Origin of the sequence: Deinococcus rubellus (assembly GCF_025244745.1) — a bacterium.
Taxonomy (GTDB): Bacteria; Deinococcota; Deinococci; order Deinococcales; family Deinococcaceae; genus Deinococcus; species Deinococcus rubellus.
This window is the reverse complement of sequence record NZ_CP104213.1, coordinates 2,232,857-2,287,982: the sequence shown is the minus strand read 5'-3', so window position 1 is coordinate 2,287,982 and position 55,126 is coordinate 2,232,857. Positions and strand designations below refer to the sequence as shown.

The 55,126-nt window shown below is 64.9% G+C and carries 55 protein-coding genes, 1 tRNA gene and 2 pseudogenes (2 of these 58 cut by a window edge); 28 read left to right on the top strand and 30 right to left on the bottom strand.

The features are described from left to right. Window positions 1-933, top strand: partial view of a methylmalonyl-CoA mutase gene (scpA, locus tag N0D28_RS11775; protein WP_260559708.1) — the 3' end only. It extends 1,293 nt beyond the left edge of the window; only the last 933 of its 2,226 coding nucleotides appear in the window; its start codon lies beyond the left edge, outside the window; it ends in the stop codon at window positions 931-933. 163 nt (window positions 934-1,096) lie between these two features. Here scpA and N0D28_RS11770 read toward each other — a convergent pair whose 3' ends face one another. Both N0D28_RS11770 and N0D28_RS11765 read right to left on the bottom strand, forming a co-directional pair. Next, complete coding sequence (locus N0D28_RS11770) at window positions 1,097-2,395, bottom strand: hypothetical protein (RefSeq protein ID WP_260559707.1); 1,299 nt, start codon at window positions 2,393-2,395, stop codon at window positions 1,097-1,099. A gap of 8 nt (window positions 2,396-2,403) precedes the next feature. Further along, window positions 2,404-2,961: pseudogene (locus N0D28_RS11765) on the bottom strand (ABC transporter ATP-binding protein); the annotation flags it as partial. A 151-nt stretch (window positions 2,962-3,112) separates the two neighbouring features. On the opposite strand from N0D28_RS11765, the gene N0D28_RS11760 reads away from it, so the two are divergent. The 3 genes from N0D28_RS11760 to N0D28_RS11750 all read left to right on the top strand — a co-directional run bounded on the left by N0D28_RS11760 (window position 3,113) and on the right by N0D28_RS11750 (window position 5,536). Next, window positions 3,113-3,547: a hypothetical protein gene (locus N0D28_RS11760; protein WP_260559705.1), complete on the top strand. Its 435-nt coding sequence runs from the start codon at window positions 3,113-3,115 to the stop codon at window positions 3,545-3,547. 357 nt (window positions 3,548-3,904) lie between these two features. Continuing rightward, entirely contained in the window at window positions 3,905-5,134 is a 1,230-nt protein-coding gene (locus tag N0D28_RS11755; RefSeq protein ID WP_260559704.1) for a redoxin domain-containing protein, read from the top strand. Between the two features lie 54 nt (window positions 5,135-5,188). Then, entirely contained in the window at window positions 5,189-5,536 is a 348-nt protein-coding gene (locus N0D28_RS11750; RefSeq protein WP_260559703.1) for a hypothetical protein, read from the top strand. Between the two features lie 207 nt (window positions 5,537-5,743). Here the strand turns inward: N0D28_RS11750 and cobA are convergent, their stop codons facing one another. Then, entirely contained in the window at window positions 5,744-7,264 is a 1,521-nt protein-coding gene (gene cobA / locus N0D28_RS11745) for a uroporphyrinogen-III C-methyltransferase (RefSeq protein WP_260559702.1), read from the bottom strand. Between the two features lie 70 nt (window positions 7,265-7,334). Here cobA and N0D28_RS11740 point away from each other — a divergent pair, with 70 nt between their 5' ends. Further along, on the top strand, window positions 7,335-7,649 hold the full coding sequence (locus N0D28_RS11740) for a hypothetical protein (RefSeq protein WP_260559701.1): 315 nt from the start codon (window positions 7,335-7,337) through the stop codon (window positions 7,647-7,649). Between the two features lie 68 nt (window positions 7,650-7,717). Here the strand turns inward: N0D28_RS11740 and N0D28_RS11735 are convergent, their stop codons facing one another. From N0D28_RS11735 to N0D28_RS11725, 4 genes and pseudogenes are all read right to left on the bottom strand, one after another. Beyond that, window positions 7,718-8,374: a hypothetical protein gene (locus N0D28_RS11735; RefSeq protein WP_260559700.1), complete on the bottom strand. Its 657-nt coding sequence runs from the start codon at window positions 8,372-8,374 to the stop codon at window positions 7,718-7,720. Window position 8,375: 1 nt separating this feature from the next. Next, on the bottom strand, window positions 8,376-10,427 hold the full coding sequence (locus N0D28_RS11730) for an outer membrane protein assembly factor BamB family protein (protein ID WP_260559699.1): 2,052 nt from the start codon (window positions 10,425-10,427) through the stop codon (window positions 8,376-8,378). Window positions 10,428-10,547: 120 nt separating this feature from the next. Continuing rightward, a pseudogene (locus N0D28_RS15700) lies at window positions 10,548-10,849 on the bottom strand (IS66 family transposase); the annotation flags it as partial. Between the two features lie 113 nt (window positions 10,850-10,962). Beyond that, a protein-coding gene (locus N0D28_RS11725; RefSeq protein WP_260559698.1) for an IS630 family transposase occupies window positions 10,963-11,962 on the bottom strand; the annotation gives its coding sequence in 2 pieces (ribosomal slippage) (window positions 10,963-11,493 and window positions 11,495-11,962; 999 coding nt in all). A gap of 434 nt (window positions 11,963-12,396) precedes the next feature. Between N0D28_RS11725 and N0D28_RS11720 the strand changes: the two genes are divergently transcribed. Beyond that, window positions 12,397-13,256, top strand: a protein-coding gene (locus N0D28_RS11720) for an IS5 family transposase (protein ID WP_260559697.1) whose coding sequence is annotated in 2 segments (ribosomal slippage) — window positions 12,397-12,754 and window positions 12,754-13,256 — 861 coding nt in all. Because the reading frame shifts where the segments join, the coding sequence is not laid out codon by codon here. Here the strand turns inward: N0D28_RS11720 and N0D28_RS15695 are convergent. Next, the gene (locus N0D28_RS15695) at window positions 13,208-13,513 is read right to left on the bottom strand and encodes an IS66 family transposase (protein ID WP_376777621.1); all 306 of its coding nucleotides are present in this window, start codon (window positions 13,511-13,513) and stop codon (window positions 13,208-13,210) included. The two genes, N0D28_RS11720 and N0D28_RS15695, sit on opposite strands and share 49 nt — an antisense overlap. Before the next feature lie 568 nt (window positions 13,514-14,081). Between N0D28_RS15695 and N0D28_RS11715 the strand changes: the two genes are divergently transcribed. Next, entirely contained in the window at window positions 14,082-14,804 is a 723-nt protein-coding gene (locus N0D28_RS11715) for a response regulator (RefSeq protein WP_260559696.1), read from the top strand. 39 nt (window positions 14,805-14,843) lie between these two features. Next, entirely contained in the window at window positions 14,844-15,467 is a 624-nt protein-coding gene (locus tag N0D28_RS11710) for a thymidine kinase (RefSeq protein WP_260559695.1), read from the top strand. On the opposite strand, the gene N0D28_RS11705 is transcribed toward N0D28_RS11710, so the two are convergent. Next, window positions 15,447-16,004, bottom strand: a complete 558-nt coding sequence (locus N0D28_RS11705; RefSeq protein WP_260559694.1) for a DcrB/PsbP domain-containing protein — start codon at window positions 16,002-16,004, stop codon at window positions 15,447-15,449. The two genes, N0D28_RS11710 and N0D28_RS11705, sit on opposite strands and share 21 nt — an antisense overlap. A gap of 22 nt (window positions 16,005-16,026) precedes the next feature. Continuing rightward, window positions 16,027-16,782 carry a DNA repair protein RecO gene (recO, locus tag N0D28_RS11700; RefSeq protein WP_260559693.1) on the bottom strand — a complete coding sequence of 252 codons (756 nt, stop codon included), beginning with the start codon at window positions 16,780-16,782 and terminating at the stop codon, window positions 16,027-16,029. A gap of 156 nt (window positions 16,783-16,938) precedes the next feature. Between recO and N0D28_RS11695 the strand changes: the two genes are divergently transcribed. From N0D28_RS11695 to pruA, 5 genes are all read left to right on the top strand, one after another. Further along, window positions 16,939-17,322, top strand: a complete 384-nt coding sequence (locus tag N0D28_RS11695) for a hypothetical protein (RefSeq protein WP_260559692.1) — start codon at window positions 16,939-16,941, stop codon at window positions 17,320-17,322. Between the two features lie 62 nt (window positions 17,323-17,384). After that, a complete protein-coding gene (locus N0D28_RS11690) occupies window positions 17,385-18,089 on the top strand; it encodes a GntR family transcriptional regulator (RefSeq protein WP_260559691.1) in 705 nt (234 codons plus the stop codon). Further along, a complete protein-coding gene (locus tag N0D28_RS11685; protein WP_260559690.1) occupies window positions 18,086-19,018 on the top strand; it encodes a proline dehydrogenase family protein in 933 nt (310 codons plus the stop codon). Before N0D28_RS11690 ends, N0D28_RS11685 begins: the two co-directional genes overlap by 4 nt. Window positions 19,019-19,029: 11 nt before the next feature. Continuing rightward, complete coding sequence (locus N0D28_RS11680; RefSeq protein ID WP_260559689.1) at window positions 19,030-19,443, top strand: hypothetical protein; 414 nt, start codon at window positions 19,030-19,032, stop codon at window positions 19,441-19,443. Between the two features lie 33 nt (window positions 19,444-19,476). Beyond that, window positions 19,477-21,048, top strand: coding sequence for an L-glutamate gamma-semialdehyde dehydrogenase (pruA, locus tag N0D28_RS11675; RefSeq protein ID WP_260559688.1), 1,572 nt, complete (start codon window positions 19,477-19,479; stop codon window positions 21,046-21,048). A gap of 105 nt (window positions 21,049-21,153) precedes the next feature. Here the strand turns inward: pruA and sucD are convergent, their stop codons facing one another. The 8 genes from sucD to N0D28_RS11635 all read right to left on the bottom strand — a co-directional run bounded on the left by sucD (window position 21,154) and on the right by N0D28_RS11635 (window position 27,097). Next, on the bottom strand, window positions 21,154-22,059 hold the full coding sequence (gene sucD / locus N0D28_RS11670) for a succinate--CoA ligase subunit alpha (protein ID WP_260559687.1): 906 nt from the start codon (window positions 22,057-22,059) through the stop codon (window positions 21,154-21,156). Beyond that, window positions 22,056-23,234 carry an ADP-forming succinate--CoA ligase subunit beta gene (sucC, locus tag N0D28_RS11665; protein WP_260559686.1) on the bottom strand — a complete coding sequence of 393 codons (1,179 nt, stop codon included), beginning with the start codon at window positions 23,232-23,234 and terminating at the stop codon, window positions 22,056-22,058. Before sucC ends, sucD begins: the two co-directional genes overlap by 4 nt. Window positions 23,235-23,443: 209 nt before the next feature. Next, the gene (locus N0D28_RS11660) at window positions 23,444-23,677 is read right to left on the bottom strand and encodes a hypothetical protein (protein ID WP_260559685.1); all 234 of its coding nucleotides are present in this window, start codon (window positions 23,675-23,677) and stop codon (window positions 23,444-23,446) included. A gap of 24 nt (window positions 23,678-23,701) precedes the next feature. Continuing rightward, entirely contained in the window at window positions 23,702-24,313 is a 612-nt protein-coding gene (locus N0D28_RS11655) for a nucleotide-binding protein (RefSeq protein ID WP_260559684.1), read from the bottom strand. A gap of 352 nt (window positions 24,314-24,665) precedes the next feature. Continuing rightward, window positions 24,666-25,721: a CopD family protein gene (locus N0D28_RS11650; protein WP_260559683.1), complete on the bottom strand. Its 1,056-nt coding sequence runs from the start codon at window positions 25,719-25,721 to the stop codon at window positions 24,666-24,668. 8 nt (window positions 25,722-25,729) lie between these two features. Then, window positions 25,730-26,128, bottom strand: coding sequence for a copper resistance CopC family protein (locus N0D28_RS11645; protein WP_260559682.1), 399 nt, complete (start codon window positions 26,126-26,128; stop codon window positions 25,730-25,732). Between the two features lie 51 nt (window positions 26,129-26,179). Then, entirely contained in the window at window positions 26,180-26,626 is a 447-nt protein-coding gene (locus N0D28_RS11640; RefSeq protein ID WP_260559681.1) for a DUF1775 domain-containing protein, read from the bottom strand. A gap of 51 nt (window positions 26,627-26,677) precedes the next feature. Beyond that, window positions 26,678-27,097 carry a hypothetical protein gene (locus N0D28_RS11635; protein ID WP_260559680.1) on the bottom strand — a complete coding sequence of 140 codons (420 nt, stop codon included), beginning with the start codon at window positions 27,095-27,097 and terminating at the stop codon, window positions 26,678-26,680. On the opposite strand from N0D28_RS11635, the gene N0D28_RS11630 reads away from it, so the two are divergent. The 5 genes from N0D28_RS11630 (at window position 27,072) to N0D28_RS11610 (ending at window position 30,874) form a co-directional block, all read left to right on the top strand. Beyond that, window positions 27,072-27,521: a hypothetical protein gene (locus N0D28_RS11630; protein WP_260561956.1), complete on the top strand. Its 450-nt coding sequence runs from the start codon at window positions 27,072-27,074 to the stop codon at window positions 27,519-27,521. The two genes, N0D28_RS11635 and N0D28_RS11630, sit on opposite strands and share 26 nt — an antisense overlap. A 52-nt stretch (window positions 27,522-27,573) precedes the next feature. Beyond that, window positions 27,574-28,041, top strand: a complete 468-nt coding sequence (msrB, locus tag N0D28_RS11625; protein WP_260559679.1) for a peptide-methionine (R)-S-oxide reductase MsrB — start codon at window positions 27,574-27,576, stop codon at window positions 28,039-28,041. A 141-nt stretch (window positions 28,042-28,182) separates the two neighbouring features. Beyond that, the gene (gene tnpA, locus N0D28_RS11620; protein WP_260559678.1) at window positions 28,183-28,590 is read left to right on the top strand and encodes an IS200/IS605 family transposase; all 408 of its coding nucleotides are present in this window, start codon (window positions 28,183-28,185) and stop codon (window positions 28,588-28,590) included. Next, entirely contained in the window at window positions 28,583-29,842 is a 1,260-nt protein-coding gene (locus N0D28_RS11615; protein WP_260559677.1) for an RNA-guided endonuclease InsQ/TnpB family protein, read from the top strand. Before tnpA ends, N0D28_RS11615 begins: the two co-directional genes overlap by 8 nt. A 42-nt stretch (window positions 29,843-29,884) precedes the next feature. Then, entirely contained in the window at window positions 29,885-30,874 is a 990-nt protein-coding gene (locus N0D28_RS11610) for an alpha/beta hydrolase family protein (protein ID WP_260559676.1), read from the top strand. 15 nt (window positions 30,875-30,889) lie between these two features. On the opposite strand, the gene N0D28_RS11605 is transcribed toward N0D28_RS11610, so the two are convergent. Both N0D28_RS11605 and N0D28_RS11600 read right to left on the bottom strand, forming a co-directional pair. Continuing rightward, window positions 30,890-31,837: a DivIVA domain-containing protein gene (locus tag N0D28_RS11605; protein WP_260559675.1), complete on the bottom strand. Its 948-nt coding sequence runs from the start codon at window positions 31,835-31,837 to the stop codon at window positions 30,890-30,892. Continuing rightward, window positions 31,834-32,505 carry a YggS family pyridoxal phosphate enzyme gene (locus N0D28_RS11600; protein ID WP_260559674.1) on the bottom strand — a complete coding sequence of 224 codons (672 nt, stop codon included), beginning with the start codon at window positions 32,503-32,505 and terminating at the stop codon, window positions 31,834-31,836. Before N0D28_RS11600 ends, N0D28_RS11605 begins: the two co-directional genes overlap by 4 nt. 370 nt (window positions 32,506-32,875) lie before the next feature. Between N0D28_RS11600 and bamA the strand changes: the two genes are divergently transcribed. Beyond that, entirely contained in the window at window positions 32,876-35,464 is a 2,589-nt protein-coding gene (bamA, locus tag N0D28_RS11595) for an outer membrane protein assembly factor BamA (RefSeq protein ID WP_260559673.1), read from the top strand. Window positions 35,465-35,762: 298 nt separating this feature from the next. Here bamA and trmFO read toward each other — a convergent pair whose 3' ends face one another. Next, the gene (trmFO, locus tag N0D28_RS11590) at window positions 35,763-37,145 is read right to left on the bottom strand and encodes a methylenetetrahydrofolate--tRNA-(uracil(54)-C(5))-methyltransferase (FADH(2)-oxidizing) TrmFO (protein ID WP_260559672.1); all 1,383 of its coding nucleotides are present in this window, start codon (window positions 37,143-37,145) and stop codon (window positions 35,763-35,765) included. Window positions 37,146-37,261: 116 nt separating this feature from the next. Between trmFO and N0D28_RS11585 the strand changes: the two genes are divergently transcribed. The 4 genes from N0D28_RS11585 (at window position 37,262) to N0D28_RS11570 (ending at window position 40,554) form a co-directional block, all read left to right on the top strand. Continuing rightward, window positions 37,262-38,074 (top strand): class I SAM-dependent methyltransferase, encoded by an 813-nt coding sequence (locus tag N0D28_RS11585; RefSeq protein ID WP_260559671.1) that lies wholly within the window; start codon window positions 37,262-37,264, stop codon window positions 38,072-38,074. Between the two features lie 191 nt (window positions 38,075-38,265). Next, on the top strand, window positions 38,266-39,087 hold the full coding sequence (locus N0D28_RS11580) for a class I SAM-dependent methyltransferase (RefSeq protein ID WP_260559670.1): 822 nt from the start codon (window positions 38,266-38,268) through the stop codon (window positions 39,085-39,087). A 65-nt stretch (window positions 39,088-39,152) separates the two neighbouring features. Further along, window positions 39,153-39,962 (top strand): Cof-type HAD-IIB family hydrolase, encoded by an 810-nt coding sequence (locus N0D28_RS11575; protein WP_260559669.1) that lies wholly within the window; start codon window positions 39,153-39,155, stop codon window positions 39,960-39,962. Between the two features lie 109 nt (window positions 39,963-40,071). Then, entirely contained in the window at window positions 40,072-40,554 is a 483-nt protein-coding gene (locus N0D28_RS11570; protein WP_260559668.1) for a hypothetical protein, read from the top strand. Between the two features lie 15 nt (window positions 40,555-40,569). On the opposite strand, the gene N0D28_RS11565 is transcribed toward N0D28_RS11570, so the two are convergent. The 4 genes from N0D28_RS11565 to N0D28_RS11550 form a co-directional block, all read right to left on the bottom strand. Continuing rightward, window positions 40,570-41,742, bottom strand: coding sequence for a MalY/PatB family protein (locus N0D28_RS11565; protein ID WP_260559667.1), 1,173 nt, complete (start codon window positions 41,740-41,742; stop codon window positions 40,570-40,572). 21 nt (window positions 41,743-41,763) lie between these two features. After that, on the bottom strand, window positions 41,764-42,507 hold the full coding sequence (locus tag N0D28_RS11560) for an RluA family pseudouridine synthase (protein ID WP_260559666.1): 744 nt from the start codon (window positions 42,505-42,507) through the stop codon (window positions 41,764-41,766). A gap of 23 nt (window positions 42,508-42,530) precedes the next feature. After that, a complete protein-coding gene (gene trxB / locus N0D28_RS11555) occupies window positions 42,531-43,490 on the bottom strand; it encodes a thioredoxin-disulfide reductase (RefSeq protein ID WP_260559665.1) in 960 nt (319 codons plus the stop codon). 145 nt (window positions 43,491-43,635) lie between these two features. After that, window positions 43,636-43,709, bottom strand: a tRNA-Gln gene (locus N0D28_RS11550). Window positions 43,710-43,992: 283 nt separating this feature from the next. Here N0D28_RS11550 and N0D28_RS11545 point away from each other — a divergent pair. Then, on the top strand, window positions 43,993-45,783 hold the full coding sequence (locus N0D28_RS11545) for a 30S ribosomal protein S1 (RefSeq protein WP_260561887.1): 1,791 nt from the start codon (window positions 43,993-43,995) through the stop codon (window positions 45,781-45,783). Window positions 45,784-45,944: 161 nt separating this feature from the next. Here the strand turns inward: N0D28_RS11545 and N0D28_RS11540 are convergent, their stop codons facing one another. The 3 genes from N0D28_RS11540 to plsY form a co-directional block, all read right to left on the bottom strand. Next, a complete protein-coding gene (locus tag N0D28_RS11540) occupies window positions 45,945-46,976 on the bottom strand; it encodes an aspartate-semialdehyde dehydrogenase (RefSeq protein ID WP_260559664.1) in 1,032 nt (343 codons plus the stop codon). 182 nt (window positions 46,977-47,158) lie between these two features. Further along, a complete protein-coding gene (locus N0D28_RS11535) occupies window positions 47,159-47,461 on the bottom strand; it encodes a hypothetical protein (RefSeq protein ID WP_260559663.1) in 303 nt (100 codons plus the stop codon). A 135-nt stretch (window positions 47,462-47,596) separates the two neighbouring features. Continuing rightward, a complete protein-coding gene (gene plsY / locus N0D28_RS11530) occupies window positions 47,597-48,190 on the bottom strand; it encodes a glycerol-3-phosphate 1-O-acyltransferase PlsY (RefSeq protein ID WP_260559662.1) in 594 nt (197 codons plus the stop codon). Between the two features lie 289 nt (window positions 48,191-48,479). On the opposite strand from plsY, the gene N0D28_RS11525 reads away from it, so the two are divergent. After that, window positions 48,480-49,676, top strand: a complete 1,197-nt coding sequence (locus tag N0D28_RS11525) for a sugar ABC transporter substrate-binding protein (protein WP_260559661.1) — start codon at window positions 48,480-48,482, stop codon at window positions 49,674-49,676. Window positions 49,677-50,162: 486 nt separating this feature from the next. On the opposite strand, the gene N0D28_RS11520 is transcribed toward N0D28_RS11525, so the two are convergent. Together N0D28_RS11520 and lptB are read right to left on the bottom strand one after the other, a co-directional pair. Beyond that, window positions 50,163-52,040, bottom strand: coding sequence for a DUF3084 domain-containing protein (locus N0D28_RS11520; protein ID WP_260559660.1), 1,878 nt, complete (start codon window positions 52,038-52,040; stop codon window positions 50,163-50,165). An 18-nt stretch (window positions 52,041-52,058) separates the two neighbouring features. After that, window positions 52,059-52,841, bottom strand: coding sequence for an LPS export ABC transporter ATP-binding protein (gene lptB / locus N0D28_RS11515; RefSeq protein WP_344982569.1), 783 nt, complete (start codon window positions 52,839-52,841; stop codon window positions 52,059-52,061). A gap of 98 nt (window positions 52,842-52,939) precedes the next feature. On the opposite strand from lptB, the gene N0D28_RS11510 reads away from it, so the two are divergent. The 3 genes from N0D28_RS11510 to hisD all read left to right on the top strand — a co-directional run. Next, window positions 52,940-54,112 (top strand): phosphopentomutase, encoded by a 1,173-nt coding sequence (locus tag N0D28_RS11510; RefSeq protein ID WP_260559659.1) that lies wholly within the window; start codon window positions 52,940-52,942, stop codon window positions 54,110-54,112. After that, a complete protein-coding gene (locus tag N0D28_RS11505) occupies window positions 54,109-54,783 on the top strand; it encodes a DUF3108 domain-containing protein (RefSeq protein ID WP_260559658.1) in 675 nt (224 codons plus the stop codon). The genes N0D28_RS11510 and N0D28_RS11505 overlap by 4 nt, the downstream gene beginning before the upstream one ends. Before the next feature lie 74 nt (window positions 54,784-54,857). Next, on the top strand, window positions 54,858-55,126 hold the beginning of the coding sequence (gene hisD / locus N0D28_RS11500) for a histidinol dehydrogenase (RefSeq protein WP_260559657.1). 1,051 nt of this gene lie beyond the right edge of the window; only the first 269 of its 1,320 coding nucleotides appear in the window; its start codon is at window positions 54,858-54,860; its stop codon lies beyond the right edge, outside the window.

Below are 55,126 nucleotides of genomic sequence, written 5' to 3'. Positions count from 1 at the left end.
GAACTGGGCGGCATGACCAAGGCGGTGGCCTCGGGCCTGCCCAAACTCAGGATCGAGGAATCGGCGGCCCGCAAGCAGGGGCGCATTGACCGGGGCGAGGACGTGATCGTGGGCGTCAACAAGTACCAGCCCAGCCAGCCGACGGCGGTGGACGTGCTGCAAATCGACAACGACAGTGTGCGCGAAGCCCAGTTGCGCCGTCTGGAACAGGTGAAGGCGGGGCGCGATCTGGCAGCGGTAGAACGCACTTTGAACGCACTCACCGAGTGCGCCCGCACAGGCGAGGGCAATCTGCTGGCGCTCAGTGTGGAGGCGATGCGGGCGCGGGCGACGGTGGGCGAGCTGTCGGTGGTGCTGGAAGGGGTCTGGGGCCGCCACAGCGCCGAGGTGCGCACCCTCAGCGGCGTCTACGCCCAGGGCTTCGAGCACGACGAGGGCTTCGCCGCTTTGCAAGGCGAGATCGAGGCCTTTGCCGAGGCTGAGGGCCGCCGCCCCCGGATGCTGGTCGTCAAGCTGGGGCAGGACGGCCATGACCGGGGCGCGAAGGTGATCGCCACCGGCTTTGCCGACCTGGGCTTCGACGTGGACGTGGGGCCGCTGTTTCAGACGCCGGACGAGGCCGCCCGCCAGGCCATCGAGAACGACGTGCACGTGGTCGGCGTGTCGAGTCAGGCGGCAGGCCACCAGACCCTGATTCCGGGCCTGATCGCGGCGTTGCGGGCCGAGGGCGCGGGCGACATTCTGGTGATCGCGGGCGGCGTAATTCCCCAGCAGGATTATGCGTCGCTGCGGGCTGCTGGGGTGGCGGGCATCTTCGGCCCCGGCACGCCGATCTTGCAGTCGGCGCGGGAAGTGCTGGGGCTGCTGTCTGGGCGGCAAGCCACTGCGCTGACCCACCCCCTCCCGGCCTCTTCTGCCGGAGATGAGGAGTAAAGGAAAAATCCCGCCATGCCCTTGTCACTGGAGAGCAGCCGGGCAGGAGGGAGCAAGTGCAAAAGCCGGAAGCCAGAGATCAATGAAAAGGAGCCGCCTGGAAAACCATCCGGGCGGCTCCTTTTCATTGATCCACGTCGGTCAGGTGGACCAGGACTTACCCTCAGCCCAGTTCCACGCTGCTCAGTCCCCAGGTCAGTAGCGTCAGGGCCGTCAACGACAGCGGCAGCACCCCTAGCAGGGCGGGTGGTAGCACGGCCCACAGGCCCGCCGTCAGAATGGCGACCCCGGCGGCGCTGCCGATACGGACTTCCAGTGAGGTGCTGCCGGTCCAGCGCGTCAGCAGGGCGGTGAGGCTGAGCGCCGAGAGGGGCAGCACCAGTGCGGCCAGCACCAGCACGCTGCCGGTCAATATGGGCACGTGCAGCACCACCATCCCGATCAGCACTACCAGGGCCGCCAGCCCGCCGCCGAGGACGCCTCCCGGCAGCACCTGGCCCAGCCACGCTGCTCCCCTCGACACCGGCCAGGTGATGCCAGCGGGGCTGCCCAGCGAGCGGGTCAGCGGCTCGGCCCCCAGGGTCAGCGCTCCGGCCAGCACCAGCGCGGGCAAATGCAGCGGTAGCGCGAAGCCGATCAGGACTCCCGCGAGGGCCGCCGCCCCCAGCAGCACCACTTCGGGCGAGGTGCGAAGTTGCAATGTGGTGCGCCACAGCATCGCTCCCGCCGCGCCCCAGGCCGCCGGAAACGCGCGGAGGGCGCGCCGGGGGGGCCGGGCCTGTTCCATCCGCAGCGGTGTTTTCGGCAGCTTGTACTTGCGGCGCAGTCGCCACAGCCACAGCGTCTGTGCGTGCTGGGCCAGCCGGGCGGGCGGATGCTTAAGCTGCGGCCAGCCCAGCGCCACGCTGAAGATCAGCACTGCCAGCACACTCAGGCCGAGCGCTCCCCAGCCGAAATAACCCAGCGCAGGCAGTAGTGACAGCGCCCACACCGGAGCCGGTGAGCGGGGTGTCTGCCGGGCCACGTAGGTCAGCCAGCCGAGCGCGAAACGGGCCAGGATCAGCGCCGGAAACAGCAGCAGAGTCTGCCAGCCCTGCGAGAAGATCAGGAGCAAGACGCCCAGCAGCAGCGCCATACCGACGCCGGGAGCCACCGCCCGCAGCGTCGGCCACACCAGCGTTTGCCGGGTGGGCAGTGGGGTCAGCAGCAGCGCGACCTCGCGGCGGTCCAGCCAGAACGGCGGCCAGCGGCCCAGGCTGCCGCTCAGCAGCGCGGCCACCGAGAGGCCCGCCAGCCCCCACACCGGCACATGCGGCGGCGGCAGCGACTGGCGAATGCTGATCAGTACCAGTACCGCGAAGGTGCCGCCGTAAAGGGCCAGCACCACGGTCCCGGAGCGGCGCATCCAGCCCCACCAGTTGAGCCAGCCGCGCCCCAGTGAGATCAGGTAGAGATACTGCAACGTGCCGTTCAGCGGCTGGTTCCTTGCAGCGCGCCCACAGCGACCTGACGCACGCCCTTCATCTGTGCCAGTTCACCGCCGTGGGTGGTCAGCACGGCGCTGCGGCCCTCGGCAGCCAGGGCACTCAGGCCGTCGCGCAGCACCTGACGCGAGTCGGTGTCAAGCGTGCCGAACGGTTCGTCGAGCAGTGTCAGCGGCCTCTTGAGGCCCAGCGCCACTGCCAGCCCGACTTTCTGGCGGGTGCCACGCGACAGTTCCGCTGGAAACTGATCGAGCCGGTGCCCCAGTCCGAAGGCATTCAGGGCGGTGTGGAGATCTTCGAGCGGCGCGGCGTAGGCCAGCGAGGCGAACTGGGCGTGCTCGGCGATGGTGAGGTCGTCGTAGAGTTCGGCCTCGTCGGGCACGAAGGCCAGACTGGCGCGGCCCGCCACGGTACGCGGCGGGTGGCCCAGCACCTTCACGCTGCCGGAACTGGCGATCAAACCGCACAGGACCCGCAGCAGGGTGGTCTTGCCCGCGCCGTTGCCGCCGGTCAGGTGCAGGAGCTGGCCCGGCTTGACGTCGAGATCAACGTCGTGCAGCACGCGGGCGGCTCCCAGGGTTACGGAAAGGTTACGGGCAATCAGCACCCGGCAAGTATGGCAGAGTCGCCCGAAAGGAAACCGGGACAACGCGCCGCGCCGCAACTTCGCCGCTGCCTGGCCCGTACTTCACTCCATGCTTCCCCTCAAGGTCTTCGTTCAGGTCTTTGCCCTGGCATCCCTCCTGCCGCCTGCTGCCGCTGACGTGACCAGGACGCCGATCAGTGCCGCCCGCCCTACTGCCTTTTACTCTGCCGCCTTCAAATCGTGCACCATTGGCGACCTGCACCTCACCACCGATGCTGTCGGCACGGTGCGCTTTCTCCAGTACGGCCAGAACATTCCCGACAACAGCTTGCGGGTGCGCCAGAGCTATGACCGCGCCGGGCGACTGACCGGCATCAGCGTGGTCTGGAGCGGCTTCGCGGGGCAGATGCTGGACGCGCGGGCCGCCTATGACGTGCGTGGGCGGCTGATCAGGGAAACTGGATATCGTCGCAGCGGTTTCAATACCCCGCTCAAAAAGTATCTGAAGTCGGTGCCGCCGGGAACCAGGTGCTCAGGCGGCTGAAGTGGACTTCTGTCTGCGGATGGCCAGGCACGCCCTCACCAGTTCTTTAGCTCTCAGGGCGGACGAACGCTTCCAGGCTAGAGTGTGAAAAATCGCACGCTGAATTGGTGGGAAGCCATCCCACATTATTGTGATGTTTTTTACAAAAAGCCATTCAGTTCGCCTGGTTTCCAGCAGTGACCCTGTCTTAGCCTTCGTTCAAGGTCAAACCATTCCACCTGAAACGAACGTGCTGGAGGGAAGTGACGGTTCATCTGTCCCACCCGGTCAGATGTGCGCCCACCGCTGCTCCGGGGGACTGGCCACCGCCGCCGCTTTGCCAGATGCCTGTGCGTACTCGGCGGATAACGTGCCCGCATGTTGATGCTTCCCTCGATGCAGGCCGTCGTGCAGACCGCCGAACAGCCCGCGCCCTCGGTTCTGGAACTGTTGTTCTCGGAGCCGGGCTTCAATACCCGGCTGCGTTTCGGAGACGGGCAGATCACCGGCGTTCGCAGCGCCCTGCTGCCGAGCTGGAGCACCTCGCTCCTGCGCCTGGGCGTCAATCCCGAGGCCATCGTCAAGGCGCAGCTTCAGAGCCGCCAGGCCGACGATGTCCTGGCTTCACTGCTGGAGACGGGCCACCTGGAACAAGACCATCTGGCGCGGCTGACCCGTGAGCGGGTACTCAGTTCGCTGCTGCCGCTGGTGTGGCGCTCGGCCCTGGTGAAAATCAGTGGCGCGGCGGCCCACCCGGTGTTGCCGCTGACGAGTGCCGATGCCATGCAGAGTGTCAGCGCCGCCGAGCGCCACGCCGGGCAACTCAGTCAGGCCGAGCGGGCGCTGTTTCTGGAAGACCGATTCGTGGCCTCGCCGCTGGCCAGTGCCCAGGCGGTGGGCAGCCAGGAGGCGCAGACGGTCTACCAGTCGGCCCTGCATGGCCTGAATCTCGGTGAAACGGCCCAGCGGCATTCGCTGCGCTGGGACGTGCTGACCGGTACCGTGACCCGCCTGCTGGCCACCGGAGCGCTGCGCCCGGTCCAGACGGGCAAGCGCACGCGCGAGGTGGCCCACCGCCTGAACGTCGGTGAGGTGGCCCCGGACTTCTGCCTGCCGGACTTCGGCGGCGGCGAGGTGCGCCTGAGCGAATTGCGCGGCAAGAAAACCTGGCTGATCTTCAACCGCCAGAGCACCTGCGCGCTGTGCAACCCGCACCACCTCCAGATCATCGCCCTCAGCGAAAAGATGCGCCAGCAGGGCGTGCAGATCGTCTCGGTGTGGGGCAGCACGGTGGCTGACCTGTCACTGGGCATCGGCAAGTTGCGCCCGCCCTACCCGGTGCTGGCCGACCCACTCGACGAGACCTATGACCGCTACGGGCTCAACCACAGCCTGCGCGGGTTTCTCGATCTGCGAAATCTGCCCACCGCCCTCAGCGGCCTGAAGATGATGGGCGCGGCGGCCCTCAAAGACGACGGCGAACTCACCCGCATGCCCGCCGAGTTTCTGATCGGCGAGGACGGCCGCATCGAGACGGCCCACTACAACGCCTACGGAGCCGACTGGCTGCCGATGGAGCGGCTTCTCGACTGGGCCGGGCACAACTGAAGCGGCCCCTATCGGAACCCCCGATAGCCTAAGCGTCAGCCGCACACTAACCCGATGGACGCCGTCTCGGCGCGGGTGCATCATAACTGCATGACCTTCACCCTGCCCCGCTTTGGCCGCCGCTCCATCACCACCGAGTCTGTTCAGCCTTCCACCCCTTCGGTGACTGCTGCCCCCTCAGCGCTGACCGAAGACGTGCTGATGGAAGTCGTGCTGCCCGAGGGCCGCGCCCTGCCGCAAGTCGACGGCTGGACGCTGCGCCTGTGGCCCCAGGCCCGCCTGGGCGACGCCACCTTGCAGGCCCACCCCCAGAACGCCGCTGCCACGCTGGCTGACCTGAATGCCGCGCTTCACGCCCAGGGCGTCATGACCCTGGGCCTGGTGCGCCGCCGCGCTGCGTAACATCAGCCGCTGATTTTCAGCAAGCGGGTAGGGTAGGGCGGGTTCACCTTGAAGGTGCGTCCGCCTTCTTCATTGGTGAGGCGCTGGGATGTTCGACGTTTGACAGGTCAGGCCCGTTGTCCCGCTCTTGCAGGTGACGAGGGTTTTTGCGATCTGCAACGCTCAGCACCGCCAATATTTTCAGCGCGAAACCTGAAACCTCCGAGGCTACGACTGATCGTCAGCGCTTTGCTGAGGCCTGCCGCTGACTGCAGCCGCTGCCGCTTCCACCAGTGATTCCAGGCTGGGCGAGGTCGCCATCCAGACCCGCTCGAAGCCTGCGGCGCGGGCAGCGTCGGCGGTCTGCGGCCCCATCGCCGCCACGCTGAAGTCCGTCCCGGCCAGATCAGCCAGGTGCCGCGCCGCGCTGCCGGAGGCCAGCGTCACCACGTCGGCGGCCTTGAGGCGTTCCAGCTCGTTCTCGCTCGGCGCGGCGGGCACGGTGCGGTACAGTTCGGCGCGCTGGTACTTCAGGCCGCGTGCGTCTAGGGCGTCTTGCAGTTCGGCCTCGGCCAGTTGACTGGTCAGGTGCAGCACCACCTCGCCCGGCTGGGCAGGCAGCTCGGCCCCCAGATGCCGCGCTCCCGGTGTCTGGGGCACGAAGTCGGCTCTCAGGCCATGCTCCTGCAAGCTGCGGGCCGTGCTCGGCCCGACGGCTCCCAGTTTGACGCCGCCCAGCGCACGGGCATCCAGTCCCAGGCTGTCCAGCTCGGCAAACAGCGCCGTCACCGCCTGATTGCTGCTCAGCAGCAGCCAATCCACATTACGGAGGTCACGCAGCCTGGTGTGCAGAGCGTCCGGTTCTCCCGTGGCCTCGAAGCGGATCAGCGGGACTTCCAGCACCTCGGCTCCTCTGGCCCGCAGCAGGTCTGGCAGGGCGCTGGAGCTGTCGCGGGTGCGGGTCACGGCCACCTGCTTGCCCAGCAGCGGGTGGCCGAGTTCGGCGGGACTCTCGAACCATTTCAGCCTGTCTCGCAGGCGCGCCACCTCGCCTACCACCGTCACGGCGGGAGCTTCCAGGCCCGCTTTCTCGACCTCGGCGGCAATGGTGCCCAGGGTGCCGGAAGCGACGCGCTGCTGCGGCGTGGTGCCCCACTGGATGGTGGCGGCGGGTGTGTCGGGACTGCGGCCCGCCGCGATCAGCTCGGCGGCAATCGTGCTGAGGTTGCGAACGCCCATCAGGAGTACCAGCGTATCGATGCCGCTGAGGCGCTCGTAGTGGGCGTCGCCCTCCCTGGTGTTGCCGGTCAGCACTGCGAAACTGCGGGCGTCGCCCCGGTGCGTGACTGGAATGCCCGCATAGGCTGGGGCGGCGATGGCGCTGCTGATGCCCGGCACGATCTCAAATGGGACGCCCGCGTCCACGCACGCCTGGGCCTCCTCGGAGCCGCGCCCGAACACGAACACGTCGCCGCCCTTGAGCCGCGCCACCCGCTGCCCGCCGTTCATCTGTGCCTGCTCGACAATCAAAGCGTTGATGTCCGGCTGGCTGATATACTCGGAAAAGCCCTTCTTGCCCACATAGATGGTGCGGGCCTGCGGAGCGTGCCGGAGCAGTTCGGGGTTGGCGAGGTAGTCGAACAGCACCACGTCGGCTTGTGCCAGGGCCGCCTGGCCGCGCAGGGTGAGCAGACCCGGATCGCCGGGGCCAGCGCCGATCAGCGATACGAAGGCACGCGAAGAATTCATGAACGCAGGGTAACGGGTGGGGCCGGGGACATGTGGGCCAGCCCTTAAGAAGAGGGTTTACCCTCGGGTTATGAACTACAAGTTGATCGATTATCAGGGCCAGGGCTTCGTGGTGATGGGCGCGCACGATTTCAGCCGCTGGCGCGACTCACTCAGCCGACGCTTCGACGACAGTGGCGATGCCGGAAACCTGCATCTACACGTGCGGGTCAACGGTGAGGACCGCACCTTCAATAATGTTGACGATTACCTGGAGGAATTCACCGTGCGCGACATCACTGACGAGGACGCCCGCGTGCTGGCCCGACTGTTCGCCATTGACCGCGACGCCCACCACGCCTGGTACGGCCAGCACGACATGTTCCGGCCCTTCGCTGGTAAGTAACCGAGAAAGAAAATGAATGAGCGCTGCGCCCCGGTTTGAGTCGGGGCGCAGCGCTCATTCATAACCCACTAGCGGTAACGGCTCAGGTTCACCGCCAGCCGAAACGTCTTGCCGGTGGCGTCTGTGAAGCGCAGCGTGCCGCTGGCCCCGTCCAGGCGGACTGGAACCTTGAAGTGGTACATCACGATGCCGGTGTAGCGCACCCCGATTTCGCCTGCCGTGCGCGGATACAGCGACGAAGAGGTATCGGACTTGTCTGTACTGGTGGAGTTGAAGGTCTGGCCGCCGAGCGTGAGGCGCGCCGCCGAAAACTTGGCCTGAAAGCTCTGGTCTTCAGGCGTGGAGCCGTGGGCATAGACCAGAAACTCGATGGTGTGGTCCGGAACCTGGGTGCGTTCGCGGGCCTGCTGGGGCGTGATCGGGTCTTCGCCCAGGGCCGAGAGGAAACTCTCGTAGCGGGTGCGCTCCAGCGGCGTTCCAGCCAGGACCGCGTCCACCGAGCCGTTCTGGGCTTCGAGCTTGAGGGCATCGGGCACCGCGTAGACCAGATATTCGCCACCTGGATAGCCGGAATCTGTGTTCTGGGCGAGCTTCTGCCCGGCGTCGTAGGCGTTCTGAATCTGGGCGGCGGTGGGGGCGGCGGTGTAAGCCAGCGCGGGCCAGAGGGTCAGCAGTGACAGCAGGATCACCTGGCGCGGCACATTGAAGGCATGCAGCTTCGTCATCTTACTGAGACTTCGGCACGCTGAAGACGAAGATGGTGGCCGCACCCGTGGTGCTCCAGATGCTGCGTGAGGCGTTGCCGGACGCCGCCGCCACGTACTGCTGATCGCCGACGGTGTAGGTCGGAACGCCGCCCGCCACCGCGCCGCCAGTGCGGAAGCTGTAGAGCGTCTGACCGTTTTTGGCGTCCAGCGCCAGGAAGTCGCCGTTGAGGTTGCCAGTAAAGATGACGCCGCCCGCCGTGGGCGTCACTCCCGCGATCATCGGGGTGGGCATCTTGACTTTCCAGATCGGCTCGCCAGTGCTGGCGTTCAGTGCCTGGGTCCAGCCGCGTGCGTCTTTGGCTGGGTCCTGGGTGGCGCTGCCGCCGAAGTAGAAGCTGCCCTCGGCGTAGCGGGTTTCACCGATCTTGTAGTCGGCGCACCAGTCCACGCTGTTGACGATCAGCGTGTTGTTGGCCGGATCGAGCGCTGGGCCGTTCCATTCGACGCCGCCCAGCGAGCCGGGGCAGTCGCGCCGTCCGGTCAGCGAGGTGGGCTTGTCGGCATTGAGGTGGGTGGTGACTTCCTGCTTGCTGACCAGCTTGTGGGTGGCGCGGTCATAGATGTAGAGCCAGCCGCCCTTGTTGGCCACTGCCATCAGCTTCTGGCCGTTCTGGGTGTAGATGATGGGGGCCGCCGCTGTGTCCCAGTCGTGGGTATCGTGGGCCACCTGCTGCTCGTACCAGGCCAGCTTGCCGCTGTTGCTGTCGAGCACCACCACCGAATCGGTGTAGAGGTTGTCGCCGGGGCGCAGGCCGCCGTTGAGGTCGGGGGCCGGGTTGCCGATAGAGACATAAAGCAGGTGGCTGACCGGATCGAGCGTCAGGGTGGTCCAGATCGAGCCGCCGCCGTGTTCCGCGCCTTTTTTCCAGGTGTCGCCTCCCGGCTCGTTGCCGGTGGGAATCACGCCGAAGTTCCAGATCGGCTTGCCGGTGTTGGCGTCGAAGGCCCCGATGACGCCGTTGGCTCCCCAGTCGGCTCCCGCCGCGCCCATGTAGACCTTGCCGTTGTAGGCCGTCGGCGCAGCGCTCAGGAAGTAGCCCTTGGTGCTGTCGGCGATCCAGGTGTTCCACAGCATTTTGCCGGTGGCGGCGTCCAGGGCGATCAGGTGCCCGTCGGTGGTGCCGCGAAACAGCTTGCCGTCATAAAGGGCCACGCCTCGGTTGACCGGAAACGGCTCGGCTCCCGTGGGCGTGTAGTCCGATTCCCACAACTTGGTGCAGGTGTCGGCCTTGAGGGCGTAGGTATTGCGCGGGGTGGTGATGTACATGACGCCTTTGTAGACCACCGGCCCGGTCTGGAATGCGCCGGTTTCGCCCACCTGAAAAACGCACTTGACCTGCAGATTCTTGGCGTTGGTGGGGGTGATCTGATTGAGCGGCGAATAGCGCTGGCCGTCCAGTGTGCGGTTGTAGGCAGGCCACTCGCCGTCGGCCACCGCTGTGAGTTCGCTGTCACTGGGCGCGTTGCCGCTGGCCTGTCCGGGCGCAGCAGTCATGGCTTTGGGCAGGCCGGTGACGGCGGGTGCGGGTGGAGCCGCGTCCGCCGATTTGCCTGTCGAGGGCGCGGTCAGTTTCACTTTCAGATTCTTGGTGCTCAGTGCCGTCGTGCCCGCTTGGTATCCGTCCTTGGACAGAATGAAGGCGGTCACGTCCAGGTACTGCTTTTGCGACAAACTGCCGGGGGCGCTCAGCGGCATCTGCTTGGAAATCACGTCGTAGAGGTCACCCACCGGATGCTTGCCGTTGGCCCACTTCGCCAGAAAGCCGCTGCCGACCAGTGTGGGGCCAGCGCCGCCCTGCAAGTTCACGCCGTGACACGCCTGGCAGTTGGCGGTATACACGCCCTGACCGGCAGAGACCTGCGCGGCGGTGAAGCTGGGCGCACTGCTGGCCTTCGGACTGGCCGCGTTTGCTGCTGCTGGCGGGACGGCCAGGGCTACCGTCAAGCTGATGATGCTGGCGCTGCCCACGACGAGCGAGGCGAAAGGAAGAGGTAAGAATCGTCTGTGCATAGGTTCCCCCTGGAGGTTACGACCTGTTTTTATGCGCCTGGCGGCGTCAGAACAGGATCTCAAGTTTCCTCCCGACCCTGCTCCCAGGGATTTTTATTCAGATGAAAGCTTGGTAACATTTCATCTAGTTAAAGAAAGATTGAAGGGCATTGCTCTGGAGCAGAAACTGGGCATGCTGACGTCAGCACGGAACACGCTCACCAGACCATGCCAGATGTTCAATCCCTGTTTACGGAACGTCGAGATGTCACTCGGAGCGTGGGTGAAGTGCTGGCCGTCTTCTTCAGATCGGAAGCCCCTGGAGACTTTGTGCTTGGCGTACCAGGGTCGCACATCGCGTTCGGCCTGGTTGTGATCAAGAGGGACACCTTCGCCGTGTAGGAAGCGCAGCACCTCAAGGCTAGATTCCGTCCCGGCAGTTGTGTATTGGCCAGAATGGACCCCACCAGGAGCCTGGCCACTTTGTTCAACTCGTCGGCCAGGAACTGAGGTCGCTGGGGGACTGGCGGTCAATCCTGCGTCTATTGATAACGGCTTAAATCGGGGTTTGAGCCATCAGGCGCTGCGGGAGTCGGATGTAGCGAATTCGTTGCCACCCTGATCGAAGCCGGGTTTTGAGTTCTTTGGTGGTCTTGGCGCAGAAGTTTCTCAGGATATTGCGCTTGATGTAGGCCCAGACTTTCTCAATTGGATTGAGTTCTGGCGAGTAGGGCGGAAGATAGACCAGTGACAGGCGCGGGTGGGTTTCCACGAAGGCTGAAACAGCCTTCGCCCGATGAATCGCAGCATTGTCGAGCACCAGAACCAGGTCACCGGAAATGTGATGCAACAGATGGTCGAGGAACCTCAGCACGTCAGGTGTTTTGATGGATCCCGATTGAGTGTGCTGCAGAAACTGACCTTTGGACGTGATCGCACCAATGGTCGATAATTTGTGCCAACTAGCGGGGAGACGCACGACGGGTGTCTTCCCACGCACGGCCCAGGTTCGCCGTACGACTCCCTTCAGGCTGAAGCCAACTTCATCCAGATAAATCAACGTTGCGCCGTCCTCGACCTTTTTTTTCGACCTCTGGGCGCGTGATCTGCACCCAGGTTCTCACGGCCTGCTCGTTCTGTTCCAAAGCGCCTTTCTGAGGTCGTTGGAGAGAGAAGCCCAGTTGATGGAGCAGCTTGCGAACGTGGTCAACGTGGTACCACACCCCGAGCTGACGACCAATGAGGTCACGGACACGGGGCGTCGTCCAGGTCTCATCCGGGAAGTGGTGAGCACGCGCACCCTCCTGCAGGAGGGTGCAGAGCTGTTGGCGTTGTTCACTGGTTAGCCGGGACGGACGACCGGTAGTAGGGGTCGCTTCTAGTCCGCCCTGGTAGCGAAGCCGTTCTTTCCAGCTGTAAATGGTATTGATCGAGACACCGAAGGTATCGGCAATCTGCTGGTTGGGTGTGTCACCTGCCTGGATTATGGGGAGCGCTGCGAGACGCCGCTCCTCAAGCTGAGCACGCGTGTATTTCGAAGGTTGCCAGGCTGCCATATCCTGCCCAGTTTAGCAACCTGAATTTATGCCCGTATCAATAGTAGGGAACCGAGCCGGTGTTCAAAGGCGATCTTGATCTCGGTGGTCAGCGTGCCTCACTGCGGTGGGTGATGTACCAAGCGCAGTGCGTCCCGAAGCTCTCATACCCACACTTGGCCGAGCATCACGGTTAGGCCGCGCAGTTCGCGTAGCAGGTGAGCCCCGTATAGGGCATGCTGAGCGGAAATCTTGAACAACGGGCTCCAGGTATCGTGTACCACGACGCCCTTGAACTGCGGCAGTACGTTCCTGGTCTTCAGCGCGGCGAAGCCTTGCTCGGGGGGTGGCCCTACAGCGTGGGCTGCGTTCAGCTCACCACATGCATCCAATGGAGCTTGCCAGTGACTTTGCGGCTAGGGTCTGTCTGGCTAAGTTTGATAGAGTCGTCTGTCATGGGCAGAACAGATCTCACGCCGGAACAATGGGCAAAACTGGAGCCTGAATGGCCAGGTAACCCCCGGCACGGACATGCCTACAAGCCGCATCTGCCGGTCACCAATGGCATTCTCTGGCGGCTGAAGACGGGAGCACCGTGGCGGGACATCCCAGAACGGTATGGCCCCTGGGAAACGTGTTGGGATCGCTTCACCCGCTGGTCACGCGATGGCACCTGGAAACGCGTCCTCGTGGCCCTCCAGGTCAAGGAAGATGCTCAGGGAAAGATTGATTGGGACGGCGCGTCCCTGGATAGCACCAGTTGTAAAGCCCACCGCGCTGCGGTGGGCGCACGAAAACAGCCAGCTAAGCTGGAAAAAAGGGGGCACTCAACGATGAGTGGCTCGGCATCAGCCGTGGAGGACGAAACAGCAAGATCCACGTGCTGACCGAGGGAAAACGCCGCCCGTTGGCCGTGCTGGTGTCGGAGGGTCAGGCCAGCGACCCGACCTACCTGCTTCCCCTCCTTGACGAGGTCTGCATCCGGCGGCCCGGTCCGGGCCGCCCTCGGAAGCGTCCGCCGATGGTGCGTGTAGATCGTGCGTACGGTGCACGGAAGTACCGTCAGCAACTGCGGAGCCGCAAGATCGTCTGTGTTTGTCCTGAACGCAAGGATGCCAAGAAAGCGCGGTTGAAGAAGGGCAGTCGTGGAGGTCGGCCCCCGAAATTCGACGCTGAAGCCGACAAGGGCCGCCAGGTGGTGGAATGCAACATCAATCGGCTCAAGGATTTTAGAGCACTCGCCACCCGCTACGAAAAACGTGGACATCAGTTTTTAGCCGTTGTACACGTTGCGTGCATTGTCCTCTGGCTCTGAAAACTCAGCCAGACAGACCTTAGGCCCCTACTGGGGTCCGTTCTGGCCAAGATGCTGCTGGTCTCGTCGGTGTGCAGGACGCGTCGCTGAAGGCGTGCGGCTTTCAACTGCGGCTCAATTCCCTCCAGCTGCGCTGCGGCCAGACTGGGGTTCAGGACGATGATGCCTTCACTGGAACGCGCTCCGCACACGGCTTCGAGAATCTTTGTCGTGCGTTCCAGCGGCACGAAGTGTGCCGTCTTCAGGTAGACCGCCATTCCATGCACCTGTGGTCCGTACTGTAGTTGGCCAGGGACGTCATCTGGAAAGGGTGCGTGCTAATGGTGCCCACACCCTGGGCAGATTTTGACGTTTGCGCGGTGCGCGCTTACCTGCAAGCGGAGTTCCGGCAGGCCACCTGTATCTGTCCCTGGACCTCCACCGTCTCCCACGCATGGCCGCACCCGCACTGCCCAGTGGGCCTCAATGAAATGATCTCATCGGGACGGTCAGCCATCTTGAGGGTCTTGCCCACCCCTGGGCCTTCTACAGAGTGTCCCGGCTGGGCGGCTGACCGGAGGTTGCGCTCTCTCGATTGAGGCGGGCCTTGATCGCCTGAAGTTCGGCCAGTACCTCAGACGACTGGGCTTCCGGACGTTTGCTGTGGGGGCAGACGTCCCCGCTGATGCCTTACTCTATCCAACTCGCCGTAGTGATCTGGAACGCGCTGTCGGACATAAAGTTGAGTGGCGCGTCCTCATTATTGTGGTCCTGCCCCGCCCTTGCCGCACTCCGCCTCCCTGGGCGCGGAGTGCGTGCTGGAGTGCATGCTCTAGACTGCCGGGCATGGACTTTCCAACCGACCTTCAGGCCCAGGGGACCACCGCGACTGAGGCGCAGGCCGCTCTGCGCGGCAACGCCATTTCGCTGCTGCTGGTAGACGATCATCCGGTGGTCCGCAAGGGCACCCGCGAGCTGCTGGAGGGTCAGAGCGATCTACATGTCGTGGGCGAGGCCGACAGCGGTGAGCTGGCGGTTGTGCGTGCCCGTGAACTGAGGCCCGACGTCATTCTGATGGACGTCTCGATGCCCGGCATGAACGGCATTGAGGCCACCAAGCTGATTAAGGCCGAGCGGCCCGGCGTGGGCATCCTCGTGTTGACCAGTTACGACGACGACGCCTACATTTTCGCGCTGCTGGAAGCGGGGGCGGCAGGCTACCTGCTCAAGAATGCCGGTGAGGAGGAACTGCTCGGCGCGGTGCGGGCGGTGGCGGCGGGGGAGAGCGCCCTGACTCCGGCAGTGGCCCGCAAGGTTCTCAAGCGCTTCAGCGCCCAGAGCACGCCCAGCCCGGTGGACGAGTCGCTTTCGCCGCGCGAACTGGAAGTGCTGCGGATTGCCGCCACGGGCCGCACCAACAAGGAAATCGCCCGCGACCTCGACATCTCGCCGCGCACCGTGCAGGTGCATCTGGCCAACATCTTTTCCAAGCTGGATGTGGGCAGCCGCACCGAGGCGGTGCTCTACGGCATCAAACGCGGCTGGATCGATCTCGGCAGTGCAGAGTAGACCAACCGCTGGGGCAGGGCTGCTACACTCCCAAACGTCATGCTCAAGTCTCCCTACTCCGGCGGCCACCTGGAAGTGATCGTCGGCCCGATGTTCAGCGGTAAATCTGAGGAACTGATCCGCCGGGTCAACCGCTCGGTGATTGCCCGGCAGCGCGCGGTGGTGTTCAAGCCTGCCATCGACACCCGCTACCACCTGACCCGCGTCGCCAGCCACTCCGGCCAGAGCGCCGAGGCGGTGGCGGTGGGCAGCACCCAGGAGGCCCGCGCCTACCTCAGCGGCGAGGGCGGTCTGTTCGGCCTGCCCACTGATCTGCCTCAGGTCGTTGCCTTCGACGAGGCGCAGTTCTTCGACGCCGGGCTGGTGCCGCTCGCGCTGGAACTGGCCGACCAGGGTGTGCGGGTCATTCTGGCGGGTCTGGACCTCGACTTCCGGGGTGAACCGTTCGGTGTGATGCCCGAGCTGCTCTCCAGGGCCGAGAGCGTGGAGAAGCTGACGGCCATCTGCATGGTCTGCGGCGCACCCGCCACCCGGACCCAGCGGCTGATCGGCGGCGTTCCGGCCCGCTTCGACGACCCGGTGGTGCTGGTCGGCGCGCAGGAAGCGTATGAGGCCAGGTGCCGCGTTCACCATCAGGTGCGGTCAGCGGTCAGCATTTCCTGAAGTTGAGCGCTCCTTGAACTTGATGCTGCTCAGCATTTTGCCCAGCGCTCCTTTCTGGGCCGGGGTCGCCTGCTTGGCGTAGGTGGACTGAAACGACAGCAGGTTTCTGGCGCTGACGCCGTACCAGATGCTGGTGTGAACCGTGACCCCGTTGGCCTTGACGGTCAGGTCATATTCGCGCTGGGTACCCTTGATGCCGCCGACAGTGACTGGGCGCGTGCTGAGGCGTTTGACGGTGCCCCGGCCGTCGCCGCTCATGGAGCCTTCCAAGCCGCCAATAAACTCGCTGAGGGCCTTGGCGTCGTTGCCGGTGCTCTTGTAGGGCGCGTAGAACAGTTGCAGTACCACCGGCGGCGGCGTGCCTGGCGCAACCACCAGAATGCCGGGCAGGTCGTTGGGATAGGCGCGCTGGGCCCACCCGGCGGGCACGTCAGCCTGGAAGGGAGCGGTGGTACGGGTCAGCGGAACGGCCAGGGCGCTCGCCAGCGTCAGAAGCGGCAGAGCGCTCAGCCTTGAAATGATTGCAATTGTGGACATGAGGCCCGGAGTATACCCGGCCTCAGACCAGCGCCGCTTCTCCCACAGCACTGCTTATCGCTGGGCTGCCCACCAGTGCCCGCCAGCTCTGTACCTGGCCGATCTGCACCGTGACGAAGCGCTCCAAAGCGCGCCACACGCCGGGGCGCTGCTCGGGCGGCAGCGGCGCGTCCATCGAGGCCCGCACGCTGCGCCTGGGGACTTCGCGCAGAAATTCGAGGCGCTCGGCGGGGTGCGGCGGCTGATTGGAGCAGGCTCCGCACAGCAGTTGCCCGCCCAGCGGATCGGGGTACGCCGGGTCGGCAGTGCCGCAGCGGGCGCACTGGCGGGTGCGCGGCGCGAAACCGGCCAGCGAGAGCAGCTTGTAACTCATGACCAGTGCCACCCATTCGGGGTCGGCGTGGTGCGACACCCCCCGCAGCGCCCCGGCGTAGAGGTCGAAGGCCTGCTCCGAGAACTCGCCCTCCTGAAACAGCGCGTCGGCCAGTTCCGAGAGCAGGTGGGCGTAGGGGTGGCGCTCCGGTTCACACAGATGCGGCAGCGCGCCTTCCAGAATGCTCTGCTTGACAGTGGCGAGGTCGTTTTGCGGCGTCTGGTAGAGCTGCACGCCGACGTGGTGAAACAGGTTCAGGTGGCTGGCCTGCGGTCCGCGCACCCCGCCGCGCGCAATCGCCTTGATCTTGCCCTGCGGCGTCAAGAGCGTCACGATGATGTCGCCCGCCGGGGTGACCCTGCGGCGCATGACGATGCCGCTGCGGTTGGTGCTGCGCGTGCTCAAGCTCTGCTTCTCACTCCAAGATGTTAGCGCCTGAGCAGAATAAGGGGGGCGTTCTCGTTACGGTTCGGAAAAGAGCCTGCCCGTTCGGAGGGACTCGCAGCGGAAAAGGGGCGGCAACTTCCATTGCCGGGAGCCGCCTTTTTTATACTGCTGGGCATGAGCGATCACACCGAACACGACCTGCTGCGCGAACTGTTCCCGGAAACGGCGCGGGAACTGTTCGGCGACGCCCACATTCCCCGCGAGACGCTGGGCCTCTACCCGGTGGCGGATGGCCGACTGGCGCTGATCAGCGGCGCGCAACTCGCCGAGTTCACGCCGATTGATCCCAAGGGCAACAAGGCCCTGCACTGCGATCTATGCCACTACACCCGCTCACGCAGCGAGGCCGCCTTGTACCGGGTGGTGGTGGGCGCGCGCCGCAGCCGCTACCTGACATTGTGCATCGCCACCGAGAGCTGTCAGCAGCGGGCCGGAAAGGAAGGCGTGCGTGGCCTGGCTGAGCGGATTTTCCCGATTGAATCGCCTTACGTCGAGTAGGTGCTGGGCGGCGCGGCATCGTCGTCTTTACAAGCGCGGCCAGGATTGTATACAATATCCACATGACGCTGAGTGAGGTGAAGCCGCCAGTTTTCGAGCGCCCGACGCTGGTGCGCGAAGGCGTCTACCAGCACCTGCGCGGGGCCATTCTGGGCGGCGAGTTTCTGCCGGGCGAGCGGCTGGGCGAGGTCGAACTCGGCGCACGGCTGGGGGTCAGCCGGACCCCGGTCCGCGAGGCCATGATGCGGCTGACCCAGGACGGGTTGATTGATACCGAGGCCAACAAGGGCGTGCGGGTGCGGCGGCTGGGCCTGCCGGAAATTACCGAAACCTACGTGGTCCGCGAAGAACTCGACGGTCTGGCGGCGGCCCTGGCGGCGGAGCATCACAACGTCGGCGACGCTGCTGCCCTGCGCTCGGCGCTGGCCCAGCTCGACCACGCCGCGCCTGGCGATTACCGCGAGCAGACCCTGCTGGATCTGGCCTTTCACCGCCGTGTGGTGGAGGCCGCCCACAACGCCGTGCTGCTCTCGCTCTGCCGCGACCTGGAAGTGCGGGTGGCCTTGATCAAACACCAGACCCGCACCTCCAACGCCTACATTCACACCCATGATCAGCACGCCGCCATTCTGGAGGCCGTGCTGAGCCGGGACGCCCAGGCTGCCCGCCAGGCCGCCCGGCATCACGTCCGCACTTTTGGCGCGCTGGTGCTGGCCGATCTTGGGGCCGCCCCGGCGCACGCCGCCCACACAGGAGAAACAGCATGATCGAGCAGCTCTACCGCAAGACGATACTGACGGTGGCCGGAAACAAGGCGGTTGAGGGTGTCATGCGCTCACGCGGGTGGGGCCTGGCCCAGCGCTTCGTGGCGGGCCACCAGGCCGACGACATCATTCAGGCGGTCAAGGACCTGCAAAAAGACGGCATCGGCGGGCTGCTGGACCTGCTCGGTGAGTTCGTGGACAGTCCCGACACCGCCAATGCTTTTGCCGAGCAGATTCTGAGCCTGGTTGATCAGGCCGCCGCCGCTGGCGTTCAGCCGTACATCACCGTCAAACTGTCGGGCCTGGGTCAGGGCCTGACGGTAGACGGCGAGGATCTGGGTCTGATCAACGCCCGCCGCATTATCAGTCGCGCCAAACCGCACGGCGGATTCCTGGCGCTGGATATGGAAGATCACCCCCGCGTGGACGTGACCCTGGCGCAGTTCCGGACGCTGTCGCAGGAGTTCGGCCACGACTTCGTCGGCACGGTGCTGCAAAGCTACCTTCACCGCACGGCGGCTGACCTGGCCGCGCTGGCCGACCTCAAGCCCAATCTGCGAATCGTCAAGGGCGCATATCTGGAGCCGGAGAGCGTCGCCATGCAGGACAAGGCCGACATCGATGCCAGCTACCGCAGACTGGTCTACGCCAACCTCAAGGCTGGCAATTACACCAACGTCGCCACCCACGACGGCGGCATCATCGACGACGTGAAGATGTTCGTGCTGGCGCACGGCATTCCGCGCGAGCAGTTCGAGTTTCAGCTGCTCTACGGGGTGCGCCGCGACCTGCAAAAGCAGCTGGCGAGCGAGGGCTACCGTGTCCGGGCGTACATCCCCTACGGCCACGACTGGTATCCCTACTTCTCGCGCCGCATCGCCGAGCGCCCCAGCAACGCCCTGTTCGTGCTGCGCGGCATGTTCGGCGGCTGAGGCCGCGTCCCATGAGCGCCCACTTTCCTGATCCTGACCACATCAACGGCTTTTACCTGGGCCAGTTTTTTGGGTTGCTCGGCTGGACGACACGTTCTGGTGAGGCCGACCACGCGCTGTCGGCCTTCGATCCGCAGCGCTCCGAGGATGCCGTATATGTGGCTCAGTTGCTGCTGCCCAGCCTGGACAGCCTCAGCGAAACGCAGGACGCCGCGCTGGCCCGCACCTGGGCCTACGCCTTATCCGAGTTCGACGACCGCGACCTGAACTGGTTCTTGCTGGGCCGTCTGCCCAATTTGCCCGAACACCCCCGCGAGTTTCTGAGTCAGGTGGCCGCCCAGTTGTATCCGCAGGGCCTGCCGCAGGTAGACGCCCAGATGCGGCGACTAGATTTGCCGAACGAGTCGCTGTTTGATTTAGCTTGACCGTTTGTTACACCGTTTATTAAGGAGTATTCCATGATCAAAGTTGAACCCTACCGCCCGCAGGCCTTCATCGATTTTACCCTTCAGGCCAACGTGGACGCTTATCAGGCGGCCCTCGCCAAAGTTCGCGCCGAGTTGCTGGGCAAGCACTACCCGCTGGTCATCAACGGTGAGCGCGTAGACACCGCTGAAAAGCTCTACAGCACCAACCCCTGCGACACCTCCGAAGTGGTGGGCAGTACCGCCAAGGCCACCGTTGAAGACGCCCAGCGTGCCCTCGACGGCGCGTGGGTGGCCTGGGCCGAGTGGAAAACATGGAGCATGGACGCCCGCGCCCGGATTCTGCTCAAGGCAGCGGCCATCCTCAAACGCCGCCGCCTGGAAGCTTGTGCCCTGATGACCCTGGAAGTCGGCAAGAACTACGCCGAGGCCGATGTGGAAGTGGCCGAGGGCATCGACTTCCTGGAGTACTACGCCCGCGAGGCCATGAAGTATTCGGGCTTCGGGGCCGCCGAGACCACCTGGTTCGACGGCGAAGAAAACGGCCTGATGTCGATTCCGCTGGGCGTGGGCGTGAGCATCTCGCCGTGGAACTTTCCTTACGCCATTTTCGTGGGGATGCTGGCCGCCCCGATTGTCGCCGGTAACTGCGTGATCGCCAAGCCTGCCGAGGATTCGGGCATGATTGCCGGGTTCGTCGTGGACGTGCTGATCGAGGCTGGAATGCCCGCTGGCGTGCTGCAATTTTTGCCGGGCGTTGGTGAGGAAGTGGGCGAGTACCTTGTCCAACACGCCAAGACCCGCTTTATCACCTTTACCGGCTCGCGCAGCGTGGGCCTGCACATCAACGTGGCGGCGGCCAAGGTCCAGCCGGGCCAGAAGTGGCTCAAACGTGTGATCATGGAACTCGGCGGCAAGGACGCCCTGATCGTGGACGAAACCGCCGATTTGCCCAACGCTGTGACCGCTGCGGTGCAGGGCGCGTTCGGCTTCAACGGCCAGAAGTGCAGCGCCATGAGCCGCCTGGTCGTGGTGGACAGCGTGTACGACGAGGTGGTCAATGCCTTCGTGGAGCGTACCAAGGCGCTGACCATCGGCACTGGTGAGGCCAACTGCAACGTCACCGCCGTCGTGAATCAGGAATCGTTCGACAAGATCGGCCAGTACCAGCAGATCGGCAAGGGTGAGGCCACACTGCTGACCGGCGGCGAGACGCCCGGCGAGTGCGGCGGCAAGACAGGCCACTACGTGCAGCCGACCATCTTCGGTGACGTGCCGCAGGACGCTCGCATCGCCCAGGAGGAAATCTTCGGGCCGGTGGTCTCGGTGTTCCGCGCCCGCGACTTCCAGCACGCGCTCGACCTCGCCAACTCCACCGAGTATGGCCTGACCGGCGGCGTGTGCAGCCGCAACCGCGCCCGGCTGGAGCAGGCCCGCGCCGAGTTCGAGGTGGGCAACCTTTACTTCAACCGCAAGATCACCGGAGCCATCGTGGGCGTGCAGCCGTTCGGCGGCTACAACATGTCCGGCACCGACAGCAAGGCGGGCGGCCCGGAGTACCTGGGCAACTTCTTGCAGTTCAAGGCGGTCACCGAGCGGTTCTGAGCCGGGAGTAAAAGGGAGGGGCCGTCTGAATGGGCGGCCCCTCTTTTCGTTTTTTGACAAATAAAAAGCCGCCCCGCGAGGCGACTTCTGTTCAATCTGAAGTTCTTACTTGTTCAGGGCCTTCTTGACCAGCTCGATGATCTCCGGCATGGTGTCGGCCACCGGCACATTGGCGTCCTTGAAGGCGGCCAGCTTGCTCTCGGGGGTGCCGATGTTGCCCATGATGATGGCTCCGGCGTGGCCCATGCGCTTGCCCGCCGGGGCGCTGCGCCCGCTGATGAACGCCACGACGGGCTTCTTCATATTGTTCTTGATGTACTCGGCGGCGGCTTCCTCGTCGGCTCCACCGATTTCACCGATGACCACGATGGCGTCGGTGTCGGGGTCGGCTTCGAAGAGGGGCAGCACGTCAGCGAAGGTGGTGCCGATCACCGGGTCGCCGCCGATGCCGACGGTGGTCGAGGTACCGAGTCCGGCGAGTTGCAACAGCTTGCCCGCTTCGTAGGTCAGCGTGCCGGAGCGCGAGATCAGGCCGATGCGGCCCTTCTCGGCGTAGATGCTGTTGGGCATGATGCCGATCTTGCACTCGCCGCTGCTGATCAGACCGGGGCAGTTGCCGCCGATCAGGCGCACGCCTTTGCCGCCCTGCGAGAGGCTTTCCTGGTTGAGGGTGTTGACTTCCTGCACCGCCTTCATCATGTCCACGGTGGGCACGCCCTCAGTGATCAGGATGACCAGCGGCACGTCCGCGTGGGCCGATTCCAGCACCGCGTCGGCGGCTCCGGCAGGCGGCACGAAGATAATGCTGGCGTCCACCTGATGATTGGCCTTGGCCTCGGCCACGCTGTTGTAGATGGGCAGGCCCTCGTGCGTCTGGCCGCCCTTGCCGGGGGTCACGCCCGCGACGACTTTGGTGCCGAACTCGCGCATGGCTTTGGTGTGATTCGCGCCCTCGCGGCCAGTCATGCCGACGACGATCACGTGGGTGTCTTTGTTAACGAGGATGCTCATTTGTTCTCTCCAGCGTTGTTGGCGCTTGCTTTGTTGGCATCGGCGGCCGCAGCTTCGGCAGCCTGGAACATGTCGGGGTACATCTGAATCAAGGGGCTGTTGACTTCTGCCAGCAGAGCCTTGGCCTCGGCCTCGGCGGTTCCGGCGATACGCATCCGGACTGGCTTGGTCAGAATGCCTTCGTTGAGCGCCTGAATGACGCCCTTGGCGACCTCATCGGCGCGGGTGATGCCGCCGAAGATGTTGATGAAGATGGCCTTGACGTCGCTGTCCTTGCTGACCAGTTTGACGGCGTTGTAGACGATCTCGGCCTTTGCACCGCCGCCGATGTCCAGGAAGTTGGCGGGCTTGGCCCCGGCGCGGTTGACCACGTCCAGCGAGGTCATCACGATGCCTGCACCGTTGCCCAGCACGCCCACGTTGCCGTCGTCGAGTTTGACGTAGGCGAAGCCGTACTTGGCCGCCTCGATTTCCAGGGGGTGCTCGGCCTCGGTTTCGCGCCAGCTCAGCAGATCCTTGTGGCGGTACATGGCGTTGTCGTCGATCTCGAATTTGGTGTCCAGCGCCAGCGGCGTGCCGTCAGCCTCGATAAACAGCGGGTTGATCTCCACCAGCACGGCGTCGCGCTCAAGTGCGGCCTTGCTCATCTTGACCATCATGTCGGCGATCTTGTTGAGGTTGCCCTTGAATCCGGCCTTGATGGCGACCTCGCGGGCCTCGTAGGGGCGCAGGCCGGTCACCGGATCGACGCGGTGGCGAATGATCTTCTCGGGGGTGGCGGCAGCGACTTCCTCGATTTCCACGCCGCCCTCGGCGGAAGCCATCAGCGTGAAGCTCTGCACGTTGCGGTCCACGATCATGCCGACGTAGTACTCCACGCCCGCGTCGATGTCCACGGCCTTGGTGACCAGCACCTTGTTGACGGTCAGGCCCTTGATGTCCATGCCCAGAATCTTCTCGGCATTCTCGTAGGCCTTGTCGATGGTGGGGCTGAACTTGACCCCGCCCGCCTTGCCGCGTCCGCCGACGTGAACCTGCGCCTTGACCACGACTGGCTGGCCGTACTCGCGGGCAATCGTCCGCACTTCGTCGGGGGTGTAGGCGACCTTGCCGTCCTGAACGTTGACGCCGAACTGGCGCAAGATTTCTTTGCCCTGATATTCGTGAAGTTTCACTGTTGCTCCTTGACTGAAAACCTAGACTGAGACGTCTGGGAAGGGGGGCGCGGCTCTAGGTTGCGCCATTGATGCTTGAGGTGTTGGATTGTGGAGTCCTGCTTACCCGGTAAAGAAGTATACCGTTCCAGGCTCACTTCTCATCTATAGACGGCCTTGTTGTTCCTGGGCTGGGAACAACAAGGCCGTCGAGTCTCTTCGTGCCGCCGCTACTCGCCGTGCCCGCCGGAGCGGGTGCGCAGCCAGGCCGAGAGCAGTTCGTCGACCAGCTCCGAGACGCTCTCGCCACCCTCACGCTTGACTTCCCTCCACACCGCCCGCAGCACTTCCTTGCGGACATAGACGATCTCCAGCGGCTCTAGGCTGTCGGGGTCGGGCTTGGACTTGTCGCGCTTCTTCTTGCGGACACTCTGGCCCTCCAGATAGGCGAACCGCTTGCTCATCCGCCGCGCCTCACCATAAACCACTCACAGCAGTTCTCTCGACAGGGTCACGATGTCGGCCCAGGCCTGCGCTGCCCGGTGATCCGGCACGTCGCGGCACAGCAGGCCGAGTTCGGCGGCCCGCACGTAAGCGGCGTACGAGCGCACCAGGGTGTTGCAGACGGTGACGCCGCTCTCGCGCAGATCCTCGCGGGCGCTTTCACCGGCCCTGCCGACGGGAGGCACCCTGTTGACCACCACGCGGGTGCGGCGGCGGGTCAGCGGGTCCTCGTGAAAGAAGTTCATCAGCTCACTGGTGGCGTCGAGTTCCAGGGGCGACACCCCGCTCGGCACCAGAATGATGTCGGCCCGCTCGCCCAGGGTCCGCAGTTCCTTGCGTTTGGGGCGGCCTTCGGTGTCGATGACGACCACGTCGGCGTCTTTGAGCTTTTTTGGCCTGACCTCTTCGGGTTCCAGCACCGGAAAGGGTAGCCCTGGCCCGCGCCTGGCCCAGCGCACGGCGCTGCCGACCCGCCCGTCCTCGTCGATCAGCACGGCACTCAGGCCGCGCTCCTGAAAGGCCCCGGCCAGGTGAACGCTGAGGGTACTCTTGCCCACACCGCCCTTCTCGGACGTGACGGCAATTACCTGCGGCATCTGGCGGCTCCCGGCGCAAGCTTCATGAGCGCAGCCTAGCAGGGGAGGCCGGAAGGTGTGTCAGCTGGCTCGGTTCCGGGCTGCTGGACGGGTGTCGGGTGCGATGGGTGCTTGCCTGTCGGGGAAGGGCGTGGAGCTGCCTCCCGGGAGTGTGCGGCGGACCGTCATTGAGAAGATCGCCCGCTCCAACGTTCGCAGCGCCGCCCCGGTGGTGGAGCGGCGCTGCTATAAAAGGGCCAGTAATAAACTGGAGGGCCGTTCTGGATTCGGGGCCGCTGACCAGTGTGCCCAGCCCGAAATCCGCCCAACACCACTGCGCGCGAATGGTCGGTACGGGCCAGAAGCTGGGGGGCTAATACCCAAATTTCACCCGCGCCCGCTCTACGCCCTGCGAGAGTTCCAGCGCCCAGTTTCCGCTCATCCACAGCTGGGTCTGGGCGCTCATTGCGCCGCCCACATTGCTCAGCACGAGCGACTGATTGGGCATGGCGTGATCGAGCATGATCAGCCTGGCCCGTAAGTTGGGCAATGCCGGTGTCAGCGTCAACGCGAGGTCGCCGGGGCCGCTGAGCACCAGTTGTCCGCTGACGATCTGCCCGCCCAGCTTGACCGACACCGGCACGACCTGGCGCTGGATGAGTGCCAGACTTGGCGGCGGCGAGGTCGCCAGCGCTCCTGAGACGCCCAGCACGCCAGTCAGCAGCGCGCTTTCCAGAAGGAGCGGGGCCAGCCAGCCGGTGGTCAGTGCCCGCCGTACCAGCACCGACATCGGCACCACCGTCACCAGCAGTCCCAGCTTGATCAGCAGGGCCATGCCCCAGGTGCTGCCCCACAGCGCGGACCACAGAGAAGCCAGCGGCACATGGCGCAGCGTGGCGACCACGCCGGACACGACCAGCACGCCGATACATGAGAGCGCCACCGCCGTGAACCTGCGGCCAGTCTCCAGGCTGGGCCGCCGGGAGGCCAGGGCCAGGACCCCGCCCACCCAGATGGCCGCCGCGCCTGCATGGACCATGTCGAGCAGCAGCCAGACCCCGCCCAGTTCGCCGGAGTGTCCGGCACTCGCCGCGCCCCAGAGGGTCAGCACCCCCGCGCCCAGGCTCAGCAGCCACCAGCCTTGCAGCCCGGAAGCCAGCAGCAGCGCTGCGCCGATGACGCGGACGATGGCGGCCCTGCCGGTGCGGGTGGTCGTCAGAAAGTCGGCCACGTCACTGGGAGCCGTGAAGCCCAGATCAATCAGTGTGCTGCCGACTTCCAGCAGTCCGCCCGCGAGCACCAGCCCCGCGCCCAGCCCCAGCCACCACAGCGGAAGATCGGCCAGCCGGGTACGGCGCATGACGCTGCCGCCCAGCAGCAGGGACAGACCCAGATAAGTCAGCAGTTTGGCCAGGGCCAGCCAGATCATCGCTCGCCCTACTTGACGCTGAAGGTGCTCTGCCCGCTGACGGGGTGGCCATCATCGGACAGAATGTGCCACATCACCACATACACACCGGGTTTCAGGTTTGGCTTCATGGGCAGGTTGAGTCTGGCGGCCATGCTGGACGAGCCGGTGTAGGCGTCGGCGCGGGCATCGGCGTCGTTTTTGAGGCTGACTTTGGTGGCCGCGAACGTCGCCGCGTCCATCCCGGCGGGCAGGGCGTAGACCTTGAAGGTCGAGAAGCGCAGGTTGATCGGTTCGCTGAAGACCAGCGTGATGAGTTTGGGTGCGGCCACGCTGCTGCCCGCCGCCGGGGTGAAGTGGGTGATCTGGGTGTGGGCGGCAGCCGTGCCGAGCAGCAGCGCCGTGAACAGGGGAAGCAGTTTCTTCATGGGATTCCTCGTGGGGACAAGCGGGCTCGCCTGCCCCCGGATGCTCAGCTTTTACTTGACGGTTGTCTTGCTGGCGGGCGTCTGCGGGTCAACGCCGTCCCAGGCCACCACGCTGCCGTCGGCGTAAGTCTGATACACGTTCCAGCTCACGTCGCCAGCAGCCTCGGGGTTGCGGGCCTGAAAGAAGAAGCGGGCGTATTCCATCGGCGCGATGGTGCCAGTCCAGGTGATCTCGGTGACCAGCCCGGCGTCGTCGGTCTTGACGGTTCGCACGAAGCCCGGCGTGACCTGAAAGCGGGTGATGGTCAGGCCTTTTGGGACCTCCAGCCGGACTGCGGTGGTGGCCATGTCTTTCTCGACAGGCACGTTCAGGCGGTAGGTCTCGCTGGCTCCCGCCGCGCTCTCGGCTGCGCCCGTTTCGGTGCGGACAACGGCGTGGGCCAGGGCGGGCGTCAGGGACAGGGCAGCAACCGACAGCAGAAGACTGAGTTTTTTCATGGGATGGTCCTTTCTGGAAACTGGGAATGGAAGGCTTGAAGAGAGGGTTCTTCAGCTCCAGAAAGGTGGTGCGCGTGCCCGTTTGTGCCCCACCAGCGGGTGCGGCACGGATGGCAGGTCGCTGCCTTGATCTGCCATCCGGGACGGTGGCCGGGCCAGTACCTCAACCGAGAACGCGGCCAGCGCGAACGCCGCCGTGAAACAGAAGGGGCAGTGTCCGGCGTGGGTGTCACTGCGCGGACCGGGCGCGGGTGGCGCGTTGGCGTCGTGGTGCTCGCGGCTTGCCTGGGCGCTGGGGGACTCTGTGGGACTGGTCCGGCCCTGCTTGTCCGGTGCAGCCGTCACCGGTCCGCTCATCGGCATGGACACCAGCTGTGACGGCCCGGCAAGCGGCGATGGTTGCCCTGGCCCGCCACCCACTGGGGACGTGGCCTCCATGCCGAACATGCCCGGCATCGTTGGCATGTTCATGTCCTGCTGGCGGGTCAGGAAGGCGAACGAGGCAACCAGCCACAGCAGCGCCGCCAGCATGCGCTGGAACCGGAGCCGGGCGGGGCGGGGCATTGACCCCAGCTTACCCCGGCCCCTTAAGGACAAACCAGGCGGCGTGGACCACAATGCAGGCGTGATGACCCCGACTGACGCCGCCCCGCTCCATGACTCCCCCGCAGCCGACTCGCCCGGAGACCGGCTCGCCGCGCTGACGGCCCAGCCGCCGTACTGGACCGCCCACGCCATGCAGGAACAGGGCAGCCGCTTCTTCCAGCATCTCGGTGCGGCCCTGGCTGCCGCCGACCTCGCCAACCGCCGCCTGATTTTCCAGACCTGGCCCGGTGAGTGCTGGGACTTTTATCAGCGCGGCCTGGCGTTGCAGCAGACTGCTGAGGACGCTTGAGATTTTAAGCGAGGCTCACGGTACTGCATGGGCGGCGGCGTTAAACTGAGCCATGACGACTTCCGAACAGGCCAAGGCGGCCTTCAGCAAGCCCAGCGACGCCGAACTCAAGGCCCGCCTGACCGCCGAGCAGTATCAGGTAACCCAGCACGAGGGCACCGAGCGGCCCTTTACCGGCGAGTACTGGAACAACGACCAGCCGGGCATCTACGTGGACGTGGTGTCGGGTGAGGCCCTCTTCAGCTCGCTCGACAAGTACGACGCGGGCTGCGGCTGGCCCAGCTTTACCCGGCCCATCAGCGACGCCCAGGTTCAGGAGCGCACCGACAAGCGGCACTTCATGACCCGCACCGAGGTCCGCTCCGGCGCGGCGGATTCGCACCTGGGACACGTCTTCGACGACGGCCCGCGCGAGGCGGGCGGCCTGCGCTACTGCATCAACTCGGCGGCCCTGCGCTTCGTGCCGCTCGCCGAGCTGGAGGCGCAGGGCTACGACCAGTACAGGGCGCTGTTCGGGTAAGGTCAAGTCAGAGGGCGTTGACCAGATAAGCGACGCAAAGCCCCTCCCTTTAGGGATGGGGTGAGTTGGTTGCCCTGCACTGTCTGCAGGGCTTTGTCTTTGCTTGTCGCGTTATCTAGATTCATGCTATATAATTCCCTCGTGAGTGAGTTTAAGGTCAACTACAAATCCAAATCCAATGTGGTGTACCGCTGTCTCTATCACGTTGTTTGGACGCCGAAATACCGACGTGCAGTGTTGGTGGATGGAGTAGATGAACGCCTGAAAATGATTCTTGCGGACGTGGTAACAGAAATGGAATGCGATCTCATGGCGCTGGAGATCATGCCGGATCATGTTCATCTTTTGGTGCAGGTAGATCCTCAGTTTGGTATCCATAAGCTCGTCAAGCTGGCAAAAGGCCGTTCCAGTCGCCTGCTGCGCTCAGAGTTCCCGTGGCTGAAATCGCGGCTTCCGACCCTCTGGACGAACAGTTATTTCGTCGCTACCGTTGGCGGCGCACCGCTGGAAATCGTGAAGCAGTACGTGGAGGACCAGAAGCATGCCTAAGAAGCCCAGGCGGGATGTCCAGCGGTTTGTCCGCAAAGCCGCCTTGCCCAAGAGCAAACTTCTAGACCAGTTGTCCCACGCTTCGGGTCAGTTGTATACGCAGGTCCTCGTCGCCTACTGGCGCATTCTCCGCAAGACCGGAAATGGCAAGAATGGCCGCAAGCCCGTCTTCCTTTCGCAGTACGGCATGGAAGCGCTCTGCCCCAAAGACCCTGATGGGCTGCTCCACTCCCACACCTGCGGCGCTATCGTTGGCAACTTCTATTCGTCGATCAAGAGCGCGAACGAACGCAAGAAGAAGGGGGATCAGAAGGCCAAGTACCCCCGGCGGCGCAAGTGGTACTACAAGATCACCTGGAAATCGTCGGGGATTCGCCTCAAGGACAGCCATCTCATCCTCTCTACCGGAAAAAGCAGCGAGAATGTCATTCTTCCTTGGACGCATGATTTGCCGGACATGGTAGAGATCGGCTGGAAGAAGACCGGAGGGTACGAGGTCCGGGCTGTCTACGAGGCCCAGGCGGGACACGTGCTGGGAAACGGTGTGGCGGCGATCGATCAGGGCGAACTCCGAACCGCCACTGTCTACGACGGCGAGAAGGCCACGATCTACTCCGGGCGTTTGGCGCGGAGTAAGTCGCGCTACCGGGCCAAGGTCATCGCCAAACTCGACGCCAAGATTTCCAAAACCGGAAAGGGGAACGGAAAGCAACCCAGTAGTCGCCGTCGTAAGAAGCTCATCCGTGCCAAGAGGCGCATGACTCGCCAAATCGATCATCAGATCAGAGACATTCAGCACAAGCAGAGTAGCCACCTTGTTTCCACGCTGTACAACCAGGGCGTGCAAACCGTCGTTATTGGCGACATCAGAGACATCCGCAAATCTATGCAATACGGCGCGAAAGCGAACCAGAAGCTGCACGGGTGGTCGTTTGGCAAGTTCCGCCAGATGGTTACCTATAAGAGTCAGCGACTGGGAATGCAGGCCGTGCTGATGGACGAGGCGTACACCTCGCAAACCTGCCCGCAGTGCGCTGCGCGTCATAAGCCGAGAGGCCGGACGTACAAGTGCAAGTGCGGTTACGTGTGCGATAGGGACGCCGTGGGTGCGATTAATATCCGTGCAAAGTATCTGGATTCCTTCGGGAAACCTGTAGTCGGGGTCATGGCTCCCCCCGTGAGGGGTGTTCGGTTCGCGCCGCACTTTTCGCGTCACTTGAAGCTCAACACTTCAAGAACCCCCGGCCTCTAGGCCTGGGGAGAGTCAGAAGTTATCTGAGAGAATCAGGTTCAGATGGCCCCATCTTTTTCAAGATTCCGGAAACTCGGCGGCCCGTTGCTGCTGGGCTTTTTGCTGGCACTGGGTCCGGTCCTGGCTGCGCGCCCGCTGCCCACCCTGGCCATATCCACCCCGGCGGTCCTCGTCGAGCGGCTGAGTTACCAGGTCAATACCCTCAAGATCAATGGCGTCGTCTGCCGCCCGGACGCGCGCCCCGGCAGGCCGCTGCTCAATCTGGTGCATGGTGGCCTGGACTCGCCGGTGGACGAGGCCGCCTGCCGCCGCTTTGCCCGCCTCGGCTACGTGGTGGCGGCCAGCGCCCTGCGCGGCCAGGGTGGTAGCCAGGGCCGACCCGAGATCTGCGGCGGCGAGGTCAGCGACGTGCGGGCGCTGAGCAGCCTGGCCCAGCAGCGTTTTCGGGCCGATCCCCGGCGGGTGGGGTATCTGGGGATCAGTCTGGGCGGCTGCATCGCCCTCAAGGCGGCGGCCAGCAGCAGCGGCGTGCGGGCCGCCGTGACCTTACTCTCGCCCACCAATTTTGCCGAGCAGCTCCGGCTCTTGACGCACCGCCCCGACGCGGTGGCCCGCTGGGAAGCGCTTCTGGGGGGGTCAGCCGCGCAGGTGCCTGCCGCTTACGCCGCCCGCAGGCCGCTGGCCGCACTTGCCCGGCTCAAGGCTCCGCTGCTGACGGTGGCCGCAGGCCGCGACCAGCTCATTCCGCTGCGCCAGAGCTGTGAGGCGGGCGCGGTACGGCGGGCGGCGGGTCACCCGGTCACCGAGGTGCACCTGACCAGGGACGGCGCGCCGGGCAAGCTGAATCAGGGCTGCCCGGAGAGGGCGGGAGAGGGCCAGCCTTCAGTCGGCCAACTCCCAGTCGGCCGGTTGCCCAAACTCAAGGATCAGGATGTGCTGCTGATCTACGAGAATCTGGACCACCTCAGCACGCCGAGCATGTGGCTGGTGGCGGAAGCGTACCTGGCGGCCAACCTCACGCCTGAGCGCTGACACCATGCCAGCCCTTCAGGAAAAGCGCTGCTCCTCGATCTGCACCGCTGCCGCCTCGGGACTGAGGGTCGCGCCCTCGGCTTTCACCGTTGTGGGCGCAGCGCTCCGGCCCAGCAGGCTGCGCGGCTCCGGCGCAGGCATATCGCCAATCTGGCGGTGCGGCAGTCCTCCCGCTTCGGGCAGCAGGTGGGTGTTGGCGGCCTGGGCGAAGGCCTGCGACACCGCCCGGTACTGCGACATGAACTGGGCGTACTCGGCGTGTGCGGCGCTCAGCCGTCCGCTGAGGTCGGCGTAGCGGGCGCTGAACTCGCGCTCCAGGGTGGCCGATCTCTCGCGGGCGCGGTGCTCCAGCTCATGTTCCTGGGCCTGATACAGCGACTCGAGCTGGGCACGGCGCAGGCTGAAGGTGCTCTCCAGTTCGCGCAGCCGCGATTCGTGGCGGGCCAGGGCTTCCTGCTCGCGGCGCTTGGCCCCCTCGCTGAGCAGCGCGGCGCGGTTCTCGGCACTCTGCAAGGTCAGCATGGCTTCCTGGCGCGACTGCTCCTTGAGTTCGTGGCCGATGCGCTCGGCAGCCACCACCGTGCGGCGCAGTTCGTCCTCGGCTTCTTTGTAATCGTTGACCTGGCGCTGCAATTCCTGAAGGCGCTGGGTCAGCTGGGCACGCTCGCGCAGGCCCGCCTCCAGCGCCTGGGCCACTTCCGCCAGGTAGGCGTGCACGTCGCCCTGGCGGTAGCCGCGCCAGCCAGCGGCGAAGGTGCGGTGCTGCACGTCCAGAGGTGTGAGCGAACTGCCCGGCGAGGGCTGCCCGGTGCTCGGCAGCAGGCCCAGGAACAGTTCAGGAGATGGAGCGCTTCCGGACTCAGAACCTGAACTGGAAGCACTTGCGTGGGCCGGATTCGGCTGGCCGCCCAGCTCGGACGGGTTCAAACGGGAGGCGTTGGACGCTTTGGTCGAGTCATTCACGTAAACAGCCGCCTTCCAATCCGCACCAGCGTCGCGCCCTGCTGGACTGCGGGAATAAAGTCGTCACTCATGCCCATGCTGAGTTCACTGAGGTTCAGGTCGGCGGCGCAGCGGGCTGCTTGCCCGAAGACCTGCCGGGCCGCTTCCAGATCACCGTAGGGAGCCATCACCATCACGCCGCGCACTTCCAGACCGCTCTGCACCGCTTCATGGTACAGCGCGGGGGCGTCCTCGGCGGCCACGCCGTGCTTCTGTGCCTCGCCGTTGTGGAGCTGAATCAGCACGGCGGGCGCTTTGCCCCAGCCCTCGGCGGCCTGGGCGATGGCGTGCACCTGCCAGGCCGCCTCCAGCGTGTGAATCAGACTAACCGGCTCCAGATACTTGATCTTGTTGCGCTGTAAGGGGCCGATGAAATGCCATTCGGTGGGCGAAAAGCGCTCGGCCCAGCCACGCTCACGGGCTTCTTTGACCTTGTCGCGCAGCTCCTGGCCCCGGTTCTCGGCCAGCATCACCGGGGTGGGCAGGGCGCTGGCCTGAGAGAGAATCTTCTCCTCGATGGCGTCCAGGCTCCGCCCCTTACTTACCACCACCAGCCGCACACTGCTCTCCGGGCGGCCCGATTGTGCCTGGGCCGCGTGCAGCTCCGATAAGACTTGGTTCAGGGTCATCTGCCCATAGTCTAGGGTGTTTGAGACTGACCTTCCTGAGCATTTCCCAGCAGGCCCGTCAAAAAACTCACTCGCTGTTCGTTATGCTGCGGTGCGGCCTGTAGCCTGCCTCTGTACCGATTGTCTGCGCCGACTCCTTAGGCTGACTCTGGGCCGACAACGCCCCCGGCGAGTGGCGGTCCGGTTCTCCCCGGCCTTGCTCGGCTGCCATGACCACTACTCAGCCCGTCACCGTTCTCAGAAATGTTCTGCACAATGTGTCCAGAATGTGAAACGGTAGATTTTTGAACCGCAGATTCTGATACGTCCGCTCGCTTCCCTTTGCCTTTGCTGCCGTTTTGCCGCGCCGCTGACTTTCAGGAGATACTCGATGAAACACCCGCTCACCCTGGCCCTCTCGCTGGCCCTCGCCGCACCGCTGGCCGCCGCCCAGAGCACCGCTCCCGCACCCGCCTCGACCACCGCTCCCCAGACGGCGACCCTCGGCGACGTGGTGGTCACGGGCGCGACGGACTTGCTGAGCAACTTCCTCAAGGCCAGCCTGACGGTTCAGCCGGGTGCGGCGCTCTCCGGCCTCAATCTGCGCCAGATCGAGCAGGAATCGCTGGCCACCGGCTATTTCAGCAGCGTGGTCGCCTCGCTCGGGACCCAGGGCGGCCAGAACGTGCTGACCCTGGCGGTCAAGGCCAATCCGGTGATCAGCGCGGTGGACGTCAGCGGCCTGACCTATTTTCCGGCAGATACCTACAAGGCGCGCATCGCCGACCTGCTCAACATCGCTCCCGGCGCGACCCTCAACACCGACCGCATCGAGCAGAGTAAAGAGCTGCTGGCCCAGAACTTTCGTGGCGAGGGCTACCCGTTCGCGCCGAACATCAGCACCCAGACCAAAGTGGCCGCCGACGGCAGCGTGACGCTGGCTTACCTGGTGGACGAAACGGCCCCGATCAGCCGGGTGGAGGTCGAGGGCAACACCCGCTTGCCGCGCGACGCTGTGGTGAGTGCCTTCAAGCCGCTCTACGACGCCAAGAAGTTCACGCCCGACGCGTATTTCAAGGCGGCCCAGCAGATCGCCCAGGCCTACCAGTCGGCGGGCTTCTTGCAAAGCGGCGTGGACGTGACCGGCACCACCCTGGAAGGCGGCGTGCTGAAAGTCAGGCTGGCCGAGGGCGTGGTGAGCAGCGTGGACACCAGTAACCTGGGTGCAGCGGTGAGCACGGCGGCCCTGGCGACCCAGATCGGGCAGCCGCTGACAATCAGTAACCTGGAGGCCGACACCCGCATCCTGGCCAACCAGACCGGCAAGTCGGTGGGCTTTGCCCTGCAACCCGACGCCCAGAACCCGTCCAAGGTCACGGTGCTGTTCGGTGACGCCCAGACCGCCACCGGCCCGATCAAGGAAATCCGCTTCGTGGGCAATACCAAGCTCACCAGCGCCGAGTTGGCGGCGGCCCTCAAGGTCAAGGTCGGCGACGTGTACTCCAAGCAGCTCGCCGAGAGCAGCTTCTTCGCCCTGCGCGACGTTTACCGCGCCAAGGGCTACGAGGTCTCCACCCGCGATCCGGTCACCTTTGATCAGGGCGTCCTGACCTACACCCTGCGCGAAGCCAGCCTCGCCAAGTTCGAACTCAACTGGTCGGGCACGCACCGCACCAAGGACCGGGTCATTCTGCGTGAGCTGCAAGACCTCAAAGGGGTCGTTACCGACGCCAGCGTGCGCGACGGCCTGGACCGCATCACCCGGCTGGGCATCGTCAAGGTCACCAACCTGACCACCCGCTCGGACGATCCCAAGAACCCCGAGGCCCTGACCTACGTGATCAGCCTCACCGAGCAGAGCAGCACCCGCAGCATTCCGCTGGGTATCACCTACGACACCGCCAGCGGGTTTCAGGGCAGCATCGGTGTGAGCAACAACAACGTCTTCGGCCTGGGGCACACCCTCGACGCCTCGGTCACGGCCCAGCCCACCGATTCGGGTCAGTTTCTGGGCGGCGGCGTGTCGTACACCATTCCCTGGCTCGACATCGACTTCGCCGACTTCCGCAAGACCCGCACCAGCCTGTCGCTGAGCCTAAGCAGCAATCTCTCGCCCAACAACGTCATCCTGAATACCGACAGTAGCGTCACCGGGCGGCAGTTTACCCAGCGCTCCAGCGGCTTCAGTGTGCGGGTGGGCCGCAGCCTGGGCCAGTACCTGACCGGCAGCTTCGGGGTGGGCACCAGCTACGATGTCAGCTACCTCGAAAAGGTGACGGCGGCCGACCAGATCGCTGCCGACACGGCGGGCACGACCCTGATCGACGACGCCACGGCCCGCGCCCTGCTGCCCCAAAACGGCGTGGTGACCCGGCTCAGCCCGGCGCTGACCTACGATTCGTCCAACAGCAGCGATTTCCCGACCCAGGGCATTCGGGCCAACCTCTCGCCGTCGTACAACTTCGGCTCGGCGGGCAGCACCAGTCTGGGCTGGTTCAGGCTGGAGGGCGGGGCCAGCACCTACTTCGGCTTCGGCAAATCGCTCGACAAGGGCTTTAACCAGCAGACCAAGCAGCAGGTCTTCGCGGTGCGGGCCAACGCGGGCACCCTGACCGGCACCTACCCCAGCGGCAGCCTGTTTACCATCGGCGGGGCCAACATCGTCAGCGCCTACGAGTTGCGCGGCGTGCCGAGCGGCACCCTCAAGGGCAGCAGTTACCTCACCGGCAGCGCCGAGTACCGCTATGACTTTGGTGTCAGCAACTCGGTGGCGCAGGGCTTGTACGGCATCGCCTTCGTGGACGCGGGCACCGCCTTCGGCACCGACGGCACCCAGACCAGCGATTACGGCCTGGGCCTGGGCGTGCAACTCAACCTCGGCGTGGGCGGAGCGCTGTTGCCCGCGCTGCGCTTTGACTACGGCTTCTCGCCGAGCAACCAGAGCAGCAAGTTCACCTTCCGCATCGGGCCAGTGTTCTAAAGACTGGGCGTTTCATCACCAGGCGCGGCAAGCCCAGCTCGACGGGTTGCCGCGCTTTTTTTTGAGTTGCCTGTCCCCAGATTGCTTGCCGCTTCCATCCGCCAGTCACCGAAGCTATTGAACGCCAGTTGTCAGAGCCAGGTGTGCCCACTCAGGGGTAAGAGAGCGTGAGCTAAAAATCGCACCGTTCACCATTACCTGTGTTTTTTGCCGGAGCGTTTCGGGGGTCGCTGGGCGGTCACCTCTCCCCGAACCGTGAGATCAGGGTTGATGACACGCGGCCCACCCTCCCCGCAGTTCAGCGCAGGACGGGTTCAGCTGGTTTCTCCATCAGCACGGGCAGGTTTGTCACTTCCAGCCCGGCGTCCTGTGCCCAGTCCATAAAGGCGTCCAGGCCGATCTTGTACAGCACCGGCCGCTTCTCGCGCTTGCCCAGTTTCTTGCGGCCTTCAGGAATGGGCAACTCCGGCACCAGCGCCCAGTTGACATTCATCGGCTGGTAGTTCTTGGGATTGGCGCTGGCGAGGTAGCGGGTCAGGCCGCCGAGCATACTTTCCTGCGGCGGCACCAGCGTGGGCAGGCCCAGCGCGGCGCGGGCGGCGTTGGTGCCGGCCAGCCAGCCGGTCGCCGCCGATTCCAGGTAGCCCTCGGTTCCGGCCAGCACGCCCGCCACGAAGGTGCCGGGACGCACCTTGAGTTGCAGGTCAGCCGCCAGCACCTTCGGTGCGTTGAGGTAGGTGTTGCGGTGCATCACGCCGTAGCGCAAGATTTCGGCGTTTTCCAGCCCCGGAATCAGTTGCACCACCGCCTTCTGGTCGCCCCATTTGAGTCCTGTCTGGAAGCCGACCAGCGACCACATCCGGCCTTCCTGATCTTCCTGGCGCAGTTGCGCGGCAGCGTAGGGCCAGCGTCCGGTGCGCGGATCGGTCAGGCCGCGCGGCTTCATCGGGCCGAAGCGGGGCGTGTCTTTGCCGCGCCGGGCGATTTCCTCGATGGGCATACAGCCCTCGAAGAATTCCAGCTTCTCCCAGTCGTGTGGGGTATGAGAACGGGCCTGCTCCAGCGCCGTATAAAACGCCTCGTACTCTTCTTTGTTCATCGGACAGTTGATGTAGTCCGCACTCTGCTCGTAGCGCCCGGCCCGAAAGGCGACGTCCATGTTGATGCTGTCAAACGCGATCACAGGCGCGGCGGCGTCGTAGAAGGCCAGTTGCTCGTCGCCGGTCAGCCGTGCCAGTTCGCCGGACAGGGCCTCGGCGGTCAGCGGGCCGGTGGCGATCACGCAGGGGCCTTCGGGCAACTTGGTGACTTCCTCGCCGTGAACGGTGATCAGCGGGTGGTTTCGCACCGCGTCGGTGATCCGCTGGGAGAAGCCCTCGCGCTCGACGGCCAGCGCGCCGCCAGCGGGCAGCCGCGAGGCGTCGGCACTGTGCATGATGGCGCTGCCCACCGAGCGCATCTCACTCTGAAGCAAACCTTTGGCCTGCAAATCGCCCTGCCCGCCCAGCGAGTTGCTGCACACCAGTTCGGCAAAGTTGCCGCTCCGGTGCGCCGGGGTCATCTTCACGGGGCGCATCTCGTAGAGGTGAACCTGCACGCCGAGTTTGGCAGCGGCCAGCGCGGCTTCCGATCCGGCCAGGCCTGCGCCGACGACGGTGATGGATGGGGTTGGAGACGTCATCCGGGTAGTGTAGTGGGTGAGCGTGGGAACAGGGGAGAGGCGCAACGCTTTTTGACGGATCTTTGACGGCCCACTGGCTACCCTTGACCCAGTTTCGAGTTCCAAAAGGAATCTCTATGACCCAGCCCACCGACGAAGCTCTTCGCGCTGCCCAGGCGTACGAGCGCTACATGGTGCCGCACAAGTTCGCGCCCTGGGCGACGGTGCTGCTGGACTTTGCCGATATACGGGAAGGCGAGCGGGTGCTGGACGTGGCCTGCGGCACGGGCAGCGTGACTCGGCAGGCGGCGCAGCGGGTGGGTGCGGGCGGTGCCGTCAGCGCCCTGGACCTGAATCTGGCGATGCTGGAGGTGGCACGTGAGACGGCTGTGCCGGACGCGCCCGCTATCGACTGGCAACACGGCAGCGCCCAGAGCTTGCCGTTCGCAGACGTGTCCTTTGGGGTAGTGGTGTGTCAGCAGGGGTTGCAGTTCTTTCCCGATCAGGTAGGAGCGCTCAGAGAAATGCGCCGGGTGCTGAAACCGGGCGGGCGGGTAGCGCTCGCGCTTCATCAGGGGATTGAGCACAACCCGCTGTATCACCGTCTCAATCAGGCGGGACGGGCACGGATGGGCGTCGACGTTTTTGCCTCTCCTTTTGCATTGGGTGATGCGGCCACGCTGGAGCGGCTTATGGCGGCAGTGGGCTTTACGGACGTGGAAGTCAAAGCACAGACGCTCACGGTTCGGTACCCTGAACCAGAACACTTCTTCGCGTTCACCTTGCAGGGCGCAGCGGCGGCGACTCCCAATCTGGCGGCCATGACCGAGGAGCAGCGCCAGCACCTCGGCGAGCAACTCCAGAATGACCTCGCTGACTGGATCACAGCCCACACCGAGGGCGGGTATCTGGTAGACGAGATGGCCGTGCATCTGGTGCGGGGTCGTTGAGCGCTTCTTGACCCAGTTGTTCCGCTCTCGTCGTTTGGGCTGTGACCTCCAACGTCTCTTTCTCTACCCTCGTCGGCGTTTACTTCGTGGCCGCTTGTGTTCTGATGCTGGCGAAATCCAAGTGCTTTCTTGCATAGCCTTCTTCCCAGCTTCCAGTTTTGTTTCAACATCAGGCCCCAAAAGGAGTCTCCATGACCCAGTCCACGGATGCTGCTCTTCACGCCGCCCGGATGTACGAGCGCTATATGGTGCCGCGTATGTTCGCACCCTGGGCGACGGTGCTGCTGGACTTCGCCGAATTGGAAGTGGGCGAGCGGGTGCTGGACGTGGCCTGCGGCACCGGCAGCGTGGCGCGGCAGGCGGCGCAGCGGGTGGGGGCAAGTGGTGTCGTCAGCGCCCTGGACCTGAATCCGGCGATGCTGACGGTGGCCCGCGAGACTGCTGCGCCGGACGCGCCCGCTATCGACTGGCAGCAGGGCAGCGCCCAGAGCTTGCCGTTCGCGGACGCGGCCTTTGCGGCGGTGACGTGTCAGCAGGGATTGCAGTTCTTTCCCGACAGGCTGGGTGCCTTGCGCGAGATGTGCCGGGTGCTGGAGCCGGGTGGACGGGCCGCACTGCTGGTTCAGCAAGCGATTGAATACAATCCGCTGTCATACCGTCTCAATCAGGCGGGGCGGGCACGGGTAGGCGCAGACATTTTCATGGCTCCCTTCGCACTCGGCGATGCGGCGATTCTGGAGAAGCTTATGGCTGACGCCGGCTTCGTGGACATCGAGATCAAGGCGGAGGTGCGCACGGTTCGTCACCCTGAACCGGAACACGTCGCTGCCTTCCTCTTGCAGGGCGCGGCGGCAGCGGTGCCCATGCTGGCCGCCATGACGCAAGTGCAGCGCCAGCACCTCGGCGAGCAACTCCAGAACGACCTGGCCGACTGGATCACGTCCCACACCGAAGGCGGGTATCTGGTGGACGAGATGGCCGTGCATCTGGCCCGGGGTCGCCGCCTGGACTGAGTGCGGCCTGGACTGAGTGCGGCCTGAACTGGGCGCGGACGGCCCCGGCGCTCTATCCTCGCTGCATGTCCATTCGCCTGATCGCCACCGACCTCGACGGCACGCTGCTCAGAAACGACCTGAGCGTCAGCCCGCGCACCCGCCGGGCACTGGACGCAGCGAGGGCAGCAGGCATTCACGTGGTCCCGGTAACGGCCCGGCAGCCGCATGGCGTGCGAATGATTGCCGGGCAAGCGGGCTTTGGCGAATATGCCCTGTGCGGCAACGGCGCGCACGGCGTGCATCTGGGCACGGGCGAGACGCTGTTCGAAGTCCACGTGACCGAGGCCGCGCAGCGCTCTATCGCTCGGGCGCTTTCGGAGCGGGTGCCGGGCGTGCTGTTTGTCAGTGTGCGCGACGGCGGAACGACCTTCGTGGCTCAGCGGGGCTACGCCGACCTCGCCCACTTCGAGGACCACAAGCGCTGGCCCCACGAGATGGGTGCGGCGGAGCTGGAAGCCGTGCTCGCTGCGCCCAGTCTCAAGTTCATCGTCCGGCACCCCACGCTGACGCCGCGCGAACTGTTGCCCGAACTCAGTGCCCTGAAGCTGCCGGGGTTTGCCGTCACCCACAGCGGCGCGCCGTTTCTGGAAGTGCTGGCCGAGGGCGTCAGCAAAGCCTGGGGCCTGGCGAAACTGTGCGGGTTGCTGGACATAGACGCCTCGGAAGTGCTGGCGTTCGGCGACGCGCCCAACGACGCCGAGATGCTGGCCTGGGCCGGGCGCGGGGTGGCGATGGGAAACGCCGATGAGGAAGTCCGGGCGGCGGCGGACGAGCTGACCCTGACCAACGACGAGGACGGGGTCGCCGCCGTGCTGGAGCGGCTGATCGGCTGAGTCGCAGCCTTGAGCGTTCGTTCACGTATTGTTACAGTTTCCGGCGGGGTGGGTCGCAATCGTCACCCATCTGACCGCTGGGCCGCTTCGGGCCGACTTACGCTGGAGCATGAACCCCACCATTCGCCGGTTGCTGCTGCTGGGTACGCTGATCTGTCTGCCCGCTGAGTCCGTGTCTTTCGCCGCCGCTGCGACTGCTGCTACACCTCCGGCTGTGGTCCAGACGGTGGCCGAGAAGAACGCCGAGGCCCGCGCCCGCGCGCTGCTCAAGGAGTTCTACGCGGTCAAACTTGACAAGATCTGGGCCGCCTTCACGCCCGACGTGAAAGCCCAGTGGGGCGACCTTGCTGGCTTCACCCAGTACCGCCAGACCGGGGTGGAGCAGTTCGGTGCGGAAAAGGAACTGGTGGGGGAGAAGACCTACATGCGCGGCAATGTGACCTACTACGTTCGCAGCGCCACCTTCGAAAAGTCCCCGGAGATCGTCTGGGCAGTGGCTTTCGGCTTCGATCAGCTGGGCCGCATCAGCGAGTTCGGCATCACCATGGAACATGACCGCTCAACGGATCAGGTGGCTTTCAGCGCACCTTGAGCCGCCGCACTCCCCTCAGCCCCGTACAGCTCTGGCCAGCCGCGTCAGCCCTTCTTGCAGCAGCTCGCGGCTGGTGGCGAAGTTGAGGCGCACGAAGCCCTGATAGCCTGCGCCGAAGTTCAGGCCGTCGTTGAGGGCCAGCTTGCCTTCTTCCAGCAGGTAGTTCTGAATATCGGCGGCGCGGGGGTGGTTTCTCAGGTCGAACCAGGCCAGGTAGGTCGCTTGCGGCGGCGTGTACGGCACGTCCGGCAGTTCGCGGGCCATGAACTCGCTCAGGAAGTCGCGGTTGGCTTGCAAGTATTTCAGCGTCTCGGCCAGCCATTCGGCCCCGCCGCTCAACGCTGTTTGCCACATGGTGATGCTCAGGGCGCTGGCATGGCCCATGATGCCTTTGGTGGCTTTTTCCAGCTGGGCCACCAGTTCTGGGTTGTGGCTGATCATTGCCCCGATGCCCAGGCCCGCCGTGTTGTAGGCCTTGCACGGACCGGTCAGCGTGACGACGCGCTGGGCGAGTTCGGGCCGCACGGCGGCGAACGGCACATACTCCGGCGCGTCCGGGTAGCGCAGATCGGCATGCAGCTCGTCACTGACGACGTAGAGGCCGTGCTTGAGGGCAAGGTCGGCCATCTGCTCCAGTTCGGCCCGTGTCCATACCCGGCCTGCCGGATTGTGCGGGTGGCAGAGCATCAGCAGTTTGGTCCTGGGCGTCACGGCGGCTTCCAGCGCGTCCATGTCCAGCGTCCAGCCCTGCTGGCTTTCAGTCAGCGGCACGGCGTTCAGCACCCGCCCGTGATCGGTGATGGCGCTCAGAAACGGCGGGTAGATCGGTACGACGGTCATGATCTCGTCGCCCGGCTGCGTCAGCGCCTGCACGGCGGCATAAAGGCCCGGCACCACGCCTGGCAGAAAGCTGACGCCTTCGGGCGTGAGGCCGATCAGGCCGTCGCGCTCCAGTTTGTCGATCAATTGCGTCTTCAGGACCGGGTCGCCCGTCACCTGGGCGTAGCCGATGGAGCGTGTCAGACGCTCTCGTAGCGCGGTCAGAATCGGCTCGGCCACCGGGAAGTCCATGTCGGCCACCCACATCGGCAGCACGTCCTCGTCGTAGAAGGTCCACTTGGTGCTATCGGCGTGGCGCAGCCGGTCGGGCGAGGCGGCATCATAGGGATGGGCAGCAAGGTCGGTCATGCCCGCCAGTCTACGCCGAATTCAGTGTTCGGCCAGCCCGTCCCAGAATGCCTGCAAGTCCGCTGCCAGCGGCACTTCCACCCGCATCTGTGCGCTGTCCCAGCCGAAACTCAGGCGGTGGGCGTGCAGCGCCTGCCGGGGCAACAGCAGACGCCGGGTCAGCTCGTCGGTCTGCCCGGTCTGCATGAAGTCCAGGAACACGTCCGGGTCGCGCCCGTAGATCTTGTCGCCCACCATCGGCAAGCCCAGATGCGAGAGGTGCGCCCGGATCTGGTGCAGCCGTCCCGAGCGCGGAAAGGCGTGCAACAGCGTGAAGCCCGGTTGGCGGGCCACCACCCTGAACTCGGTGGCGGCGGGCTTGCCGTCCGGAACGACCCCCTGGCGAATCTGGATGTGGTTGCTCTCCGACAGGCCCACGAAGCCCAGCGGAGCGTCCAGCACGGTTTCGTCCCACTCCGGCGAGCCGTGAACGATGGCGAGATACGACTTGCCGACCAGATGCTCCTTGAACAGCGTGAAGAAGCGCCGGGCCGCGTCGCTGTCGCGCGTGAAGATCTGCGCTCCACTGGTCTCGCGGTCCAGGCGGTGCGGCGGGGCCACCCTCTCCTCGCCGGTTTCGTGTTGCAAAAAAGTCAGCACATCCGGCACGTCCACGCGGGCGCGCACCGGGTGGGTGAGCCAGCGGGCGGGCTTGGCAATCACGTAGAAGTCGGGATGCTCGGTGACGATACGCGGGCGCTCGGAGAGGGGGGTGGCGGCGGTCAACTGGTCCTGACCCGAGTCGGGATTCAGTCCGCCGCGCTCTCTTCGAGTTCCAGCGCGGCCAGCATCCGCTCCACGCTCATGGCCGCCCGCGTGCCTGCACCCACGCTGGTGGCGAGTTGACGGTACACGTAGTCGCTGATGTCGCCCGCCGCGAACAGACCCGGCACGCTGGTGTAGATGTCGTCGCGGACCTCCACGTAGCCGTCCTCGCGCAGCTTGACCACGCCTTCCAGGAAGCCGGTGTTGGGCACGTGTCCGATAAAGATGAACACGCCGTCAGTGTCCATTCGGCTCACCTCACCCGTCTTGAGGTTCTTGAGCTGCACGGCCTGCACGCTGTCCTCACCGATGATTTCCTCGACGCCCGTGTCCCAGATGAACTTCATCTTGGGGCTGGCAAAGGCGCGGGCCTGGGCCACCTTGTTGGCGCGCAGGCTGTCGCGGCGGTGAATCAGCGTCACCTCGTCGGCAAACTTGGTCAGAAACAGGCCCTCTTCCACAGCGGCGTCGCCCCCGCCCACCACCACGACTTTCTTGCCCCGGTAGAAAAAACCGTCGCAGGTGGCGCAGGTGCTGACCCCCTTGCCCCAGAACTGCTCCTCGCCCGGCACCGAGAGGCGCTTGGGGTTGGCTCCGGTGGCCAGAATGACCGCCTTGGCATGGTAGGTGCCGCTGTAACCCGTGACCAGAAAACCGCCGTGCGGGTGGTGCTCAATACGCTGCACTTCCTCCATCTCGATTTTCGCGCCGAAGCGCTCGGCCTGATCGGTCATACGCTGGGCGAGTTCGGGGCCTGAAATCGGTTCGGGAAAGCCGGGGTAGTTCTCGACTTCCTCGGTCTGGGCAATCTGACCGCCCGGCAGTCCCTTTTCCAGAACCACCGTATTGAGACTGGCGCGGCCCGTGTAGATGGCCGCCGTCAGGCCCGCCGGACCGCCACCGATGATCACCACGTCGTGCTGAGAAGGTTGAACGTTCGTCATGCTGGAAGCTTAGCAGAGGCATGTTGTCGCAACGGTGTCACAGTTTATTTTTTAAAGCAGAGATAACGGTACTACAGCTCCGGTCAGGTCACAAAACGGCAACAAAAAAGCCCGCACAAGGCGGACTGATCTGACGCTGCTGAATTGGCTGGGGCACAAGGACTCGAACCTTGATCGACAGTGTCAGAGACTGTTGTCCTGCCATTAGACGATGCCCCAAAAACAATCACTCGCCTCGCCCTGCGGCGGCGGGTGACAGCGTGAGGAAGTATAGGGGCCGAGGCAGCACCTGTCAAGGGACGGGGCCACCGAACTCCGGCAGATTTGCTTGCCGGGGCGCTTAGAAAGTGGTAAGCTGGGGCGTTAGCCGTGCGCAGGCGCGAGCTGCCAGGAGGAGCATCAAGTGGAAGACCAAGTTAGCCGCACCCCGGATCAGGCCGGGGACATTCAGCCCACCACCGATACGGCGCAGGGCAGCGCCACCACGCCCGCCACCGCCGAGATGGGGACTGCCGAGGCCAGCACTGCTGAAGCCAGCACTCCCAACACTGACACCGCTGAGACGGCCAGCCAGCCAGCGGCCCAGCCGGTCCAGGCGCAGCCCGTTCAGTCGGCCCCGGTTCCCTCAGGACGTCAGGAGCGCAGCGACGACGATTACCCCGCCATGACCATGGAGGACGTCCTCGCCACCCTCGACACCGAGAACCAGGAGTCCGGCGCGCCCGCACGCGGCGACGTGGTGACCGGCACCGTTGTGTTCATCGGCAACGAGGGTATCGCGGTAGACGTGGGCGCGAAGATCGAGGGGATCATTCCCTTCAATCAGCTCGGTGACGAGCCGGTGACGCTCGAAGAAGCCCAGCAGATGTACAAGCCCGGCGACTCGATTGAGGCGTACGTGGTGCGTTCGGATTTGGCCAATGGCCAGATCGTGCTGAGCAAGAAGCGCGCCGAGCAGGACAAGGGCTGGCGTGTGCTGGCGGGTGTGCAGGAGCGCGACGAGTCGTTCCAGGTGGACATCGTTGAGAAGGTGCGCGGCGGTCTGGTCGCCATGATCGACGGCATCCGGGCCTTCCTCCCGGCCAGCCAGGTCGATACCCGCCGGGTCAACGACCTCGATCCCTACGTGGGCAAGCCGCTGGAAGTCAAGCTCATTGAGCTCAACCGCAAGCGCAACCGAGTGATCATCTCGCACCGCGCCATCATGGAAGCCCAGAAGGCCCAGGCCCGCGAGAGCACCATGGGCCAGCTCGAGCCCGGCGCGCAGTTCGAGGGCGAAGTGGTCGAGATCACCGATTTCGGCGTGTTCGTCAATCTCGGCGGCATCGACGGCCTGGTTCACCGCAGTGAGCTAACCTACGGGCGCTTCAACCACCCCCGTGACGTGGTCAAGGTCGGTGACAAGGTGCAGGTGCAGGTCATCGACGTCGATCCGGGCCGTGACCGCATCAACTTGAGCATGAAGTCGCTGACCACCGACCCCTGGGAAAGTGCCATCGACAAGTACTCCATCGGCCAGAAGGTCACCGGTAAGGTCACCAACCTGACCAACTTCGGTGCGTTCGTGGAGATCGAGCCGGGTCTGGAAGGGCTCGTTCACGTCAGCGAACTGTCCTGGACCAAGCGGGTGCGCCACCCCAACGAAGTCCTCAAAGAGGGCGACGAGGTGGAAGCCATCATCCTGCGGATTGATCCCAAGGAGCGCCGCATCAGCCTCGGGTTGCGCCAGGCCACCGACGATCCGTGGAGCAGCCTCCCCGACCGTTTCCCCCCCGGCACGCCGGTCAAGGGCAAGGTCACGGGCCTCACCGATTTCGGCGTGTTCATGGAAATCGAGGAAGGCATCGAGGGTCTGATTCACATCAGCGAACTCGATCTGCAGCGCGTCAACAACCCGGCTGACCTGTTCAAGAAGGGCGACGACATCGAAGCCGTCATCCTGAATATCGACCCGGTCGAGCAGCGCGCCAGCCTGTCGCGTCGGCGTGCCCTGGGCGGCGCACCGGCACGCGGCGGCGACTTCGTCTCGCAGGGCGGCGGCAGCCGGACCCCCAGCTTTGGCGGCGGCCCTGCCGGTGGCCGTAGCGGCGGCGGCGGACGCGGTGGACGCCGGGGCGGCGACTTCGAGTACAGCTTCAATGCCAAGGACGCCCAGCAGGGCGGCGGCAAGATCAGCACCAAGCTCGGTGACGTATATGCCGATCTGTTTGCGCAGTTCGGGCTGAGCAGCGAAAAGAAGGACGACGTTGCTGTGCCCGCCAGCACTACCGAGGGCGAGAAGCAGAGCGAGTAACGCTTCAGCAGAACGCCACTTAAAAACCGGAAGGGCCACGCGCCTTTCCGGTTTTTTGTGCTTGGTTTCGGATTGCTCAGGGCCGCCGTGCCTGCTGTATGAACCGCCGCAAAAAGAAAGGGCCTGAGCAATAGTTGCTCAGGCTCTTCCGACTGCTCCCTTCAGCTCAGCGCGGTGGCTCTGGTCGGCTGGCCGAGTGCGCCCTGCTCCTGCAAGTACTCGGCGATCTGCACGGCATTCAGCGCTGCGCCCTTGAGGAGCTGGTCGCCGCTGACGAACAGCTCCAGACCGCCCTCGAAGGCCAGGCTGGCGCGGATGCGGCCCACCTCCACGTCGTACTTGCCGCTGGCCGTCAGAGGCATCGGGTAGAGCTGGGCGGCGGGGTCGTCGCGCACCTCCACGCCGGGCGCATGGCGGAGCAGTTCGCGGGCCTCGTCTGGCGTCGCGGGGTGATGGAGTTCCAGGGTGATGGCCTCGGAGTGCGTCCGCATGGTCGGGATGCGGACCGCCGTGCAGCTCACCACCAGATCCGGCTCGCCAAAGATTTTCTGGGTTTCCCAGGCCACCTTCATTTCTTCTTTGGTGTAGCCGTTGTCCTGAAAGCTGTCGATGTGCGGAATGACGTTGAAGGGAATCGGGTGGGCGAACACCTCGGCCTCGGCTGCCTGACCGTGCAGCAGCCGGTGGGTCTGCGTTTCCAGTTCCTGCATGCCCTTCGCGCCCGCGCCGCTGGTCGCCTGGTAGGTGCTGACGATCATCCGCTTGACGCCGTAGCGCTGGTGCAGCGGCCAGACGGCCACAGCAGCGATGGCGGTGGTGCAGTTGGGGTTGGCGATGATGCCCTGATGTTTCAGCGCGGCCTGGCCGTTGACCTCGGGAATGACCAGTGGCACGGCGTCGTCGTAACGAAACGCACTGGAATTGTCGATGACCAGCGCGCCACCCTTGACCCAGACGGGGGCCAGTGCTTTGCTGACGCTGCCGCCTGCCGAGGCCAGAATCACGTCGGCGTCGATTGGGCCATCGGGGGTGGCCTGGACCGTCAGCGGCTCCCCCTTGAACATCAAAGTGCTTCCCGCCGAGCGCGGCGAGGCGTAGAGGGCAAGGTGGTCGAACTGGAGGCTGCTCTTTTCCAGCACGCGCAAAAGTTCATGTCCGACAGCTCCGGTGGCTCCGACAATGGCAAGTCGCATAAGTTCTCCAGGGGAAAAGCAGTATGAGGCGAGTGGGAAACGCGGAAAAGGAAAACGCCCGCCGAAATGAAGGGCGGGCGGCGCTGCATGCTGCGGGCCGCTACCGAATGGTAGGAATCAAGGCCACAGTCCGGCAGGGCATGGCCTCACGGTAGCGGCTCCCAGACGGGGCGTCAAGCGGCTTAACGCTTCTTGCGGCCCCAGGGCAACCAACTGCCACGTTCCTGGCGCGGCGCGGGCGGACTGTAGCCCTCGATTTTCATTTCCGGTTCTGGTAAGCCGATAGGCTGCCAGTCGTTGCCGGTCCACACCGCGCCGCCGAATCTCCCGGCGCAGTAGAGGGCGTGTTCATGCTCAGCGTCGGGGGTGAGGGCGCGCGGATCGGCCAGCGCATCGAGCATCGCCAGCACGCCGTCGTCGTCGCAATTCCAGCACCCTCCACTGAACTGAGCTTCCTTCCCATAAATCCGAATGGTGACAGGCATACGCTCCCGAGCGGCTTAAACGTCTCGCCGCCATGTGTTGAAGTAATGCGGCCATGATAGCGCGCTCCACTTTCAATCGCCCGCCCTCATTTCACTTTTTTGATACTCGGGGTAACGGTATGGATTTCGGCGCGCTCAGCCCTTCTTGCCGATATGGCGCTCGGTTCCGGCTTGCAGGCGCTCGATATTGGTGCGGTGCTGCCACACCACCAGCCCGCATAGCGCCAGCAGCAGCAGCACTTCCCAGGCGGGGCGGCCCAGCGCCGCAGCGGTGGTGACGGCCACTGCACCGCCGATCAAGCTGCCCGCCGAGACGTAGCGGGTGACGGTGACGGTGAAGATGCCGAGCACCAGCACGCACGCGCCCACCAGCGGATCGATGGCCACGATGGTGCCCAGGCTGGTCGCCACGCCCTTGCCGCCTTTGAAGCCCAGGAAAACGCTGTAATTGTGGCCGAGCATGGCCATAATGCCGCAGACCGCTGCCCACTCCGGCAGCAGGCCGAGCCAGCGTGCCAGCAGCACCGCTGCTGCTCCCTTGGCCGCGTCGAAGAGGGCCACGCCCAGCCCCGGTCCCCAGCCCAGGGTGCGCTGCACATTGGTGGCCCCGGCATTGCCGGACCCTACTGTGCGGATATCGATGCCCCGCGAGCGCGCTATCCAGGCGGCGGCGGGCAGGGCACCCAGCAAGTAACTGAGGACGAGGGCCAGCAGGGTGTGCAGGATCACGCTCCCGATTGTACGCGCCCGCCGGGCTGCTGCTGGCGTGCGGGGTGCAGGCCAGCGGGCGGCGCAGGGCCTGGCAGCACTGAACGGTTCACGGGGATTTTGTGGCCTGGGCCGCGTTGCCCTGGACCGGGTGGAGGCGTATACTACTGGCCGAACAAACATCATTTCACAGCTCTGTTCCCTCACCATCTGGCCCAATCAATCTGACGGGGGTACAGACCAGGACGGCCATTCCCCCTGGGCAACATGGACAGACTGGAAGCGGTTCAATCCGCCCTCAAGGAGTGTTATGAAAAAGACCGCGAAATCCGCTTTTATCTTCGTCTCGCTGGCGCTGCTGGGCAACGCTTCGGCGGCCAGTCTGACGGTCTGGACCCACTTCGGCGACGCCGAGCTGACCTGGCTCAAGGCCCAGGCTGCCACCTACACCAAACAGAGCGGCAACGCCGTGCAGATCGTCAGTGTGCCGTTTGACCAGATTCCTGACAAGCTGATTCAGAGTGCCCCCAAGGGTCAGGGACCCGACGTGGTCGTGACCCTGCCGCAAGACCGCCTGGGCCAGTTGGCAGCAGCGGGCGTCATTGAGCCGATGGACAAGTACGTGCTGTCCAAGAGTGACCTCGACAAAACGGCAGTGAGCGCCATGACCTACCAGGGCAAGCTGTTCGCCCTGCCGATGTTCGCCGAGGCTGTCGCGGTGATCTACAACAAGAAGCTGCTGCCCGGCGGTGTGCCGACCAACTGGGATCAGTTCATCAAGGCGGCGCAGGCCAATACTGGCAACGGCAAATTCGGCTTTCTGGCCGACCTGTCGAACGCTTACGTGAACTACGGCATCTTCAGCGCTTTCGGCGGCTACGTCTTCAAGAACACGGGCGGCACCGTCAACGTCAAGGACGTGGGCCTGTCTAACGCTGGGTCCGACAAAGCGGTGGCCACCCTCAACGATCTGCGCTACAAGTACAACCTGGTGCCCGAGGGCGTGGACGGCGGCGTGGCCAAGGACGCCTTCGTGCAGGGCCGCCTGGCCATGTTGCTGACCGGACCCTGGGACATGGGCGATATCAAGAAGGCCAATATCGATTACGGCATCGCGCCACTGCCCGCGCCCACCGGTGCACCCAACAAGTGGTCGCCCTTCGTCGGCGTGCAGGGCGTGATGCTCAATGCCTACGGCAAGAACAAGGTGGCGGCGGCGCAGTTTGCCAAGCAACTGGTCGGCAGCGACGCCCAGATCTCGTTCAACAAGGCCGGGGGACGCATCCCAGTGAGCCTGTCGGCCCGCGTGAAGCTCAAGGCCGATCCGGTGGTGGCGGGCTTCGGCAAGTCCATTAGCGCAGGCACCCCGATGCCCAACGTGCCGCAGATGAGCGCCGTCTGGGGACCCTGGAGCAACGCCGTAGCCCAGAGTGTGCAGAAAGCCAACCCCAACTACTCCAGCATCCTCGACAGCGCCGTCAAGGAAATCAACAGCAACATCAAGTAAAGTCTGAGTTCAGTAAGCGCCCCGCTGGTTTGTGGGGCGCTTACTTTTTTGGTGAGACAAACGTCTGGAAATCTGACCAGCGGGCAGGTTGCTGTGCTGACTAAGAGGCAGTTCTGCCTGGAGAATAAGCCGGAGGCCGGATGACTTCAGCGTTCGATAAGAGCTGCGCCGAATGGCTCGCAGCGCTTTTTCTGCGTCCTGCGAATACTCAGAAGTTGCACCTCTGCATAGAGCAAGAATGCTGTCCTGGACGGAGAATTTTACATTGTGATCTCAGGTAGGTTGGTGCGGATTGACCTCAGAAGAACACCGTTCCACAACATTCAAAGCTGTTGGCTTCTTGAGTTAGGTAAGGCGATCTAAGCTCTCCCTTGACTCTCTTACTGACGTAGTTGAGTCAAACTGGCTAGGATACCGAAGCAATATTTTCGCGCCCAGAGCAGGTTATTCTGATTATGCAGGTGCAACTCCTGAGGAATACGGTCCTCACTTCAGCACCGGATACAAGTCCACTGGCACGCCGGGGCGGATGTCGTCGTGGGCGGCCAGGCCCACCACCGCCGTCGCGCCGCTCTGCGCGCCGAGTTTGCCCAGCACGTCGAGGCGCTCGCTGTCGCTCAGGCCCAGGTCACTGATGTATTCCAGCGGCACGCCCTTGGTCGTTAGGTCGAACACTGTGTCGCGGATCAGGTCGGTGAGCTGGGCGCTGAGGTTGTCGGTGCCGCGTTGCAGATTGATGGTGGTCTGGCGAATGATCTGGCCGCGCCGGAACAGGACGGTCTGGGGCCGGGCGTCGCAGCTCAGGTCCACCGGAAAGCCGCTTGCCACGTTGACGGCGGCGCGGCACTGCACGAAGGTGTTGGTGTTCAGGCCGCGCAGCTTGGTGTCGAGCTGGGCGCGGGCATCCGGCGAGAGCCGGGCAGCGGGGGTGCCGCGTGCGCCCTGCTTCTGGGCAGCGGCGGCGACGGCGTTCAGGAAATCTGGCACGTTGCGCACGCTCGCCACCACCCCGGCGTAGACCAGATCGTTGCGGCTGTAGATCAGGTCGGTGTTGCGGCTGGCGCTCAGCTCGCTGTTGGTGCGCGAGTAATCGACTTCCAGCCTGGAGAGGTTGGCCTGGGCGCTGCTGAGGTTATTCCTGAGGGTGCTGTTGGCGGCACTCAGGGTCTGACGCTGTGTTTCCAGGGTGCCGATCATGCTCTGCAAGTTCAGGAGTTCGCGGCGGATGCTGCCCAGGTCTTGGGCGGCGGCGTCGCGCTGGGCCATCAGGTCGCGGCGCTGCTTGACCAGGGCGTCGCGCTCGGCGGCCAGGCTCTCGCGCTGGGCCTGGGCCACGTCGCGGGCTTGCAGGGCGCTGTCACGCGACTGGATGGCCTGGGCGCGTACGGTGTTGGCGGTGTCTCTGGCGGCGTTTGCCTGGTCGCGCAGGCGGCCAGCGGCGTCGCGCTGTGAGAGGGCCGTGTTCCGGGCCGAGAGGGCGGCCTGGCGGTCTTGTTGCAGGGCGTCGCGCTCCCTGCGGGCGCTGTCCAGATCGGCCTCGGCTTTCAGGCGCTCGGCCAGGGCGCTGTCGCGGCTCTGCTGGGCAGCCTGCAACTGGGCCTGCACCTTGGCGCGGCTGGCTTCCAGCGCGCTGGTCTGCTGCGCCAGACCAGCGGTCTGGGTTTCCAGGGCCTGAATCTGGCTTTGCAGCGCCGCCGCCCGATCCTGTGCGGCGCGGGCCTGCTGCTGCGCCTTGACGCTGCTCTGGTCGAGTTCGACGATCTGGGTGCCGAGCAGATTGGCCCGCGCTTCCTGGTCGAGTTCGCGCTTGCGGCTGTTTTGCAGCGCCTGCTGCGAGGTGCCGAGCGCTTGCTGGTTTTTGGCCGCCTGGGCTTCCAGGGTACTTCTGAGAGCAGAGAGCTGCTGGATGCGGGTTTGCAGGTTGCCCACCTCGCCCTCCAGCTTGCTGCGGGCCGCCTGGGTGCTTTTCAGTTTGGTCTCGGCGCTGCCCAGATTCGAGAGGGCCGAGGCAGTTTCCTGTTTGGATTCGCTGACCCGCCGGTTGGCCGTGTCGCGCTCCTGCTCGGCCAGCTTGAGGTCAGCGGTGGTGGCCTTCACGTCTTTCTTGAGCTGCCCCAGTTCGATGCGCAGCTTGTCGGCCTGGGTGATGTTGTTGATGGCCGTGCGGTTGAGCAGCCCGAAGGCCAGCACCGAGGCCAGGCTGATGCCCATGCCTGACGCCACCGCCACGATCAGTGCGGTGGTTTTGGGCCGCATTCCGAAGAGACGCAGGTGCTTGCGCCCGGCCTTGCGGGCAATGGTGTCGGCGCTGTAGGCCACCAGGCCCGAGAGCAGCACCACGAAAATCAGAAAGCCCAGCAGCACGGCAGTCTCGCCTTGTCCTTACAGCTCGAAGTCGTCGCCGAGGTAGTGGTTGCGCGCCTCGATGTCCTGGGCGAACGCTTCGGGGGTGCCCTCGAACTTCACCTCGCCGTCGTACATCAGATAGACCCGGTCACACAGGGCAATCGTCTCGCGCACGTTGTGATCGGTGATAAAGACCCCGATGCCCCGGCGGTCACGCAGCTCGCGGATCAGCCGCTGAATCTCGCGGATGCTCTTGGGGTCGACCCCGGTGAACGGTTCGTCGAGCAGCAAGAAGTCCGGGTCGGTGGTGAGCGCGCGGGCCAGTTCCAGGCGACGCCGCTCTCCGCCCGAGAGCTGGTAGGCCTGAGACTGGGCCAGGTGGCTCAGGCCGAACTCTTCGAGCAGGCTGTCGGCCCGCTGCTCCTGCTCGGCCTTGCTGAGGTTCTGGTATTCGAGAATCGCCAGTAAATTATCGCGGGCGCTCATCTTGCGAAAGGCGCTGGGTTCCTGCGGCAGATAACCGATGCCGCGCCGGGCGCGCTGGTGCATCGGCAACCGGGTCACGTCCTGGCCCGATAAGGTGATGCTGCCGCCGCCAGGGCGAACGAAACCCACCATCATGTAAAAGGTGGTGGTCTTGCCCGCACCGTTGGGGCCGAACAGCGCCACGATCTCGCCGCGCGTGACGCGCAGGTCCACGCCGCGCACCACGCTGCGCCGACCATAGGTTTTGCTGAGGCCGCGTGCCTCGAAGTGGGCCTGAGCACCGGGGGCGCTGTAGTCGGGTCTGGAGGTCGGTTTGGGGGCGGCAACGGTCACGTCAATGAGCCTAGCACGGCCAAAATTGAGGGCGGTGAGCAGGGTGACAGGGGCCGGGGGAGGGTCGCGGTGGCGGGCCGATGAACTAGACTGCCCCCATGAAGTTCTCGATCATCGTGCTGGATTCGGTGGGCGCAGGCGAGCTGCCCGACGCGCAGGCCTTCGGCGACGTGGGAGCGCACACCCTCAACCACACCCTGGGGGCCAGCGGCGTGCAGCTCCCCAACCTGATGGCGCTGGGGCTGGGCCGCCTGCCCACCCTCGACCTGCGGGCCGGAGCACCCGCCGCCGACCAGCCCTCAAGCGGCAGCTTTGGCCGCCTGAAGGAAGTTAGCCCCGGCAAGGACACCTCCACTGGCCACTGGGAGTTTATGGGGGTGCAGCTCAAACACGCTTTCCAGGTGTTTCCCCAGGGGTTTCCGCCTGCTGTGATGGAGCGCTTCACGGCGGCCACCGGCACCGGCTATCTGTGCAACCAGCCTTACAGTGGCACGCAGGTGATTGCCGACTACGGCCCTGAGCACCTCAAAACCGGCGACCCGATTGTCTACACCTCCGCCGACAGCGTGTTCCAGATCGCTGCGCACCTGGACAGGGTGCCGATTGAGACCCTCTATCAGTGGTGCCAGGCAGCCCGCGACATCTTGCAGGGCGAGTACGCCGTGGCCCGCGTGATCGCCCGGCCCTTCCGGGGCGAATTTCCCTTCGAGCGGGCCAACGATTTGCGCCGCGACTTCTCGCTGACGCCGCCGCCCACCGTGCTCGATTCACTCAAAGCGGCAGGCAAGGACGTGGTCGGCATCGGCAAGATTCCCGATATCTACGACCATCAGGGCTTCACCGAGGAAATTCATACCGACGACAACGCCGACGGGATTCGCAAGACCCTGGCGCGAATGCAGCAGCCCTACGACGGTCTGGTCTTCACCAACCTGGTGGACTTCGACAGCAAGTTCGGCCACCGCCGCGACCCGCACGGCTACGCCGGGGCGCTGCGTGCCTTCGACGATGCGCTGCCGGAGTTGCTGGCCAGCGTACCGGAGGGCGGCTGCCTGCTGCTGATCTCCGATCACGGCAACGACCCCACCTGGCCTGGCACCGACCACACCCGCGAGCACGGCCTGCTGCTGGCCTACCGCCCCGGCGGCAGCGGTGTGGGCGTCGCGCTGGGCGACCGCGAGACCTTCGCCGACATCGGCGCAACGGTGGCCGAGGCGCTGAAGGTGGCCTGGGACGGCCCCGGCCAGAGTTTCTGGAGCCTGATCCGGTGAACCAGGCGGCCTGCCCCTCCCTCTCGCGCTGGCTGGGGAACGAGTCGCTGCGCCTGACCCTGACGCTGGGCGGGAGATTCGCCGGAGAGCAGGTGTGGCAGACCCAGCCGGAGAAGTTCAGCGCTGCTGGCAGTGGTTACCAGACCCGCGTGCAGACTGATTTCGGTGGTGTGCTGCCGGTGGTCCGCAAGGTGCAGGTGTCGCGGTATCTCTCCGACGGTTCGAGTCTGAGCTACGCGGAGAGCGAGGGGCGCAACAAGCCGCACTTCGAGACCTTCTTCGACCATGAGACGGCCATGATCACCCTGCGTCACAACCGCGAGGAGGCCAGTACCCCGCTGCTGACCCCGCACTATGACCCGGTCAGTCTGGTGATGGCCCTGCGCGGTCCTGACGCCCCCACCCAGCTCTGGCGGGCGGCCCTGACCGGCGGCGCGGTGCATGTGCAGCCGCTGCCCGACGCCGAGGTGGGGGGGCAGCTGGCCCGCGCCTTTTACCTGCGCCCTGGCGGCGCTTATGTGGCGAGCGAGCTGGACGCGCCCTACCGATTGCTGCGGCTGGTGCAGCCCACCGATTTCGGCCCGGTGGACGCCAGTTTGCAGCCTGAGGCCCGGCGCAAGGAAGAGGCCCGCCCCGAAAAATCAGACAAACCCCGGCGGCGCAGAGCTTAGACCTGCACCGCTTCTGGACTGAGCGCCTGCCCGCCACTGCCTCCCAAACCCTTCCATTCAAGGAGACTCTTCCCATGCAAATTCTTCAGGGCGAGGCCGCCCGCGCCGCGCTGAGCCGCAGTTTCAACGATATTCCCGTGCCCGAGAGCGTGCTGGCGCGCAACGAGCAGCTCTACGGCGAGCGCCTGACCCCCCAGCAGGTGGTCGAGCGCATCCTGGCTGACGTGCGCGTGCGCGGCGACGACGCCCTGCTCGACTGGACCGAGAAGGTGGACGGCTTCCGGCCCACCTTGCGGGTCAGCGCCGAGGAGATCGGGGCCGCCCAGATCGGGCCGGAGCTGCT

Bases quoted from the DNA above. Each gene is read 5' to 3' on its own strand.
- N0D28_RS11760 (WP_260559705.1), top strand. From the start codon at position 3,113: ATGCTTCCCCTCAAGGTCTTCGTTCAGGTCTTTGCCCTGGCATCCCTC.
- N0D28_RS11755 (WP_260559704.1), top strand. From the start codon at position 3,905: ATGTTGATGCTTCCCTCGATGCAGGCCGTCGTGCAGACCGCCGAACAG.
- N0D28_RS11750 (WP_260559703.1), top strand. From the start codon at position 5,189: ATGGACGCCGTCTCGGCGCGGGTGCATCATAACTGCATGACCTTCACC.
- cobA (WP_260559702.1), bottom strand. From the start codon at position 7,264: ATGAATTCTTCGCGTGCCTTCGTATCGCTGATCGGCGCTGGCCCCGGC.
- N0D28_RS11740 (WP_260559701.1), top strand. From the start codon at position 7,335: ATGAACTACAAGTTGATCGATTATCAGGGCCAGGGCTTCGTGGTGATG.
- N0D28_RS11735 (WP_260559700.1), bottom strand. From the start codon at position 8,374: ATGACGAAGCTGCATGCCTTCAATGTGCCGCGCCAGGTGATCCTGCTG.
- N0D28_RS11730 (WP_260559699.1), bottom strand. From the start codon at position 10,427: ATGCACAGACGATTCTTACCTCTTCCTTTCGCCTCGCTCGTCGTGGGC.
- N0D28_RS15695 (WP_376777621.1), bottom strand. From the start codon at position 13,513: ATGGCGGTCTACCTGAAGACGGCACACTTCGTGCCGCTGGAACGCACG.
- N0D28_RS11715 (WP_260559696.1), top strand. From the start codon at position 14,082: ATGGACTTTCCAACCGACCTTCAGGCCCAGGGGACCACCGCGACTGAG.
- N0D28_RS11710 (WP_260559695.1), top strand. From the start codon at position 14,844: ATGCTCAAGTCTCCCTACTCCGGCGGCCACCTGGAAGTGATCGTCGGC.
- N0D28_RS11705 (WP_260559694.1), bottom strand. From the start codon at position 16,004: ATGTCCACAATTGCAATCATTTCAAGGCTGAGCGCTCTGCCGCTTCTG.
- N0D28_RS11695 (WP_260559692.1), top strand. From the start codon at position 16,939: ATGAGCGATCACACCGAACACGACCTGCTGCGCGAACTGTTCCCGGAA.
- N0D28_RS11690 (WP_260559691.1), top strand. From the start codon at position 17,385: ATGACGCTGAGTGAGGTGAAGCCGCCAGTTTTCGAGCGCCCGACGCTG.
- N0D28_RS11685 (WP_260559690.1), top strand. From the start codon at position 18,086: ATGATCGAGCAGCTCTACCGCAAGACGATACTGACGGTGGCCGGAAAC.
- N0D28_RS11680 (WP_260559689.1), top strand. From the start codon at position 19,030: ATGAGCGCCCACTTTCCTGATCCTGACCACATCAACGGCTTTTACCTG.
- pruA (WP_260559688.1), top strand. From the start codon at position 19,477: ATGATCAAAGTTGAACCCTACCGCCCGCAGGCCTTCATCGATTTTACC.
- sucD (WP_260559687.1), bottom strand. From the start codon at position 22,059: ATGAGCATCCTCGTTAACAAAGACACCCACGTGATCGTCGTCGGCATG.
- N0D28_RS11660 (WP_260559685.1), bottom strand. From the start codon at position 23,677: ATGAGCAAGCGGTTCGCCTATCTGGAGGGCCAGAGTGTCCGCAAGAAG.
- N0D28_RS11655 (WP_260559684.1), bottom strand. From the start codon at position 24,313: ATGCCGCAGGTAATTGCCGTCACGTCCGAGAAGGGCGGTGTGGGCAAG.
- N0D28_RS11650 (WP_260559683.1), bottom strand. From the start codon at position 25,721: ATGATCTGGCTGGCCCTGGCCAAACTGCTGACTTATCTGGGTCTGTCC.
- N0D28_RS11645 (WP_260559682.1), bottom strand. From the start codon at position 26,128: ATGAAGAAACTGCTTCCCCTGTTCACGGCGCTGCTGCTCGGCACGGCT.
- N0D28_RS11640 (WP_260559681.1), bottom strand. From the start codon at position 26,626: ATGAAAAAACTCAGTCTTCTGCTGTCGGTTGCTGCCCTGTCCCTGACG.
- N0D28_RS11630 (WP_260561956.1), top strand. From the start codon at position 27,072: ATGCCCGGCATCGTTGGCATGTTCATGTCCTGCTGGCGGGTCAGGAAG.
- N0D28_RS11635 (WP_260559680.1), bottom strand. From the start codon at position 27,097: ATGAACATGCCAACGATGCCGGGCATGTTCGGCATGGAGGCCACGTCC.
- msrB (WP_260559679.1), top strand. From the start codon at position 27,574: ATGACGACTTCCGAACAGGCCAAGGCGGCCTTCAGCAAGCCCAGCGAC.
- N0D28_RS11615 (WP_260559677.1), top strand. From the start codon at position 28,583: ATGCCTAAGAAGCCCAGGCGGGATGTCCAGCGGTTTGTCCGCAAAGCC.
- N0D28_RS11610 (WP_260559676.1), top strand. From the start codon at position 29,885: ATGGCCCCATCTTTTTCAAGATTCCGGAAACTCGGCGGCCCGTTGCTG.
- N0D28_RS11600 (WP_260559674.1), bottom strand. From the start codon at position 32,505: ATGACCCTGAACCAAGTCTTATCGGAGCTGCACGCGGCCCAGGCACAA.
- bamA (WP_260559673.1), top strand. From the start codon at position 32,876: ATGAAACACCCGCTCACCCTGGCCCTCTCGCTGGCCCTCGCCGCACCG.
- trmFO (WP_260559672.1), bottom strand. From the start codon at position 37,145: ATGACGTCTCCAACCCCATCCATCACCGTCGTCGGCGCAGGCCTGGCC.
- N0D28_RS11585 (WP_260559671.1), top strand. From the start codon at position 37,262: ATGACCCAGCCCACCGACGAAGCTCTTCGCGCTGCCCAGGCGTACGAG.
- N0D28_RS11580 (WP_260559670.1), top strand. From the start codon at position 38,266: ATGACCCAGTCCACGGATGCTGCTCTTCACGCCGCCCGGATGTACGAG.
- N0D28_RS11575 (WP_260559669.1), top strand. From the start codon at position 39,153: ATGTCCATTCGCCTGATCGCCACCGACCTCGACGGCACGCTGCTCAGA.
- N0D28_RS11570 (WP_260559668.1), top strand. From the start codon at position 40,072: ATGAACCCCACCATTCGCCGGTTGCTGCTGCTGGGTACGCTGATCTGT.
- N0D28_RS11565 (WP_260559667.1), bottom strand. From the start codon at position 41,742: ATGACCGACCTTGCTGCCCATCCCTATGATGCCGCCTCGCCCGACCGG.
- trxB (WP_260559665.1), bottom strand. From the start codon at position 43,490: ATGACGAACGTTCAACCTTCTCAGCACGACGTGGTGATCATCGGTGGC.
- N0D28_RS11545 (WP_260561887.1), top strand. From the start codon at position 43,993: ATGGGGACTGCCGAGGCCAGCACTGCTGAAGCCAGCACTCCCAACACT.
- N0D28_RS11540 (WP_260559664.1), bottom strand. From the start codon at position 46,976: ATGCGACTTGCCATTGTCGGAGCCACCGGAGCTGTCGGACATGAACTT.
- N0D28_RS11535 (WP_260559663.1), bottom strand. From the start codon at position 47,461: ATGCCTGTCACCATTCGGATTTATGGGAAGGAAGCTCAGTTCAGTGGA.
- N0D28_RS11525 (WP_260559661.1), top strand. From the start codon at position 48,480: ATGAAAAAGACCGCGAAATCCGCTTTTATCTTCGTCTCGCTGGCGCTG.
- N0D28_RS11510 (WP_260559659.1), top strand. From the start codon at position 52,940: ATGAAGTTCTCGATCATCGTGCTGGATTCGGTGGGCGCAGGCGAGCTG.